General features: G+C 38.9%; 63 protein-coding genes, 1 other RNA gene, 2 pseudogenes and 1 other annotated feature (1 of these 67 running past the window's edge). Of the genes and pseudogenes, 24 read left to right on the top strand and 42 right to left on the bottom strand.

Features of this window, described 5'->3' with window-relative positions; all coding sequences use genetic code 11:
- The first annotated feature begins 45 nt into the window (after positions 1–45).
- Positions 46–642 (top strand): TetR/AcrR family transcriptional regulator, encoded by a 597-nt coding sequence (locus tag AC5WOE_RS01820; RefSeq protein WP_496048287.1) that lies wholly within the window; start codon positions 46–48, stop codon positions 640–642.
- A gap of 113 nt (positions 643–755) precedes the next feature.
- Positions 756–1,853, top strand: coding sequence for an acyltransferase family protein (locus AC5WOE_RS01825; protein WP_496051768.1), 1,098 nt, complete (start codon positions 756–758; stop codon positions 1,851–1,853).
- A 57-nt stretch (positions 1,854–1,910) separates the two neighbouring features.
- Here the strand turns inward: AC5WOE_RS01825 and AC5WOE_RS01830 are convergent, their stop codons facing one another.
- The 13 genes from AC5WOE_RS01830 to cymR form a co-directional block, all read right to left on the bottom strand.
- Positions 1,911–2,417, bottom strand: a complete 507-nt coding sequence (locus AC5WOE_RS01830; RefSeq protein ID WP_496048289.1) for a GNAT family N-acetyltransferase — start codon at positions 2,415–2,417, stop codon at positions 1,911–1,913.
- A gap of 130 nt (positions 2,418–2,547) precedes the next feature.
- Positions 2,548–3,624: an AI-2E family transporter gene (locus AC5WOE_RS01835; protein ID WP_496048290.1), complete on the bottom strand. Its 1,077-nt coding sequence runs from the start codon at positions 3,622–3,624 to the stop codon at positions 2,548–2,550.
- Between the two features lie 90 nt (positions 3,625–3,714).
- The gene (locus AC5WOE_RS01840; RefSeq protein WP_496051769.1) at positions 3,715–4,440 is read right to left on the bottom strand and encodes a hypothetical protein; all 726 of its coding nucleotides are present in this window, start codon (positions 4,438–4,440) and stop codon (positions 3,715–3,717) included.
- 109 nt (positions 4,441–4,549) lie between these two features.
- Positions 4,550–5,968: a thymidine phosphorylase gene (locus AC5WOE_RS01845; protein WP_496051770.1), complete on the bottom strand. Its 1,419-nt coding sequence runs from the start codon at positions 5,966–5,968 to the stop codon at positions 4,550–4,552.
- Positions 5,969–6,048: 80 nt separating this feature from the next.
- Positions 6,049–7,224, bottom strand: a complete 1,176-nt coding sequence (locus AC5WOE_RS01850; protein WP_496051771.1) for an MFS transporter — start codon at positions 7,222–7,224, stop codon at positions 6,049–6,051.
- A 479-nt stretch (positions 7,225–7,703) separates the two neighbouring features.
- Complete coding sequence (locus AC5WOE_RS01855; protein ID WP_496051772.1) at positions 7,704–8,879, bottom strand: MFS transporter; 1,176 nt, start codon at positions 8,877–8,879, stop codon at positions 7,704–7,706.
- A gap of 265 nt (positions 8,880–9,144) precedes the next feature.
- Positions 9,145–9,315 carry a hypothetical protein gene (locus AC5WOE_RS01860; protein WP_496048295.1) on the bottom strand — a complete coding sequence of 57 codons (171 nt, stop codon included), beginning with the start codon at positions 9,313–9,315 and terminating at the stop codon, positions 9,145–9,147.
- 12 nt (positions 9,316–9,327) lie between these two features.
- The gene (locus AC5WOE_RS01865; protein ID WP_496048296.1) at positions 9,328–9,546 is read right to left on the bottom strand and encodes a YrzR-like zinc ribbon domain; all 219 of its coding nucleotides are present in this window, start codon (positions 9,544–9,546) and stop codon (positions 9,328–9,330) included.
- Positions 9,547–9,561: 15 nt separating this feature from the next.
- Positions 9,562–10,065, bottom strand: a complete 504-nt coding sequence (locus tag AC5WOE_RS01870) for a PRC-barrel domain-containing protein (RefSeq protein WP_496048297.1) — start codon at positions 10,063–10,065, stop codon at positions 9,562–9,564.
- Between the two features lie 72 nt (positions 10,066–10,137).
- Positions 10,138–12,345, bottom strand: a complete 2,208-nt coding sequence (gene recD2 / locus AC5WOE_RS01875; protein WP_496051773.1) for an SF1B family DNA helicase RecD2 — start codon at positions 12,343–12,345, stop codon at positions 10,138–10,140.
- Positions 12,342–12,809 (bottom strand): hypothetical protein, encoded by a 468-nt coding sequence (locus AC5WOE_RS01880; RefSeq protein ID WP_496048299.1) that lies wholly within the window; start codon positions 12,807–12,809, stop codon positions 12,342–12,344. The genes recD2 and AC5WOE_RS01880 overlap by 4 nt, the downstream gene beginning before the upstream one ends.
- A 13-nt stretch (positions 12,810–12,822) precedes the next feature.
- Positions 12,823–13,959, bottom strand: coding sequence for a cysteine desulfurase family protein (locus AC5WOE_RS01885; RefSeq protein WP_496048300.1), 1,137 nt, complete (start codon positions 13,957–13,959; stop codon positions 12,823–12,825).
- Positions 13,960–14,124: 165 nt separating this feature from the next.
- Complete coding sequence (gene cymR / locus AC5WOE_RS01890) at positions 14,125–14,544, bottom strand: cysteine metabolism transcriptional regulator CymR (protein ID WP_496048301.1); 420 nt, start codon at positions 14,542–14,544, stop codon at positions 14,125–14,127.
- 340 nt (positions 14,545–14,884) lie between these two features.
- Here cymR and AC5WOE_RS01895 point away from each other — a divergent pair, with 340 nt between their 5' ends.
- Together AC5WOE_RS01895 and AC5WOE_RS01900 are read left to right on the top strand one after the other, a co-directional pair.
- Positions 14,885–16,201 (top strand): replication-associated recombination protein A, encoded by a 1,317-nt coding sequence (locus tag AC5WOE_RS01895; protein ID WP_496051774.1) that lies wholly within the window; start codon positions 14,885–14,887, stop codon positions 16,199–16,201.
- The gene (locus AC5WOE_RS01900) at positions 16,194–16,730 is read left to right on the top strand and encodes an NADPH-dependent FMN reductase (protein ID WP_496051775.1); all 537 of its coding nucleotides are present in this window, start codon (positions 16,194–16,196) and stop codon (positions 16,728–16,730) included. Before AC5WOE_RS01895 ends, AC5WOE_RS01900 begins: the two co-directional genes overlap by 8 nt.
- A gap of 177 nt (positions 16,731–16,907) precedes the next feature.
- On the opposite strand, the gene AC5WOE_RS01905 is transcribed toward AC5WOE_RS01900, so the two are convergent.
- The 4 genes from AC5WOE_RS01905 to hisS form a co-directional block, all read right to left on the bottom strand.
- Positions 16,908–17,492, bottom strand: coding sequence for a 5' nucleotidase, NT5C type (locus AC5WOE_RS01905; protein ID WP_496051776.1), 585 nt, complete (start codon positions 17,490–17,492; stop codon positions 16,908–16,910).
- Between the two features lie 39 nt (positions 17,493–17,531).
- A non-coding RNA gene (gene ssrS, locus AC5WOE_RS01910) (6S RNA) lies at positions 17,532–17,715 on the bottom strand.
- Between the two features lie 181 nt (positions 17,716–17,896).
- On the bottom strand, positions 17,897–19,666 hold the full coding sequence (gene aspS / locus AC5WOE_RS01915) for an aspartate--tRNA ligase (protein ID WP_496051777.1): 1,770 nt from the start codon (positions 19,664–19,666) through the stop codon (positions 17,897–17,899).
- A 5-nt stretch (positions 19,667–19,671) separates the two neighbouring features.
- A complete protein-coding gene (hisS, locus tag AC5WOE_RS01920; RefSeq protein WP_496051778.1) occupies positions 19,672–20,928 on the bottom strand; it encodes a histidine--tRNA ligase in 1,257 nt (418 codons plus the stop codon).
- Between the two features lie 57 nt (positions 20,929–20,985).
- Positions 20,986–21,234: a binding site (T-box leader), on the bottom strand.
- A gap of 242 nt (positions 21,235–21,476) precedes the next feature.
- Between hisS and AC5WOE_RS01925 the strand changes: the two genes are divergently transcribed.
- The 4 genes from AC5WOE_RS01925 (at position 21,477) to AC5WOE_RS01940 (ending at position 23,440) form a co-directional block, all read left to right on the top strand.
- Positions 21,477–21,851, top strand: a complete 375-nt coding sequence (locus AC5WOE_RS01925; RefSeq protein ID WP_496048307.1) for a DUF423 domain-containing protein — start codon at positions 21,477–21,479, stop codon at positions 21,849–21,851.
- 82 nt (positions 21,852–21,933) lie between these two features.
- A complete protein-coding gene (locus AC5WOE_RS01930; RefSeq protein ID WP_496051779.1) occupies positions 21,934–22,362 on the top strand; it encodes a hypothetical protein in 429 nt (142 codons plus the stop codon).
- Between the two features lie 179 nt (positions 22,363–22,541).
- The gene (locus AC5WOE_RS01935; RefSeq protein WP_496048309.1) at positions 22,542–22,925 is read left to right on the top strand and encodes a hypothetical protein; all 384 of its coding nucleotides are present in this window, start codon (positions 22,542–22,544) and stop codon (positions 22,923–22,925) included.
- 137 nt (positions 22,926–23,062) lie between these two features.
- Positions 23,063–23,440, top strand: coding sequence for a hypothetical protein (locus tag AC5WOE_RS01940; RefSeq protein WP_496051780.1), 378 nt, complete (start codon positions 23,063–23,065; stop codon positions 23,438–23,440).
- Positions 23,441–23,545: 105 nt separating this feature from the next.
- Here AC5WOE_RS01940 and tkt read toward each other — a convergent pair whose 3' ends face one another.
- The 4 genes from tkt to AC5WOE_RS01960 all read right to left on the bottom strand — a co-directional run bounded on the left by tkt (position 23,546) and on the right by AC5WOE_RS01960 (position 28,636).
- Positions 23,546–25,537 (bottom strand): transketolase, encoded by a 1,992-nt coding sequence (tkt, locus tag AC5WOE_RS01945; protein ID WP_496051781.1) that lies wholly within the window; start codon positions 25,535–25,537, stop codon positions 23,546–23,548.
- Between the two features lie 42 nt (positions 25,538–25,579).
- Positions 25,580–26,020, bottom strand: coding sequence for a D-aminoacyl-tRNA deacylase (gene dtd, locus AC5WOE_RS01950; RefSeq protein ID WP_496048312.1), 441 nt, complete (start codon positions 26,018–26,020; stop codon positions 25,580–25,582).
- 5 nt (positions 26,021–26,025) lie between these two features.
- Positions 26,026–28,182, bottom strand: a complete 2,157-nt coding sequence (locus tag AC5WOE_RS01955) for a RelA/SpoT family protein (RefSeq protein WP_496048313.1) — start codon at positions 28,180–28,182, stop codon at positions 26,026–26,028.
- 91 nt (positions 28,183–28,273) lie between these two features.
- Entirely contained in the window at positions 28,274–28,636 is a 363-nt protein-coding gene (locus tag AC5WOE_RS01960; protein WP_496048314.1) for a hypothetical protein, read from the bottom strand.
- 118 nt (positions 28,637–28,754) lie between these two features.
- On the opposite strand from AC5WOE_RS01960, the gene AC5WOE_RS01965 reads away from it, so the two are divergent.
- Complete coding sequence (locus AC5WOE_RS01965) at positions 28,755–28,916, top strand: hypothetical protein (protein WP_496048315.1); 162 nt, start codon at positions 28,755–28,757, stop codon at positions 28,914–28,916.
- Between the two features lie 100 nt (positions 28,917–29,016).
- Positions 29,017–29,382, top strand: a complete 366-nt coding sequence (locus tag AC5WOE_RS01970) for a group I truncated hemoglobin (protein ID WP_496048316.1) — start codon at positions 29,017–29,019, stop codon at positions 29,380–29,382.
- Here AC5WOE_RS01970 and AC5WOE_RS01975 read toward each other — a convergent pair.
- Entirely contained in the window at positions 29,372–31,567 is a 2,196-nt protein-coding gene (locus AC5WOE_RS01975; RefSeq protein WP_496051782.1) for an ATP-binding protein, read from the bottom strand. The genes AC5WOE_RS01970 and AC5WOE_RS01975 overlap by 11 nt on opposite strands.
- Positions 31,564–32,694: a metallophosphoesterase gene (locus tag AC5WOE_RS01980; protein WP_496051783.1), complete on the bottom strand. Its 1,131-nt coding sequence runs from the start codon at positions 32,692–32,694 to the stop codon at positions 31,564–31,566. Before AC5WOE_RS01980 ends, AC5WOE_RS01975 begins: the two co-directional genes overlap by 4 nt.
- A gap of 68 nt (positions 32,695–32,762) precedes the next feature.
- Between AC5WOE_RS01980 and AC5WOE_RS01985 the strand changes: the two genes are divergently transcribed.
- Positions 32,763–33,239 (top strand): hypothetical protein, encoded by a 477-nt coding sequence (locus AC5WOE_RS01985; RefSeq protein WP_496051784.1) that lies wholly within the window; start codon positions 32,763–32,765, stop codon positions 33,237–33,239.
- Positions 33,240–33,247: 8 nt separating this feature from the next.
- Here the strand turns inward: AC5WOE_RS01985 and greA are convergent, their stop codons facing one another.
- From greA to asd, 5 genes are all read right to left on the bottom strand, one after another.
- Positions 33,248–33,724 (bottom strand): transcription elongation factor GreA, encoded by a 477-nt coding sequence (gene greA / locus AC5WOE_RS01990; RefSeq protein ID WP_496048320.1) that lies wholly within the window; start codon positions 33,722–33,724, stop codon positions 33,248–33,250.
- Between the two features lie 459 nt (positions 33,725–34,183).
- Positions 34,184–36,916, bottom strand: coding sequence for a DUF2339 domain-containing protein (locus AC5WOE_RS01995; protein WP_496051785.1), 2,733 nt, complete (start codon positions 36,914–36,916; stop codon positions 34,184–34,186).
- A 142-nt stretch (positions 36,917–37,058) separates the two neighbouring features.
- Entirely contained in the window at positions 37,059–38,264 is a 1,206-nt protein-coding gene (locus AC5WOE_RS02000) for an MFS transporter (RefSeq protein WP_496051786.1), read from the bottom strand.
- Between the two features lie 40 nt (positions 38,265–38,304).
- Positions 38,305–38,901, bottom strand: a complete 597-nt coding sequence (locus AC5WOE_RS02005) for a rhomboid family intramembrane serine protease (protein WP_496048323.1) — start codon at positions 38,899–38,901, stop codon at positions 38,305–38,307.
- 2 nt (positions 38,902–38,903) lie between these two features.
- The gene (gene asd / locus AC5WOE_RS02010; RefSeq protein WP_496051787.1) at positions 38,904–39,758 is read right to left on the bottom strand and encodes an archaetidylserine decarboxylase; all 855 of its coding nucleotides are present in this window, start codon (positions 39,756–39,758) and stop codon (positions 38,904–38,906) included.
- A 92-nt stretch (positions 39,759–39,850) separates the two neighbouring features.
- Between asd and AC5WOE_RS02015 the strand changes: the two genes are divergently transcribed.
- Complete coding sequence (locus AC5WOE_RS02015; RefSeq protein ID WP_496051788.1) at positions 39,851–40,348, top strand: gamma-type small acid-soluble spore protein; 498 nt, start codon at positions 39,851–39,853, stop codon at positions 40,346–40,348.
- Between the two features lie 169 nt (positions 40,349–40,517).
- Here the strand turns inward: AC5WOE_RS02015 and AC5WOE_RS02020 are convergent, their stop codons facing one another.
- Complete coding sequence (locus AC5WOE_RS02020) at positions 40,518–41,615, bottom strand: S8 family peptidase (protein ID WP_496048326.1); 1,098 nt, start codon at positions 41,613–41,615, stop codon at positions 40,518–40,520.
- Between the two features lie 76 nt (positions 41,616–41,691).
- On the opposite strand from AC5WOE_RS02020, the gene AC5WOE_RS02025 reads away from it, so the two are divergent.
- On the top strand, positions 41,692–42,039 hold the full coding sequence (locus AC5WOE_RS02025; protein WP_496051789.1) for a hypothetical protein: 348 nt from the start codon (positions 41,692–41,694) through the stop codon (positions 42,037–42,039).
- 118 nt (positions 42,040–42,157) lie between these two features.
- On the opposite strand, the gene AC5WOE_RS02030 is transcribed toward AC5WOE_RS02025, so the two are convergent.
- The 3 genes from AC5WOE_RS02030 to AC5WOE_RS02040 all read right to left on the bottom strand — a co-directional run bounded on the left by AC5WOE_RS02030 (position 42,158) and on the right by AC5WOE_RS02040 (position 43,366).
- Entirely contained in the window at positions 42,158–42,649 is a 492-nt protein-coding gene (locus AC5WOE_RS02030; RefSeq protein WP_496048328.1) for a hypothetical protein, read from the bottom strand.
- A 194-nt stretch (positions 42,650–42,843) separates the two neighbouring features.
- Positions 42,844–43,053: an alpha/beta-type small acid-soluble spore protein gene (locus AC5WOE_RS02035; protein WP_496048329.1), complete on the bottom strand. Its 210-nt coding sequence runs from the start codon at positions 43,051–43,053 to the stop codon at positions 42,844–42,846.
- Between the two features lie 148 nt (positions 43,054–43,201).
- Positions 43,202–43,366 (bottom strand): hypothetical protein, encoded by a 165-nt coding sequence (locus AC5WOE_RS02040; protein ID WP_240873387.1) that lies wholly within the window; start codon positions 43,364–43,366, stop codon positions 43,202–43,204.
- A gap of 200 nt (positions 43,367–43,566) precedes the next feature.
- Here AC5WOE_RS02040 and AC5WOE_RS02045 point away from each other — a divergent pair, with 200 nt between their 5' ends.
- On the top strand, positions 43,567–43,719 hold the full coding sequence (locus AC5WOE_RS02045; RefSeq protein WP_496048330.1) for a hypothetical protein: 153 nt from the start codon (positions 43,567–43,569) through the stop codon (positions 43,717–43,719).
- A 7-nt stretch (positions 43,720–43,726) separates the two neighbouring features.
- Here the strand turns inward: AC5WOE_RS02045 and AC5WOE_RS02050 are convergent, their stop codons facing one another.
- Positions 43,727–44,131 carry a hypothetical protein gene (locus tag AC5WOE_RS02050; protein ID WP_496048331.1) on the bottom strand — a complete coding sequence of 135 codons (405 nt, stop codon included), beginning with the start codon at positions 44,129–44,131 and terminating at the stop codon, positions 43,727–43,729.
- Between the two features lie 215 nt (positions 44,132–44,346).
- Here AC5WOE_RS02050 and AC5WOE_RS02055 point away from each other — a divergent pair, with 215 nt between their 5' ends.
- Complete coding sequence (locus tag AC5WOE_RS02055; RefSeq protein WP_496048332.1) at positions 44,347–45,129, top strand: hypothetical protein; 783 nt, start codon at positions 44,347–44,349, stop codon at positions 45,127–45,129.
- A 137-nt stretch (positions 45,130–45,266) separates the two neighbouring features.
- Here AC5WOE_RS02055 and AC5WOE_RS02060 read toward each other — a convergent pair whose 3' ends face one another.
- The 4 genes from AC5WOE_RS02060 to AC5WOE_RS02075 form a co-directional block, all read right to left on the bottom strand.
- Complete coding sequence (locus AC5WOE_RS02060) at positions 45,267–45,533, bottom strand: cell division topological specificity factor MinE (protein ID WP_496048333.1); 267 nt, start codon at positions 45,531–45,533, stop codon at positions 45,267–45,269.
- Positions 45,534–45,556: 23 nt separating this feature from the next.
- Positions 45,557–46,357, bottom strand: coding sequence for a septum site-determining protein MinD (gene minD, locus AC5WOE_RS02065; RefSeq protein ID WP_496048334.1), 801 nt, complete (start codon positions 46,355–46,357; stop codon positions 45,557–45,559).
- A 135-nt stretch (positions 46,358–46,492) separates the two neighbouring features.
- Entirely contained in the window at positions 46,493–46,939 is a 447-nt protein-coding gene (locus AC5WOE_RS02070) for a hypothetical protein (protein ID WP_496048335.1), read from the bottom strand.
- Between the two features lie 373 nt (positions 46,940–47,312).
- Entirely contained in the window at positions 47,313–47,705 is a 393-nt protein-coding gene (locus AC5WOE_RS02075) for a YlbF/YmcA family competence regulator (RefSeq protein ID WP_496048336.1), read from the bottom strand.
- Between the two features lie 358 nt (positions 47,706–48,063).
- On the opposite strand from AC5WOE_RS02075, the gene AC5WOE_RS02080 reads away from it, so the two are divergent.
- The 3 genes from AC5WOE_RS02080 (at position 48,064) to AC5WOE_RS02090 (ending at position 50,326) form a co-directional block, all read left to right on the top strand.
- Positions 48,064–49,434 carry a hemolysin family protein gene (locus AC5WOE_RS02080; RefSeq protein WP_496048337.1) on the top strand — a complete coding sequence of 457 codons (1,371 nt, stop codon included), beginning with the start codon at positions 48,064–48,066 and terminating at the stop codon, positions 49,432–49,434.
- A gap of 110 nt (positions 49,435–49,544) precedes the next feature.
- Positions 49,545–49,958: a ribosomal protein L7/L12 gene (locus tag AC5WOE_RS02085; protein ID WP_496048338.1), complete on the top strand. Its 414-nt coding sequence runs from the start codon at positions 49,545–49,547 to the stop codon at positions 49,956–49,958.
- Positions 49,959–50,086: 128 nt separating this feature from the next.
- The gene (locus AC5WOE_RS02090; RefSeq protein WP_496051790.1) at positions 50,087–50,326 is read left to right on the top strand and encodes a hypothetical protein; all 240 of its coding nucleotides are present in this window, start codon (positions 50,087–50,089) and stop codon (positions 50,324–50,326) included.
- Between the two features lie 63 nt (positions 50,327–50,389).
- Here the strand turns inward: AC5WOE_RS02090 and AC5WOE_RS02095 are convergent, their stop codons facing one another.
- Both AC5WOE_RS02095 and AC5WOE_RS02100 read right to left on the bottom strand, forming a co-directional pair.
- A complete protein-coding gene (locus AC5WOE_RS02095; protein ID WP_496051791.1) occupies positions 50,390–51,382 on the bottom strand; it encodes a glycerophosphodiester phosphodiesterase family protein in 993 nt (330 codons plus the stop codon).
- Entirely contained in the window at positions 51,375–51,959 is a 585-nt protein-coding gene (locus AC5WOE_RS02100) for a TetR/AcrR family transcriptional regulator (protein ID WP_496051792.1), read from the bottom strand. The genes AC5WOE_RS02095 and AC5WOE_RS02100 overlap by 8 nt, the downstream gene beginning before the upstream one ends.
- A 209-nt stretch (positions 51,960–52,168) precedes the next feature.
- Here AC5WOE_RS02100 and AC5WOE_RS02105 point away from each other — a divergent pair.
- Positions 52,169–52,294: pseudogene (locus tag AC5WOE_RS02105) on the top strand (recombinase family protein); the annotation flags it as partial.
- A gap of 197 nt (positions 52,295–52,491) precedes the next feature.
- Here AC5WOE_RS02105 and AC5WOE_RS02110 read toward each other — a convergent pair.
- Positions 52,492–53,010 carry a MarR family winged helix-turn-helix transcriptional regulator gene (locus AC5WOE_RS02110; RefSeq protein ID WP_496051793.1) on the bottom strand — a complete coding sequence of 173 codons (519 nt, stop codon included), beginning with the start codon at positions 53,008–53,010 and terminating at the stop codon, positions 52,492–52,494.
- Positions 53,011–53,104: 94 nt separating this feature from the next.
- Here AC5WOE_RS02110 and AC5WOE_RS02115 point away from each other — a divergent pair, with 94 nt between their 5' ends.
- The 3 genes and pseudogenes from AC5WOE_RS02115 to AC5WOE_RS02125 all read left to right on the top strand — a co-directional run.
- Positions 53,105–53,728 (top strand): FMN-dependent NADH-azoreductase, encoded by a 624-nt coding sequence (locus AC5WOE_RS02115; RefSeq protein WP_496048343.1) that lies wholly within the window; start codon positions 53,105–53,107, stop codon positions 53,726–53,728.
- A gap of 41 nt (positions 53,729–53,769) precedes the next feature.
- The gene (locus AC5WOE_RS02120; RefSeq protein ID WP_496048344.1) at positions 53,770–55,131 is read left to right on the top strand and encodes an MFS transporter; all 1,362 of its coding nucleotides are present in this window, start codon (positions 53,770–53,772) and stop codon (positions 55,129–55,131) included.
- Between the two features lie 34 nt (positions 55,132–55,165).
- Positions 55,166–55,396 (top strand): annotated as a pseudogene (locus tag AC5WOE_RS02125) (hypothetical protein); the annotation flags it as partial.
- Here AC5WOE_RS02125 and sigZ read toward each other — a convergent pair.
- On the bottom strand, positions 55,346–55,885 hold the full coding sequence (sigZ, locus tag AC5WOE_RS02130) for an RNA polymerase sigma factor SigZ (RefSeq protein WP_496048813.1): 540 nt from the start codon (positions 55,883–55,885) through the stop codon (positions 55,346–55,348). The pseudogene AC5WOE_RS02125 and the gene sigZ sit on opposite strands and share 51 nt — an antisense overlap.
- Before the next feature lie 143 nt (positions 55,886–56,028).
- Here sigZ and AC5WOE_RS02135 point away from each other — a divergent pair, with 143 nt between their 5' ends.
- Entirely contained in the window at positions 56,029–56,556 is a 528-nt protein-coding gene (locus AC5WOE_RS02135; protein ID WP_496051794.1) for a VOC family protein, read from the top strand.
- Positions 56,557–56,628: 72 nt separating this feature from the next.
- Positions 56,629–56,997: a ThuA domain-containing protein gene (locus AC5WOE_RS02140; protein WP_496052035.1), complete on the top strand. Its 369-nt coding sequence runs from the start codon at positions 56,629–56,631 to the stop codon at positions 56,995–56,997.
- Here AC5WOE_RS02140 and AC5WOE_RS02145 read toward each other — a convergent pair.
- On the bottom strand, positions 56,994–57,671 hold the 3' portion of the coding sequence (locus tag AC5WOE_RS02145; protein ID WP_496051795.1) for an alpha/beta fold hydrolase. Its footprint extends 48 nt past the window's final position; 678 of the gene's 726 nt are visible here — the last part of the coding sequence; its start codon lies beyond the right edge, outside the window; its stop codon occupies positions 56,994–56,996. The two genes, AC5WOE_RS02140 and AC5WOE_RS02145, sit on opposite strands and share 4 nt — an antisense overlap.

Genomic DNA, 57,671 nt, shown 5'->3' on the forward strand with positions numbered 1-57,671 from the left:
ACATAGCATGATGGTAAACTGGACAAGGGAGGAGGTGCGATTTTTATGCCAAAAATGGTAAATCATGATACCCGGAAAAAAGAAATTGTACAAGCTGCATGGGAGATCATTCAAAACAAAGGAATCGAAGAGGTTTCTGTGAGAAAAATTGCTGATGTAATGAAACTCTCCACAGGTTCTATCCGATACTACTTCCCAACGCAAAGCGAATTGCTGAGAACCTGTATCCGTTCGGCAGGAGAAAACGTACATCAGCATATTTTATCGCAAATTGATTTGTCCTTATCTCGTGATGAAGTAATCGATCAACTGGTAGCTGAGATAATGCCAATGGATGAAACAGATCAGAGGAATATGGCTACTTGGTACGAGATTATCACCTATACAAAAAAGCAACCAAATTTAGAAGATATATCTATACGTATATTTCAATTTGTGCGACATATGCAAGCTACTTATATTGACTTATTAAGACAGTGTAATTTATTAGCTGAAAATCTAGACTTAGAAATCGAAATAGAAAGATTACATTCATTAGTAAATGGTTTGTCTACTCATTGGAACATAGAACCAAATTCTAAAACCAAAAATATTATCAAAAAAACGCTTCAAACCCATTTAAAATCGATATGCAAACAGTAAGCATTGGTTTGTACCTTTTTTGCTGTTTTTGTATCGGTTTTACTTGATTTTTTTATCACAACTGTGATAAAAAGAAAATATCAACAGATGTATGACACCAAGGATGTGTGATCATGAAAAATCGTATTTATTATTTGGATCATATTCGGGTATTTCTAACGATTCTGGTTCTCTTTCATCATGCAGCACTACCCTATACTCCTCTAGAAGGAGTATGGTATGTATCAGATATGGGACATGAGCAAACAGTAACCTCTTATATCCTCACCTTTTTTATAGCTATCAATCAAGCCTTTTTCATGGGTTTCTTTTTCTTTTTAGCTGGTTATTTTACACCTGTTTCTCTTGACCGCAAGAAACCCCGCCTATTTGTAAAAGATAGACTGCTCCGGTTAGGTATCCCTATCTTGGTGTATTTGTTCATCCTAAGCCCAATTGTCCAGTATATGGCTTCGAAAGAAAAACTTAATTTTTGGACCTTTTATAAAACAAAAATTTTAAGTTTGCAAAGTGTAGAAACGGGTCCTATCTGGTTTGTAGAAGTGTTATTGATCTTTACTCTAATCTATGTATTCTTTCAATTAATCTGGAAAAAACATCCTTCCAGTGAGGAACAACCATTTCCTTCTTCAAAAAAGCTTTTTCTCACGGCTATATTATTAGGTATTATTACCTTTATGATCCGTCTGGTATATCCCATTGGTTTTTGGATTTGGGGCATCCAAATCGCTTATCTTCCATCTTATTTGTTACTGTTTTACACCGGAATCATGGCCGGAAGAAAACATTGGCTAAAGAACATTCCAAAAAAGACAACAAAGCAATGGGTATCGTGTTTTGCCATTGTTTCTCCACTCTTCCCGCTTAGTTTACTCTTTTTTCAAGGAAAAACAAATGGGGGATTCAACCTTCTAGCATTTTCTTATGCGATGTGGGAAGCTTTGATTTCGTTCGGTATTTGTTTGGGACTAATAGCCCTGTTCCGAAAATATGCCAATGAAGCTGGGGCACTTTGGGCAAATCTATCAAGGTCAGCTTTTACCGTATATATCATTCATCCAATTATCTTAGTAGGATATGCATTATTACTTAAGGGCACATCACTTCAACCTCTGTTCAAATTTTTGACAGTAGGCTGCCTAGGAACTATCACTTGTTTTTTACTTGCATCTATAATCGTGAAAATTCCTTATGTCAATAAAGTCGTTTAACAGAAATATCACCTAGTATATATACTAGGTGATGTTTCTGTTGGAAAATTTAGTTCTCTATGTTGTGATATGTTTGCCCATAATAACAAGGTCACGTTTTTCTCCATCAAGTTCTGCTATTTGTGGTAAATATCCCCATTCTTCAAAACCAAAGCGCTCGAACAGTTTTATACTAGGTGTATTATGACCAAAAATACGACCTACTAAAGTCTCTGCATATAGGCTAGATGCTGCTTGAATGGCTTCTTCCAAGATGATACTTCCTAAACCCTGCCCACGAAATTTCTCATCTAAATAAATACTGAGTTCAGCAGTTTTCTTATACGCAGCTCTTTGATTGAAGTTTTCAAAGCTTAACCATCCTGCTATCTCATTTTGGTCAGTAGTATAAACCCATAATGGCCGATCGTATGGGTTATGCCCAGCAAACCAATCCTCTCGTTCCTCTATCGTAACTGGGGTTAGATCAGCAGTGACCATTCTACTTGGTATAGTGCTGTTATAAATTTCTACGATTCTTGGCAGATCATCTTTCGCTGCTATTCTTTTAGTAAACATCGACATGACTATCCTCCCCATAAGACTTAAAAACTTTTACCTATTATACCTAAGATAGTCGTCATTTTGTTTAGATGATGTATTTGAAATATCTGGACTTTCAGGAATAGACATGGGCAAATCCATGTCTATTCTTTTAATCCGTTTTATGATGAAGGTAAGAGGTGACAACAAATTCAAAGACAACCTTCCCAACCGCTAAGGTTGGAACTGCTAGTAATAGCCCCCAGACACCTGCTATCTCCTCTCCCACTAATAAAGCAAAAATAATCGCTAAGGGGTGAAGACGAAGGGATCTTCCCACAATTTGCGGAGATATGATATTTCCTTCTAATATTTGTATGACCAAATTGACAATGACTGTCCCGAGTGCCATCTTAAATGAGATGGTACAAGCTAATAAAATAGCTGGAATTACACCAAAAAAAGGACCTACATAAGGAATGACATTAAACAGAGCAACAAAAAAGGCAAACAAAAAGGCATAGGGAAGTCCTATTATTTTGTAACCAATAAAAGCTAATATCCCAATGATAAAACAGACGATAAACTGACCGCGTATATAATTTCCTAAAACTAAATCAATACTTCGAAACAGCCGAGCTATCTCTCCTCTTCGCTGTTTGGGTAACATGGTTAGAAAAAAACTTTCAATTCGATCAATATCTTTTAACATGTAAAAGGACAAAAATGGAATAATGAGCAACAAGAAAATCTGATTCAACAGATCCCCCAAGCTTCCCATCAATCCAGCCATCCAATTGCTCACTTTTTGTTCTATTCCTGCAACCATTTGTTCTAGTTTGATATGCATGTTGTGTGGCAATATATCTTCACTATGGTCATGATATTTGTGCCATAACGAATTAAATTGCTCATTCCATTGTGGAAGATGCATTACCAGTTGATAAACTTGCTTCTCTAAAATGGGAAATAAATTTATAATCAACACCGTTATCGAGAGTAGAAAAACAACATAAATAAGCAGAATCGCCATAAAACGCGGCATTTTTCGCCGTGCTAACAAATTGACAATGGGATGCAGCAAGTAGGCAATAAAGACAGCTAAAAAAAAGGGCACACAAACTGCTTTTAGAAAAAATCCGATATGGTGAAACAAAGAACCTAGTTGGATGAGTAAATAAACGCTACCTAATAGAACAAACAGAAATACCGACAGTTGGAAAAAACGGGACTGTAAAAGTTTCTCCATATCCGTTCACCTCATTGTTGTTAGGATACGAAAATTTTCCCTAGATTATGTCCAAAAGTCGGTTTATCTTCAAAGCACTTATTTTATTTATTAGTAGCATTGCCAAATCAATTTACCAGACGGACTTTTGCTGTCTGCGTCTACAAAGACATAACCTGATCCGCTGTCTCCAAAGTTTGCAAATGGACAAAAATACTCATTTGAACCTAGTTCTGAAATCCAAATAAAATCATCTTCTCCTACTTGTAACTGGTACGATTTTTTTCCATCGTATTCCGATGTGTCTCCAATCGGCAGCTCCGAAAGATCAGTTGCTTTCACACGAAATCCGTGATCTAATTGCACAGCAAATTGATAATTCCCCCCCATTTCTTCATCAGATTGTATCCAGATCGGTGACCCTCCAAAATGCGTCCAATTCTCCTGACTTATCTCCTCCATTGTTTCCCAAGCCGTTACAGACAGATCAGGAAGCATCATGATGTGTTCATCTGGTAACTCTGTGATCGGATTATTGTTCCAATCTTCCGGTTCTAGAATGAGAACTTTGTTGCAACCACCGTCTGCTTCCCATGTACTGCATCCTTCTACACTTTCACATTGGAACAGATACAAAACACGACCTTCTTTCCCAAGCGGGAGTCGCTTTGGATGGTGTTTCATTTGAAATAAGAAACTCATGGGTGCCTCACACTCTTTGCAAACTGGCCATTTCTCTATAGGTAAACCAACAGGTAATCCGCCGAATTTTACTTCATTATCTTTTCCTTTGGAGTCACTAGTAGCCGCAAACACAAACTTTGGTATATGTATCAAAATGTATCCGCTCCTCTGCTAACGTCGGACGGGCCACCCATTTGCATGGATGACCCGCCACATGCCCTGTTACAGGGTCTTGGGTTTCTCTATTTTTTTGATTTGCTCACTACCGCAGTACATCGTGGATCAGCGGAGGAGGTGTGATGTACTCCGCACCGATCGTGTACGTACCGGGGAACTTCTGCTCTGCTACTTCTCCGAGTCCCGAGTCGTTGTAGTAAAGGGTTGCCAGTGGCTCTCCCGCCTTCACTTCGTCGCCGATCTTCTTGTGTAGCCAGATGCCCGCGCTGAGGTCGGTGATTTCCTTATCCCGTCCTCCAGCGAGATCCCGAGCACAGAAACCGATCTCCTTGGTGTCCATCGCTTGGACAAAGCCCGACGTAGGAGAAAGGACGTCCATCTGAGAAGCTCGAAGCATCTTTTCCGGATGGAGCAACAGACTTGGATCGCCACCCTGATTTTCGACGATCCGCATCATCTTGTGGAAAGCTGATCCATTTTCGAGGCACCGACGAGAGCGTTCCACTCCCTCCTCGTAAGAACCAACCACTTTCCCCAAGTACAGCATGTAGGCGCTGGTGACGACCGTCAGGTCAACCACATCAGCCGGTCCACGTCCCTTGAGTACTTCGATCGCTTCGTACACCTCAAGCGCATTACCGATGGAATGGCCGAGTGGTTGATTCATGCTGGTGAGCAATGCCACGACCTGACGACCCGACAGCTTGCCGATCGACACCATCATCTCTGCCAGCTCACGGGCATTCTCCAAGCCAGGAATGAGCGCACCCGATCCAAACTTGACGTCAAGAACGATGGCATCCGCCCCTGAGGCGATCTTCTTCGACATGATGCTGCTGGCAATCAGCGGGGTGGATTCCACACACCCTGTGGCATCCCGCAGTGCATACAGCTTCTTGTCCGCAGGTGCCAGATTGGCAGTCTGTCCCGTGAGGGCAGCACCAATCTCGTTGACCGACTTGGTGAAGAACTGCTCCTCCAGATTCGTCCTCATACCGAGAGCCTGTACCTTACGGAGCGTTCCGCCGGTGTGTCCGAGTTCAGCACCAGATGCCTTGGCCACCTTGCCACCCGCAGCAGCCACCATCGCCAGGAGAATCAGCGTGATCTTGTCTCCTACACCGCCAGTGGAGTGCTTGTCCACCGTCTTTCCCTTGATGCTGGCAAGATTCACCATGTCGCCGGACCTTGCCATGGCGAGGGCCAGAGAGGTGGTTTCTTCCTCGCTGAGCCCATTGTGGTACACGGCCTTGAGCCACGGCTTCATCTGCTCGTTCGTGACCGCCCCAGAGGTGTACTCCCTGATGAGAAGCTCGATCTCCTCTTCGGACAGCGGCTGACCGCCTACTGTCTTGCGAATGATATCTACAGCAGTGAACACGTTATTCCCTTCTCTTGTCTCTTGTGGGATGATCCCAGTTTGCAATCCGCTCACTGAAATCCATTTTAATTCTATCATCGAAACAATCAAAAAGCATTGATTTCTTTCATGTTTTATCTCCATTCCCCTTGAAATGAAATCAGTTACATCATGAAAATAGATTCACCTCGTTCATATGGATCATGAACGAGGTGAAGGAGAGACTACTTATCCGAATGTTCTAAAAAGGGCTTCAGCCACTTGAACGCAACCAAAGAAAGCAGCCCCATTGGTACCATGCTCAAATACATAGTATCATAACCGTACTTGACGCCAATGGTACCATATCCCCACACTGCCAGCACCGTTATCAACTCTTCAGACAGCATCGGAAGCGCTGTTGCCATTGTCTTATTTTTTAAGCTGACGAACATACGCTGACCGACAATCTGCCTGTTCAATGTAGTAGAAATTGCCGTCACCATCAACCCAAGAAACAAGATGACTTGGTTATTGGTCATGAAAAAGACCAATGAAACCACCATCAAAACTACATAGACTGCTTTGATAACACGATTTACCCACCGACTGGCAAGAAGAGATGCCAAGATCCCGCCAAGAATATAACCGATTGTACCTCCTGTCATCACTACCCCTGCCCATTGTGATGAGTCGAGATAGAGAGGCACGTAAACTACGTTGCATGCATCAAGGCCAGTTACTACTGCTGAAGCGGAGAGAACGATCAGACCAATCATCAAAGGATTAGTCGGTAGATTTTCGGAAGAGCTTCTTGTATCCTTATTTTCTTTATTGTTTTGAATAGGTACAGGCTCCTGAACCCGAAATGCAATGATCATGGGAATCAAGCCCGTCAAAATCAACAATCCCCCGACAGTGCTCCAAATGACCAGCGGATAACCACTCTGGACATAACGATAGCCAACAGCCCTCCATCCAGCCCAAGCGGAAATCCAAAGAGTAGAACGCATCAATGTGAATCCGATATGTTCCTGTGGATTCTCTGGCAAGAAACTTCTAAACATCGTATTAGAAGCGATGAAAAGGGCTCCATCGATTACCATTCTCAAACCGACCACCATAATCATTACTTTCATGCTTGATAAAGCATAGAAAGGAATGAGCAGAGCCGACAAGATGATAAAGACAAAACTCACCTTGATATGAGGAATCTTCCATTTCATACTGGCCAACGCATAGGACAGCATGCCAATAAGAAACCCAGAAATATACACAGCCATAAGAGTAGGAATGTATTCTTTTTGCTCTCTTCTAGTTAGGATCAGGGGGAGAGAAGGGGAAATAAATCCCCCACCAGCAGCATTGAGCACGCCTGCCAGAAGCACCCATTTGATCGCTGCTCGTGTGATCCACAGCACTTTGAAGTTTTGAATTCTGTCTCTGAAGTAGGACCTGACCTCGAACAGCATTTTCCTTTATACCTATTCTCTAAGAGGAGAAACCTTCACTTTCAACAGTGAAGGTCTATGGTCTAAAATAATCATATAAGAACTATTTTCCAATGACAATAGGAGTTTAATTAATTATCTGAATTCACTTTTTTTATTTAACGCTTTGATCAACAACTTCAACCATATGCTAATTTATACTGGCACATGGCATAAAAAATAAGCACGACCTACCGTTTCCAGTTAGGTCCTGCTTTATTGGGTATTATTAACTCACCCTAAAAATGTGTTACTTTGTAAAACCAATTCTCCGCGGAAATTGTTTTGCTAATAAGCGTGAAAAGGTACTACCAACAAATAGTTTGTCCAGAATTCTCCAATCCGTTTTTAGAAACATGAAAAAACGGATTCACCTCGTCCCTATAAACTGGAACGAGGTGAAGGAGAGACTACTTATCCGAATGTTCCAAAAAGGGCTTCAGCCACTTAAACGTGATCAAAGAAAGTAGCCCCAGTGGCACCATCAACAAATACATGGTACCGTACCCGTACTTGACGCCAATGGTACCATATCCCCAAACTAGCAGTGCCATCAACAAGAAATCAGAAATAATCGGAAGCGCTGTCGCCATTGTCTTATTTTTTAGGCTGACAAACATACGCTGACCGATAATTTGGCTGTTCAACGCAAAAGCCATTGCCGATACCAGCAACCCAAAAAACAAGACGACTTCGTTATTGGTCATCGAAAAAACCAATGAAATTGTCGTCAAGACTACATAGATTGCTTTGATGACACGATTTACCCACCGGCTAGAAAGGAAAGATGCCAAGATCCCGCCAAGAATTAGACCAATTGTATCTCCTGTCATCACTACCCCTGCCCGTTGCGGTGAGTCGAGATAGAGAGGTACGTAATTTTGGCTGCCTTTATTAAGGCCAGTTACAATCGCTGAAGAGGACAGAACAATTAGAACAATCATTAAAGGATTAGTCGGAAGATTTACAGAAGAGCTTCTTGTAGCACTATCCTCTTTATTGTTTTGGATAGGCTCAGGCTCTTGAACCCGAAAGGCGATGATCATGGGAATCAAGCCCATCAAAATCAACAGACCCCCGATAGAGCTCCAAATGACCAGTGGATAATCACTCTGGACATAACGATAGCCAACAGCTCTCATCACAGCCCAAACGAACGCCCAAAGTGTAGAACGCACAAAGGTGAATCCAATATGTTCCTGTGGATTCTTTGGCAAGAAACTCCTAAACATCGTATTAGAAGCGATGAAAAGGACTCCATCGACTGCCGTTCTCAAACCGACCACCATGATCATTACCTTCATGCTTGATGAAGCATAGAAAGGAATGAGCAGAGCAGACGAGATGATACAGACGAAACTTACCTTGATATGTGGAATCTTCCATTTCATACTGACCAACGTGTAGGACAGCATACCAGTAAGATACCCCAAATTAATTACAGTCAGAAGAGCAGGAATATATTCGCTCTGTTCTCTTCTAGCCAGGATCAGGGGGAGAGAAGAGGAAATAAATCCCCCACCAGCAGCATTGAACACGGCTGCAAGAAGCATCCATTTGATCGCTGCTCGTGTGATCCACAGCACTTTGAAGTTTTGAATTCTGTCTCTGAAGTATGATCTGACCTCGAACAGCATTTTCCTTTATACCTATTCTCTAAGAGAAGAAACCTTCACTTCTAACAGGAAGGTCTATGGTCTAAAATGATCATATAAGAATAACTTTTCAATAACAAGTACTATATGGAATAATCTAAATTTACACTTTATTAATCAAAAATAAGCACGACCTTACCTTTGGTTATACTGGTAAGGCCGTGCTATATTAGGTTTTTATTACCCTAAAAAAGTGTTACCTTGCAAAACCAATTCTCCGCAGAAATTGTTTTGCTAATAAGCGTGAAAAGGTACCACCAACAAATAGATTGCGTCTTAATTTCCTCATGCTCTGGTTATCCATGCGAAAATACGCAATACCTGTAATGATCGCACCGATAAATGTCAGCAGATAGATGCTTCTCATGCTTATTCCCCCTTATAAGGAAGCGGTATATTCTGGAGACGACCTGCTAAGATCCTCCAGAAATAAATCATTAAGAGAGGTTAAACTTCCATCCTCTTCGACTTGGTAGATATTTTGAATTATATCTGTACCATCTGTTGTCATTTCTATATAACAATGCCAGCAATATAGTTGGTTAGTGCCTACCTTTCCCAGGTCGTGAGAATGGCAATTGGGGCAGCGAAGTAACATGGATAATCCCCTTCTTTAAAGCATTTCTTTTATTACATAGCCAGTTTCTGGAGCGATCAAAATATCTTTGTTCCAATCAACTGGCTCTTCAACTTGAAACAATTTGCGGCCTTCTCTTAAATCATTTAGAAGACCATTTGACAACTCGTACCCTACCAATGTTCCCATATCGAGAGAAAAATAGACATTTTCTACCAATCCAAGGAAAGTTCCATTGGTAAGTAGTACGGTACGTCCTTTTAAACGCTTATCACCATTGAGGAGACTTGTAAACGCTTCCTCTTTTTTGGTGAATGGGACAAGAGATTTTGCACTCTCCACCATTACAGTATCTCTGCCCATTTGGATAATATTTTTGACGGGGAGAAACCGTCGATGGCGCCACCAACCACAATGCTCTAACATGCAACCAACTAAAAATTGCTCGTTGTTAAATAAAAGATCGACAACCGCACCCAACTGTCTTCCAGACTCCTGAGCGGTGACAGTAAGTCCTATCACTTCCTGGGATTTGCGCAAGGTATTCATCCTCCTCCCGCTATCCCTTAGTGTAACTCGATTCTCTTTGTTAATACGAAGGAAGTCTTTCCATTACCATTCATCGAGAATTAAATCTTTTAAAGCAGTATTTCTCGCTTCCCCTGTTGTTTCTACGCCCCTGCGCATCGCGTCCACTTCTCCACATAGGATAAGGTAAGATTTACTTCTTGTTATCCCCGTATAAATCAAATTTCTTGCCAGCATACGGTGATAAGAAGGCAAGAACGGAAAAATGACGATAGGAAATTCAGAGCCTTGAGCTTTATGTACAGAACAAGCATAACCTAGAGATAATTGTCCCAATTGATTTCGTTTATAGGGAACCTCTTGCCGATCAAACTGTACCCAAAGTACAGGATCATCTGGTTTAGCAGAATTATCGATTGCAGAAATAAGTCCCATATCCCCGTTATATACCGGATGGTCTTGATGATTGGATAATTGTAATACTTTATCTCCAAAACGAAAAACCGTATCTCCCCATGTTATTTCTTTGACACCTTCTCGTTTTGGATTGATAATCGTTTGTATTTTTTCATTTATTCGATTTACGCCCGCTTGCCCTTTGTACATGGGAGCAAGTACTTGTATGTCAAAAAGGGTATAGCCCTTTCGAATGGCATTTTCATACGTTTGTTCAATAATCGAAACAGCTTGTTCCACATGACAAGAAAAAAAACGTCTGTCTGATAATGGGATAAGTAAATTGTCAGGTAACTCCCCTTTGCGAATCGAATGAGCAAGCTGAATGATGGATGAATCTTTCGCTTGTCGAAAAATATCGGTTAGCTGAACTCTAGGAATATCGGGGACTTGCAACAAATGTTCCAATACTAACCCAGGTCCTACAGACGGAAGTTGATCAGCATCTCCAACCAATACTACTTGCATGGTAGGAGGAATCGCTCGGAAAAGTTGATTGGCAAGCCATATGTCTAACATAGAAGTTTCATCGACCACTAACAAAGATCCCTTAATTGGATTATCGGCATCATGATCGAAAAAACCACCTCGGAATCCGAGTAATCGATGAATGGTCATTGCGGGTATTCCAGTTGTCTCAGTCATGCGTTTAGCAGCTCTTCCAGTTGGTGCTACAAGACGAATAGGGAGGTTTTCTCCTTTGTTTATATCTACATCCAAATTTAGTTCATGCAGTCTCGCAAACAGATGACACAGACCTCGAATGACTGTTGTTTTTCCCGTTCCCGGACCTCCGGTTAAAATCATTAACGGAGAGGAGAGAGCCATCATCATCGCTTCTCGCTGACTCTCCGCATAATGAACTTCAAATTCTTCTTCCAACTCACCAATCGCTTCATATAAATCAGTGGCAGGAAAGGTTTTTTCGATGTTTTGACTTATCATTTGGCGGCATTTTAAGGCCATATTTACTTCTGCATAAAATAAGGTCACCAAGTAAACACGATCTTCTTCCATCATGACCTTCTTTTGTTCCAATAAGTTGCCAATAGCATCTTCAAAAATAGAAACTTCCATGATACCCAAAAGACTTTGAGACGCAGTTTCTACTTCTTGGCGAGTTAAAAATACATGGCCTTCATTGGATGCTTCTTGTAAGGAATATAAAATAGCTGCTTCATATCTTTCGGGAGCATGGGGTGGAAATCCTTGTGCTTTTGCAATTTCATCTGCTTTAAAAAATCCGATCCCTTCGATATCATCAATTAATTGGTATGGATTTTCCTTAATCACTTTAACTGTATCTTGTTTAAAACGCTGTACTACTTTAAGTGCTAAAGCAGCACCTAGTCCGTATTCATATAAGAGGACCATCGCTTCTTCCAAAGCTTGATGCTCCCCTAGACTGTTTGCTATCGTATTTGCTTGGGTATTCGATACTCCAGGAATTTCTGCTAAGGCAGCAGGGTTAGACGCAATGATGTGTAAAGCGTTTCCCCCTAGCCCAGCGACAATTTTTTCTGCTGTTTTTTTTCCAATCCCATGAAATAAGCCACTAGATAAATATTTGATGATCGCTTGTTCTGTTTTGGGGAGTTCCTTGTTTATTTTGGAGACCACATATTGTTTTCCAAAACGAGGATGTTCTCTCCATTCTCCTTCACATGAGTAATTCTCTCCTGCAATAGGACGCAAAAAATGACCGACAATCGTTATCTCATCCGATACTGATTTGTCCGAAGCCTCTTGCACTTCTATTCTATATACACCATATCCTGTATCTTCACTAAAAAACACTTCTTGAAGAACCATCCCCTTGACAAAACTATTACTCATTCTACAAAGTCTTCTTTCATTTCATGTAACACAGATTCCATGGCACACTCAGCTGAGCAGTACTTTTTGGTGTCCCACTCCATCGTACCGGTTTCAGGCAAAAATTCGTATTTACAATATTGACAGTTGTGCGCTTGGTGAACTTGGTCCATCCCTTTTCTCAGCTGTTCTACTTTTTCTTCTTCTAAACCAAACATAGTGGCAATATGATCAATAACGCTATCTTTATCATCAAAAAATAACGGGTCTTCTCTGGTATATGTATGTGGATTCCAGAAAGCCCAGCGATTATCAGATAAGTAACAAATATGATAATCCTCTGCTACAAAACTTGACGCATTCTCTAAACTTTCATAGGAGCGAAAGCCTATTTCGGCAGCTAAATTATCCAACAATGCTTGGTCGATCTCCGCCAACATCGTTTTCCAATTAATCCCATCTACCCGCTGTTCCCAATCTTCCACTTTCTCCAGCTCCTTATCTATAAAGACGGCGAACTACCTCTCCTATTTTGGTTGTAGCTGCCTTTATTTCTTCTATCGTATTATCTTTTCCAAAACTAAACCTTATGGCAGAAATGGTTATTTCCTCTGGTAATTGCATTGCTTTTAGTACATGCGATACGGACAATGTACCTGATGTGCACGCAGAACCACTAGCTGCTGCAATTCCCTCCATATCTAATTGAATCAATAAAGTTTCTGTCTCCACTCCAGGAAAACTAATATTTGCTATATGAGGCAGACATTTCTCTTGGTGCCCATTGATAACTATATTTATCGATTCAGCTTGCAATTTTTCTATAAATGACTTTTTTATTTGGACAAGATGATCCCGTCTTTGCATATGATGTTTTTTTACAAGCTCTGCGGCTTTTCCAAAGCCAACTATGCCTAATATATTTTCCGTTCCAGCTCGTTTTCGTCTTTCTTGAGCTCCACCTAATGCACGTGGTAATATTTTGACTCCATTTCGAATGTAAAGAGCACCTATCCCTTTTGGGCCATAAATTTTATGGCTGGACAAGCTCATTAAGTCGATTGGCAATTTCTGAACATCTAATGGCTCTGATCCAAAAGTCTGCACTGCATCGATATGAAAGAGTATTCCAGCCTGCCTAGCAATCTCTCCAATCTCTTCCACTGGTTGGATTGTACCAATTTCATTGTTCCCATGCAGAACAGAAATAAGAGCTGTATCCGGTCGAATAGACGCTCTTACATCTTCTACCTGTATCCTTCCAAACTTGTCCACAGGCAAATATGTAACATCATAACCAAAACGCTCCAAATACTTGCATGCGTCTAACACTGCATGGTGTTCGATTTGCGTCGTGATTAAATGCTTTTTCTCTGCTGGTTGAGCATGCATAATACCGATGAGTGCAAGATTATCTGCTTCCGTTCCGCCACTTGTAAAAACAAGCTGACTAGGTTCAGCACCAATAGCACTTGCTACTTGGCTCCTTGCCGTGTCAATAGCTGCCCGCGTTTGTCGACCAAAAGCATGAATACTAGAAGGATTTCCAAACAGGCCTTCCAGATATGGTAACATAGCTTCTCGAACTTCTGCATCAAGCGGAGTGGTTGCAGCATTATCCAAATAAATCAACATATGCTATCACATTCCATATATTTTTTTCCTGAGCTTATTTATTAGGATCATCCTTTTTCACACAAAAAATTGTGTTAGATCACCTAAGAACATATATTCTACAAATAGCAAGAATCACCTCCTTTTGATAAAACAGCAAAGAAACAGGAGGTTTTCCACCAATCTTTAGATATAAAACATATAGTTATCAGTATTACCATCTGAATCAAATTGGATAAGCATTGCCAGTGTGGTAGAATCGAGTTCAGTTGCTATTGCATCCCGAATTCGCTTCCATAAATCGCGTCTGGCCGGATTATCTTCTTCCGTAAATTCTACAGGGCTGATAGGCCCTTCTAAGACACGGATAATATCCCCAGCAGTAATTTCCTCTGGAGATTTTGCTAATTTATAACCGCCGTATGCTCCACGTATACTGCGAACTAATCCAGCATTACGTAATGGTGCAATCAATTGCTCTAAATAATGTTCAGACAAATCATGTCTTTCTGCTACCCGCTTTAAAGGGATCGGACCTTGTCCATATCGTGTTGCTAAGTCCATCATAATCGTTAAACCATATCGCCCTTTTGTCGATATCTTCAAAATAACACCTCATTCATTTTTATCATAACGAAAACATTTCATAAATCAATATCTTCTTACGTGAGCTCCTAAAGATAAAGCTAGTTATCCTCTACTATACGAGAAATCTTCTTACCTGTCTTGTTTTTTTAGTAGATAAGAGTGTATAAATTGTATCTTATCTACAAAGCGAGACTAGGAGCATAGCGACGTAGCGAGACTTGTGCCCATGTCTGAGGTGCATAAGTGCAACTAGGCCTCTGTCTGCGCCTTGAAAGGCAAGACACATCGCCAAGTTTTCTTTATAAATGATTTTCGAATTTTCTTGGATAATTTTGGTTTAATAAAAGGAGTGATTTCCATGGATTTATTTACTCATCTCAGCGAAGAAGCAAAACGGACAAAAGGTCCACTCGCAGCACGAATGCGACCGCATACTTTAGAAGAATTCGTTGGTCAAAAACACATAATTGGTAAAGGTACCTTATTGCGACGTGCCATTGAAGCAGATCAGCTCACATCTCTCATTTTACATGGGCCTCCTGGTACAGGTAAAACAACATTAGCTGAGATCATTGCAAACAGCACAAATGCTGCCTTTGTTAAAGCTCATGCTGTTGGTACTGGTGCAAATGACATTAAACAAATAGCAAAAGATGCTATTCATCGACTTGCCATGGAAAATGTAAGAACCATATTATTTATTGATGAAATACATCGACTAAACAGAGCACAACAAGATGTTCTATTGCCAGATGTAGAAGATGGCGGACTCATTCTCATCGGTGCTACGACAGAGAATCCTTCCTATGAAGTGAACACCGCCTTGTTATCGCGTTCGCTAGTATTTGAACTGAAACCGCTGACGGATCTTGAAGTAATCTCGATTTTAAAACGTGCACTTGAGGATAAACAAAGAGGTTTAGGTAATTTCCAATGTCAAATAGAGGATGAAGCTCTCACCCACCTCGCACAAAAATCTGGTGGGGATACAAGACATGCTTTAAATGCTTTGGATTTAGCTGTCATCACGACAAGACCCAATTCCGAAGGAATTCGCCATGTAACATTAGCTGTAGCGGAAGAGTCCATCCAACAGAAGCGCATCCGTTATGATAAAAAAGGAGATGGTCATTACGACTCGATCTCTGCTTTTATCAAGAGTATGCGAGGTTCTGATCCAGATGCAACTTTATATTATTTGGCTAAAATGCTCCTAGCTGGAGAAGATCCAAAATTTATTGCCCGGCGGATATTGATACAAGCTGCGGAAGATATCGGTCTTGCTGATCCTAGAGCATTGATGGTAGCCTCAGCCGCCGCTCATGCTGTTGAATATGTAGGTATGCCGGAAGCACGCATTCCCCTTGCTGAAGCAGCTCTCTACCTAGCCACAGCACCCAAAAGTAATTCTGCGTACAAAGGTATTAATGAAGCAATGGAGATCGTAAAAAAAGAATACGATGGAGAAGTCCCTGCTCACCTTCAAAATCATAAGCAAGAAAAATATAAGTACCCTCATGACTATGAAAATCACTTTGTTGAACAGCAATATTTACCTTTGGAACATAAGAACAAGCAAATATATCAACCTAGCTCAATGGGATACGAAGGAAAATTAATCGAGCATCTAAATTGGATCAAAGGGAAAAGGAAGGGTGGAGAACAACATGAATAAACCAACAAAAATATTAGCTATTTCCGGCAGTTTGAGAGAAAGCTCCTTTAGCACAAAAATATTAAAACACATAGGGAATTTTGCACCAGAGAATGTAACATTTACACTTACAGATAAATTGGGGAAACTTCCTCACTTCAATCCCGATATCGACCATGATCAAGCTTATACAGAAGTAGAAGCATTTCGCTCAGAACTCAAATCGGCAGATGGAGTCATTATCAGTACACCTGAATATGCAAAAGGAGTACCAGGAGTATTAAAAAACGCACTGGATTGGATCGTCTCATCAGGTGAATTTATCGATAAACCAACTGCTGTTATTAGTGCCTCACCTATGACTACTGGCGGAGAAGAGGCGATGAGGTCGCTGTTGCTTACGCTGGGCATGATCAGCGCCTATATTCCAGAGGGAGCAGCCTTAAGCGTTCCACAAGTTAGTTTAAAGATTGATACAGAAGGTAATATTAACGATCCTTCCCTAAAGAAAGATCTTGAACAAATACTTTCGATCCTAGTAAATAAGTGAGGGGAATTACCATCCCCTTTATATTTACGATCAACAGAAAATGGATGATCATCTACCAGCAACCATACACGCATAAATTTGTTTTGCCTGTCCCAAACCAAATTTCTCCTCACTTATCCCTCAAAAAATAATATGGAGTGAAATCTTTCTCTATTATATTTTATCCTCAGCCAAACATTAACACTTTTTTAACTCTTGGAACTTTTCCACAATCTCATATACATCGTGCCAATCTGTAATACGAGGTAAATTAGGATGGAGATGACGATTGTAACAAGCATCTACGACTATTGTTGGGATTCCACCAGCAACTAACTTATTTAAATGCTCTTCTGCATCTTCGAAAAACAAGTCAACTCCTAGTTTTTTTGCCACCTTTGCTTTATTGATCGAGTTCATATGAAGATTTCTCCCGTTGTACGGGAAGTTATGTTTTTTAAGCCAGAGTTTCGTCACACGACGGATTTTCTCCATCCCTGGTCTAGCAGTAACAAAATAAACTTCATGCCCATCCTTGACGAGATTATTCAACACTTCAGAAGCATGGGGAAGAGGTAAACCGAGTGTGTATATCTTCTCTTCTAACCGGCGCCATGTTTTACGGCCTTCTTGAGGTGTAAGACCAAATGGTTTATCTAAATAAAAATCAGGTACATCTTCTATATGTACTTCTTTGCCGAACTCTTTGTTATAGACTTCTATTGCCGCTTTATGGGTATCTTTAATTGTCCCGTCGATATCTATGCCAAATCTCAACTTCATACCTTAACCCCTTTCTACTTGTAAATAGTATAAAACAAAAAAAGCCCCGTTATGCCGTGGCTCCTAAGTTTTGAACCTGCCCGTATTCAAAAGCAGGTGGGTGCTTTGCATCTGCATTCGTAGATCCCCCTTAAAGAGGCTCCCAGTCCAACAGATGACCCAAGCTCCCGCAGAAAAAGTGTTGGCTCAAAACTTCGGTGGCCCTCGCACATCGCAGGGTCTTTTCTTACATTTATAGTAGCATAAAGATTACCAGAAGGCAACAAAAACCAGAATGAAAGCGGTTTATTTTTTGAAATGTTTTCACACTTTTCCAAATAAAACAGCTCGAAACTTTATAGACAGGAGAAAACGCTAAGATTTTTCATCTTAGCGTTTTAAAATAATAAACCATTTTTAAATTTTTATCGCACTGCATGTTTGTTTGATATTTTAATATGGAGGTCTGTCAGTTGTTTTTCATCTACTTCGGAAGGCGCCTCTGTCATGAGATCGCTGGCACTAGCAGTTTTTGGGAAAGCAATACATTCACGCAGATTTTTTACGCCTGCTAGTAACATGATGATTCGGTCAAAACCAAATGCCATGCCGCCATGAGGCGGTGCACCAAATTCAAAAGCATCTAGCAAAAAGCCGAATTTCGATTTTGCCTCTTCTTGTGAAATTCCTAACAGATCAAACATTTTCATTTGCAGTTCACGATTGTAGATCCGCTGACTTCCACTAGACAATTCATATCCATTTAGTACGAGGTCATGTGCCTGGGAGCGGACTGCTCCAAGATCACTATCCAATAATGGAATATCTTCTTCCACTGGCATCGTAAATGGATGGTGCGCTGGAACATACTGACCCGATTCTTCATCCAATTCAAACAGCGGAAATTCGGTAATCCATGCAAATGCATATTTACTTTCATCTATTAAGTCAAGTGCTCGACCAAGACGCAAACGAAGCTCACCCATCACATTTGCGACAGCCTTTGGTTGATCTGCCATGATATAGATGACGTCCCCTGTTGATGTTCCTGTTAACTCTTTGATCTTTGCTATTTCCTCTTCCGAGACAAACTTAGCGACAGATCCTTTCACTCCTTCTTCTTTGAAAGCTAGCCAAGCTAACCCTTTTGCCCCGAGTTCTTGTGCAACACCCACCCAAGTCTCTACTTCTTTCCGACTCCAGTTTGCTTTACCTGGAACTACGATTGCTTTTAATACACCGCCAGATTGGATAGCGTTTTGAAATACTTGAAAAGAATTTTGCTGCAAAGCTTGGGAAACATCAACTAATTCCATCCCAAAACGGAGGTCAGGCTTATCTGAACCATATCGCTCCATCGCTTCTCGATAAGAAATGCGCGGAAAAGGACTTTGGATATCTACACCAAGTGTCTCTTTCCAAAGGGTTACAAACATTTCTTCCATCATGGTAAATAAATCTTCTAGAGGCAAAAAGGACATTTCTAAATCGATTTGCGTAAATTCCGGCTGCCGGTCTGCACGCAAGTCTTCATCTCGGAAACATCTAGCGATCTGAAAATAACGCTCCATTCCAGCGACCATAAACAATTGCTTAAAGAGCTGAGGGGATTGAGGTAAGGCGTAAAACTCCCCTTTGTGGATTCTGCTTGGAACCAAATAATCACGTGCACCTTCAGGAGTACTTTTAGTAAGAATCGGCGTTTCTAGTTCTACAAACCCTTGGCTATCCAAATATCTGCGAACTACTTGCATCGCTTTATGGCGGAGCATCAGCGTTTGTTGCATTTTTGGACGACGCAGATCGAGATAGCGGTATTTTAAGCGGACACTCTCATCGACATCGACCCGATCTTGAATCGGAAAAGGTGGTGTTTTTGCTGGATTAAAGAGATGTATTTGCTCTCCCTTCACTTCTAATTCACCAGTAGAAATATTAGGATTAACAGTATCAGCTGAGCGCTTTACCACTTTCCCTGTGATGGACACTACATACTCACTTCTTACCGAATCGGCTATGCTTACAGCCTCTGCAGAAATATCAGGGTTGAACACTACTTGCATCGTACCTGTACGATCACGAATATCAAGAAAAATAACTCCACCTAGGTCTCGACGGGATTGTACCCATCCATTTATGGTCACTTGTTCATCTAATGCTTGTACACAAGCATCAATATAATGCGTTCGAAACATCTTTTTTACTTTCCCTCCAATAAATAGGAAACCAATTGATCCATCGCTATGGATTTTTGTTCACCTGTTTCCATCTGTTTCACTTGAATCTTACCACTTGCTAATTCTTCATCACCAAGAATGGCTACATAGCGAGCTTTATAACGATTAGCCGTTTTAAATTGAGCTTTCATCTTACGATCTAAGTAATCCCGTTCTGCCTTTAAACCTGCCTCACGCAGCTCTCCGAGCAAACGAACAGAAGCAACTTGCGCTTTTTCACCCATCGTAACAAGATAACAATCCATCGGTTTGGAGAATGGAATAGCCACATTTTGTTCCTTTAAAGCCAATAAAACTCTTTCCAGCCCTATGCCAAACCCTATTCCTGGAACTTCCGGACCACCTAATTCTTGAACTAAGCCATTGTAGCGTCCTCCGCCACCAATCACTCCAGCCTGTGCTCCCAATCCTTCGATCACAAACTCAAAAGCAGTTTGAGTATAGTAATCCAAGCCACGAACCAAACGATCATTTACGTGAAAAGGAACTTGCAGTTCTTGTAAGTAAAATTGGACACTTTCGAGATTTTCCATGCTTGCTTTGTCTAGTGAATCTAAGATGGATGGAGCATTTGCAGCTATTTCTTGTGTTCGTTTCACCTTGCTGTCTAATATCCTCATCGGATTGCGATAAAGACGTGACTTCGCATCTGGATCTAGTTCCGCTTCAAAAGGGGCAAAGTATTCGATCAATTTTTCAAAATATTTAGCTCTGATCTCTGGAGTCCCAACATTATTAATCCCAACTTGCACACCTGAAATCCCGAGTGTTCGATAAAACGCGAGACCTAACGAAATGACTTCAGCATCGAGTGCTGGGTCATCGCTTCCAAATACCTCTACTCCAAACTGGTGAAACTGACGGTACCTTCCTGCTTGCGGACGTTCATACCGAAACATTGGTCCAAAATAATACAGCTTTACAGGAAGCGATTCTCCATACATTTTGTTCTCCACAAAGGAGCGAACAACACCTGCCGTACCTTCTGGACGAAGGGTCAAAGATCGTTTTTTTCGATCCAAAAAGGTGTACATTTCTTTTTCCACAATATCTGTCGTCTCTCCGACCCCCCGCTCAAAAAGGGACGTTTCTTCAAAAATTGGTGTACGTACTTCTTCATAAGCGTATCGCACACACAATTCTCTGGCTACTTTTTCTAAGTAATGCCAAGTAGTCACCTCGTTTGGCAAGATATCATATGTACCGCGTGGAATACCCATATTTTTTGCTGACCTCCTTTTATTGAAATTAAAAAATCTCCCGCCACTGACCTTATTGTCAGGGACGAGAGATTGGTAAACAATCTTTAAAAAACCCGTGGTACCACCCTAATTGAAAACAGATAAAAAGTTTTCCACTTCTTGTCCGTTATCGCAGGATATGCGTCTAGCTCTACTCCCTCTACTGGTTTCGCACTAGAACCTCTGGGTGTCATTCGCCGAATCGTAACTGGAGAACCTTACAGCCTATGAGTTCTCCTCTCTTCAAGTTCGTTACTCGATTACTATTCCCATCATTGGTGGTTCGTATGTAGTTGAATGTATTAGTGCAATGAAGTATGTGAAAGAAAGTGTAATCTTTGTTTAAGATTATATGAAGATTATGTTGTGGTGTCAAGCATATAAACATCTAATATTTACAATGTAAACGCTCTTAATTATGTCTATTTTGTGACAGAATAGATGTATTTGTGAAACCGCTAACATTTTTATAGGAACCCAAGTGTGCTACAATATTTGCGATTACATACGAAGGTGAGAGGTTAAAAATGAAACTATTTTTTATTCTTGGAAGTATCTTAATGGCGCTTGCTGTAGCAATTGGAGCTTTTGGAGCACATGGATTAGCAGGTAAAGTAAGTGAAAAAATGCTCGCCAATTGGCAAACAGGTGCTCATTACCATATCGTTCATGCTCTAGCCATCATCATTATCGCATTAACCATGGCCAAATTTGGCAATAGCGGATTGCTCACGACTGCTGCTTGGTTGATCTTCGTCGGTATTATCTTTTTCTCTGGAAGTCTGTATATCATGGTGCTTACAAATGTAAAAGTACTCGGAGCCATTACACCAATCGGTGGAGTTGCCTTTATCGCTGGCTGGATTGTTTATGCTGTAGCAATAGCAAAATTAATTCCTTAGTGATTGTATTTTTATGAGCTCCATAGTATGATTATTCATAATCAAGTCCCCTAGAGAAAAAAGGGATGGAATGCCTCCTTGTTTGATGGACACCATGATCCGAGACATCAAGGAACTGGCTGTACGCTTCAACCAATTGCTCAGCAACAGGGTTCCGTTTCACCTCTCCGGCATCAAGTTGATGCTGGTCTTGGAAAACACCTCGCTTGAAGGTGACGAAATCAAGATCGAAACAGTCAAGATTTCGGAGGATGCCAAGACGCTGGAAATCGTCCTGGCTGGCAAGCACACCTTCGAGTCCGAACAAAATGAAGGCAAGCTTGAGGTTGTAACCGTCGATTCGAGGAAGTTGATCTTCACGGTTCAGGATGATGAGGAACTCCCTGTTCCTGTCCTCCTTGTCACAGTTGAAAACGTGACAGGGGAACAGCCCATCTCCATTCTGGAGAATGAACCCTGCCGTTTGGGAGAGGTCACCTTCGGGAAGTTCCGCTCCTTCTTCGAACTGTAGTTCCAGCAACTGAGTGAGTGCCCAGTTTGTGTTCTATATGAATACTAACTGGGCACTCGTGCGTTTTATCTAAAATATACTTATCCGATAGGAAATAATAAAATTAACAATCTCTTTACATGAGGACTTTCTAAACACATGCTATAATAGCTCCACACCGTCAGACAGAAGGGATAACGGTGAACCAACTTCAAACAGTCTTTCATCAGGTCGAGCCGATCAATGATTGGCTTCGAAACCAAGGCTTGAATACTGAGGTCCCTACTCCCTTGTCACCTCCCACCGAGGACCATGTCACTTACGGACTAGAGACGTATGTTCTTACCAACTACACCATCTTCTTCGCAGGCAACAAGCTTTTCTTCACAGCAGAGGGATGGAAGAACGACATGCACAAGGTCACAAGGGTTCGGAGAATCTCCATCTCATCCGAGGGGCGCGTGAGTATCACTGAATACATCCGAGAGGTGAATGGAAATAAGTTGGGAAAGCAGATTCCGATCATCGAACCCATCACCAAGAACTTTGATGAAGTTGGTCCGGAAGACATCCGCTTCTGGTAGGTAGTTCTTTCGGCACAATGCACCCCTGTCCCCTTTCAAGGACAAGGGTGTCCGACGTTTTCGAAGCAGAAAAATAAAATAAACAAATTTGTGATAATATATAGGAACACCTTGTCACCTGAAGAATCGAGGCAGCAGTGGAACCCAGAGACGAATTCGTACAGGATCGGGATTGGTACTATCAATTGATGGGGTATGTTCTCCAACAGTTGGGGCAGAACAAAAGCTATCCAGACCCTGACGATGCAGATGAAAGGCTGTTACTGGACAACTTCAGCATCTCCGTTCAGGAGGATGGCTTCATCATTGTTGCGACAGCAACCAAAAATGGAACTCCTCTGGTCACGAAGGTGTTCACCTACCATGAGGTAGAAGGAGACAGTGGTAAAGCCACTATTATCTGCACGGTAAAGTTCTACAACAACTATCTCCCACCTAAGGAAGCATTATATCAAGATGAAGATAAAACCAAGGTGAAACCCAAGACTGTATGTGAAATATGGCAGACGGTCTAAAGCTGCCTTGCCTGATCACGATGATCAGGCAAGGCAGCAACGATAACAATAATTCCTCATAAAAAAAAGCCTGATCGATAAGGATCAGGCTTTTGTATACCTTTCTTACAGTAATTTCTCCAGTTGTTCCATTACATTTTCCACATTAAATCCAAATTTCTTGAGTAACAGGTCTCCAGGTGCAGAAGCTCCAAAGTGATTGATACCGATTACTGTTCCTTTTTCTCCCACATATTTATCCCAGCCCATAGGATGTGCTGCTTCAATCGCAACACGTGCGGTGAGATTGCTTGGGATGATGTTTTCTTTTTCCGCATGAGTCAAGTGATCGAAGTTTTCCCGACATGGCATACTTACTACTCGTACATGTACGCCTTTTTCTGCCAGCTTTTGTTGTGCTTTTACTGCTAATGCTACTTCAGAGCCAGTAGCAATGAGCACTCCCTTTTCCTCACCTTGCGCTGGCGAAACAACATATGCCCCCTGTTTTACGATCTCTATCTTTTTGCCAACTGTTCCAGGCAGCACAGGCAGGTTTTGTCTGCTTAAAATAAGGGCAACAGGATGATCTTGTGACTTTAATGCATATTCCCATGCAGCAACGGTTTCATTTGCATCAGCAGGTCGAACCACTTTCAATCCAGGAATCAAGCGCAGAGATGGGATGTGTTCTACTGGCTCATGTGTTGGTCCATCTTCGCCGACAGCAATACTATCATGAGTAAAAACATAAGTCACTGGTAACTGCGAAAGTGCCGCTAGCCGAATAGACGGACGCAGGTAGTCAGAGAAAACTAAGAAAGTAGCACCAAAAACATGAAGCCCTCCATGCAGTGCCATTCCATTTAATGCTCCACCCATCCCATGCTCGCGAACCCCAAACCAAATATTGCGGCCTGCATAATCGTCGGCACCAAAATTAGCATCGTCTTTCATTGTCGTACTATTAGAAGATGCTAAGTCTGCTGATCCTCCAAAGAGCGTTGGAATTTCTTTCGCCAATACTTGCAGCGCTTTTCCAGATGCTGTTCTTGTAGCAATTCCCTTTTCATCTGCTTCAAAAGTTGGCAGATGTTCTGCCCAATCTGTGAGCAATTCCCTAGCAAATGCTTGTTTGATTTGATTTGCTAAGATTGGGTACTCCTTTGCATAGCTTTCAAACATTTGATTCCACTGCGTTTCGGCTTTCGCTAGTTCATTTCTGATCGCAGAGAAGTTTTCAGATACTTCAGCAGGCACATAAAAAGGAGCTTCCTCTGTCCATTTGTAAGCAAGACGTGCACCTGCTACTTCTTTCGCACCAAGTGGTTTCCCATGGGCTTCGGATGTTCCAGCGCGGCCAGGGCTGCCATAGCCAATGATCGTACGTACTTCAATCAAAGTTGGTTTCGACGATTCTTGTTTTGCTTGTTCGATAGCTTGATTAATAGCTTCCATATCATTTCCATCTTCTACATGCAACACTTGCCATTCATTGGCTTCAAAGCGTTTGGATGTCTGTTCGGAAAAAGATTTGGAAAGATCGCCATCGAGGGATATACTATTCGAATCGTACAATACGATCAATTTGCCTAGTTGTAGATGACCTGCCAAAGATGTTGCTTCTTGAGCAATACCTTCCATCAAGTCTCCGTCACCACATATTGCATATGTAAAGTGATCGATTACATCATATCCATCACGATTATAGGTTGCTGCTAAATGACGTTCTGCCATAGCCATTCCGACTGCATTGGCAATCCCTTGCCCTAGCGGACCTGTTGTAGCTTCTACACCAACTGTATGTTTCACCTCTGGGTGACCTGGTGTCAAACTGCCCCATTGGCGGAATTCTTTTAAGTCATCGATAGTCAAACCATATCCAAATAAATGTAGCAAACTATACAACAGTGCTGAACCGTGCCCGGCCGATAAAATAAAACGATCACGGTTATACCAATCTGGGTTTTGAGGATTGTGCTTTAATTGCTTAGCCCAAAGCGTATAAGCCATTGGGGCCGCACCCATTGGTAAACCAGGGTGTCCAGAATTTGCTTGTTCAACCTGGTCAATGGATAACATCCTGATAGTATTAATGGAAAGTTGATCGATTGTCATAAAATATCCTCCTTTTACTCCATCTCATTATAGCACGCAAAACTAAAAACTATCCAAGATAAGGGTGACTGGTCCGTCATTTACTAATTCCACATCCATCATTGCCCCGAAAATTCCTGTTTCCACTTTAACTCCTTTGGCAAGAAGTTCTTGATTCCATTTATCATATAAGGATAGCGCTTCTTCTGGACGTGCTGCTGCCATAAAATTAGGCCTTCTTCCTTTTCGACAATCTCCATAAAGCGTGAATTGGGAAACGGAAAGAATACTGCCCCCCACATCCAGCAGTGATTTATTCATTTTTCCGTGTTCATCTTCAAATATTCGCAAGTTCACTACCTTATCAGCAAGATATACGATTTCTTTTTCACTATCACCGTCTGTAAAACCAACAAATAAAAGGAGCCCGTGATCAATGGCTCCTACGATGTTCCCATCTACTGTAACACTTGCTTTGCTTACACGCTGTAACAATACTCGCAAATCAATCACCCTTGTCCAACTGTTCTTTGTACACTGTATATATCCCGTACACCTTTAACTCGTTCTACTACAGATCGTAAATGATGAATATTACGAATGGCTACGGTCAATTGGATATTCGCAAATCCTTTTGGATGAACTTTTGCATTAACTGCACTATAGTTTGCCTTTGTATCATTGACTGCTTGAAGCACATCATTCAACAATCCGAGGCGGTCATAGCCAGATACTTCGATATCCACATGATATGAAGCCGCAGGTTCTCCTTCCCATTCGACCTCTACCCGTCTGTCTAATTCCACACTTTGCAAATTAGGACAATCAGCCCGATGAACCGATACCCCTCTTCCACGGGTTACAAATCCACCGATTTCTTCCCCTGGAACAGGATGACAACATCGAGACAATCTCACGAGCACATTATCTACCCCTATTACTCGCACACCTACATCCAATCGTCGGCGACGTTGGGGAGTAGTCTTCACTTCGGGAATGATAGGCGGCAATTCTTCTCTCAAACCAGTAGTCAGTCGATGTACCACTTGTGCGGTTGAGATTCCACCATATCCTACAGCTGCTAACATCTCATCGGTATTAGGGAAATTAAATCGCTTGCAAACCTCAATCATCTTGTCCGATTTCATCGCTTCATTAATATCGTAATCATGCTTTTTGAGAAGCGCTTCTACCATCTCTTTTCCCTTGATGATACTCTCTTCTCTTCGTTGGGTTTTAAACCAACTGCGTATTTTATTCCGGGCATGAGATGTTTTTACTAATTTGAGCCAATCTTGGCTAGGTCCATAGCTATGTTTCGACGTGAGAACTTGTACTTTGTCTCCTGTCTGTAATTTATAATCAAGCGGCACAATATTGCCGTTCACTTTTGCCCCAACACATTTATTTCCCACTTCTGTATGAATACGATAAGCGAAATCAAGCGGTACGGAACCCGCAGGCAGTTCAATCACATCTGTCTTAGGTGTAAACACAAAAACAGTATCTGTGAACCAATCCATCTTCAGACTCTCCACAAATTCTTCTGCATCTCGTGACTCTGATTGTAATTCCATCATTTCTCTAAACCATTTTAGCTTATCCGAAAAAGATTGTTTTCCTACATTTGCACCTTCTTTATAAGCCCAGTGAGCTGCAATTCCGTACTCTGCGATCCGGTGCATTTCCATGGTCCGTATCTGCACCTCAATCGGCTCCCCTTTAGGACCTAAAACAGTAGTATGCAGGGATTGATACATATTTGTCTTGGGCATAGCAATATAATCTTTAAAACGACCAGGCATTGGCTTCCACATGGTATGAATCATACCAAGCACAGCATAACAATCCCTTACAGAGTTTACGATCACACGAACTGCCATCAGATCATAAATCTCATGAAATTGCTTATGCTGGTTTTTCATTTTGCGATAAATGCTATAAATATGCTTGGGGCGACCAGAAATATCTTCTACCTGCAAATCCATCTCTGTGAATTTGTCGTACAGCATTTCAATAATTTCACTCAAAAAAGCTTCCCGTTCTGTTCGTTTTTTCTTCATCATGGAAACAATTTTGTAGTACTGTTGAGGATTCATATAGCGCAGAGACCGATCTTCTAATTCCCATTTGATTTTGGAAATCCCTAATCGATGAGCCAGTGGTGCAAAAATCTCTAATGTCTCTTCCGCTTTCTTTCGCTGCTTCTCTTCTGGCAGATGTTGCAGGGTTCTCATATTGTGCAGGCGATCTGCGAGTTTACAGAGAACAACTCGTACATCTTTTGCCATCGCAATAAACATTTTGCGATGATTTTCGGCCTGATGCTCAGCATTGGATCGAAATTTAAACCCTTTCAGCTTCGTCAATCCATCTACCAATGATGCAACCGTTTCTCCAAATTCTTCATGGATTTGCGCTAAGGTTATCCCTGTATCTTCCACAACATCATGCAACAGACCAGCAATAAGAGTAGAACTATCCATCTGCAAATCTAACAAAATTTCTGTAACTGCTACAGGATGTAAGATGTAAGGCTCGCCCGATTTCCGTAATTGTCCATCATGTGCTTTCTCCGCATATCTATAAGCTTTTTCAAGCTTGGCCACCTCTTCGGGAGGTAAATACGTAGCCGCTTTTTGAAATAGCTCTTGTACAAGTATCATTACGTTCAGCCCTAACCAAAAAATGTTTTAAAAAATATTATCCTATAACGGTTAAAAAATGTAAACATAAACATTTCGTTCAAGAATAATCCTATGTTTTGTCGCCTTGGTTGTTATCTTTGGAACGAAAATTACCGAGACGACGGCGAAGACTAATGTAGAGGATGGATAACAAAATACCATCAATTGTTAAAAGTGTGTAAGTTAAATACTCTTCTGTTTTGAATAATAAAAACAAACCAACTACCACACTGCCATATGCTGCTATTTGAAATGAGATCAATAATACCTTCCATACTTTTTGAAGATAGACACGGAATTGAAACTCCTCATTATTAAATAATTCCATAAATAGTAGACCGACAATTCCTATCATCCAAAGGATAAAAGAACTAATAAAAATGCGGGCAAAACCACCGATAAATGCATAGAAAAAATTAGATAACCATTCCACAAGCACTACTCCTAACTTTTACAGTTTTACTACTTCATTATGTTCCTAGCTTATTCCTTTTTCAAGGTGCATAGTTTTTCTTTGCTGTGAAATGTTAACGCTAAATGGAGGTGAAAGCATGCAGGATAATACGAAGGCTGCAAACGAAGCCAAACAAAAAGATATCGATACAGAGTTTGCAGAGGAACTAACTGGAGAAGAGCATGCTGTGAAAAAAGTCCAAAATGCCCTTTTTGAAATGTATGCACAAGCAGGATATCATGATAAAGAAAAAGAATAGTAATCCTTAATAGAATAAGTCCCTTAAAACGGGACTTTTTTATTCCTATTGTACATAATTTTCCCAATTATTAGTACCTTTATAAGATTGGAGAATTAATATGGAAAATAAAAATGTATATGCTGATCTCGGTGGTGAACAAACCATTGCAGCTATTGTCCATGAATTTTACCACTTATTGGTGAATGATAAAAAACTAGCTCATTATTTCCATGATGCTAACATACACCAAATTCGAATTAGTCACATCACGATGCTTGTGAGTTTTCTATTTGGAGGTCCAAATCGCTATCACGGAAAAAATATGAGAAAAATCCATCAGGGATTGTACATTACTTCTGAAGAATATGAATTGGCTGTTAAGCATTTTAAAAATGCGATGAGGAAATACAATACACCAATCCCTCAAATGGCAAAAGTAGAGGCCTTACTTCGAGGAGTAAAGCCTCACATTATTATGAAATAAGGGAAATGCTGTGATAAGGTTGTCCTAAATAATCAAGCTGTTCTATTTCTCTTGTGTGACAAGTACAGAGTAATATTTGATGGCGCTTTGCAAGTTTACCCAATAAAGGAAGGATAGAAGTGAGACGTTCTTTATCATAGTAAACAAAACAATCATCTAGTAAAATGGGAAGCTGTTGTTTCGATTCAGCGGATATGTATTGAATAATGGACATTTTTAGGGCAAAAACCATTTGCATCAATGTTCCTGTACTTAATTGATCGATCTTCTCTTTCCTTCCAGTCTCAGGAATCCGTGCACTTAAACCTTCACCTGAGAAGTCAGCATAGAGGCAATCATATCTGTTATTAGTTACTGTTTTGATCCACGAAGATGATACCTGCTGTAATATCGGAGCTACATTTCCCTGCCGACTGCGATATGCCTCTAATAACACCTCATTCGCAACGCTAATAGCTCGTCTCTCTTCTTTTAATTGCTCGAGCTGCTCCTTCACTTGCTCCCATTCAACTTGAAGCAGTTGAAATCGATGCAGTTGAAGCTCCAATTCTTGTACAGTCTTTTTCTTTTCTCCTATTTGCATGCTGTTAATTTGAATCGACTTATGTACGCTTTCTCTGGAAAGCCCTAGACTTTCACTATCAATTTGCTTATCAGATATGCGGCAAAAAGCTCCTTGGTATCGCAAAACAACCTCTCTTTTACCATCTTCCCATTTTTGACGTAAGTAGTTTCCTTCTCCTTTCTTTAAAATCGGCTGTTTTCTCAATAATTGTTCTAACTCCCATTCGACTTTTTCTACTGCTTGTGTTTGATCCCACCACTTACGAATAATCCCCGCATCATTGGTGCCAACCCGATTTTCCCACCAATCTAAACGCTCTTGACACACTCTTTTTTCCGCTTTGTATTGGGACAAAAGCTTTTGATTTATTTGTATATTATGGTGACGAGTCATCTCTTGTTGCTTGTTGGAATAAACAGAAATCATCTGAGGAATCACCCAAACCAAACACATGAGGATAAAAAATAGGAAACCCCATATCGTAGAAATAAAAAAACTGCCAACCGTTAGGAGAGCACCAACAGAAGTGATCATAGGATAGATTGGTTTCCACCATGGATGGTATAAGGAAGTGACATTTTGTTCACTTTGCACATCTTGCTCCAACTGGCTAATGCGCTTATCTAGAGTTTGGACTTGGTAATGCAGAGCCCCACACTCTTCCATATCTTCCGCCTGCATCCGAAAAGGTGGTTCTAGCTCTGCTCTTTTTTCTTCTAATTTTTGAATCATCTCTTCCTGATCCGTACGCAATTGTTGAGTACATTTCCATTCTTCTAATGCTGTTTGAATTTTATCCAGACGATACCAATCCGCCTTACACTGTAGGGATACTGATATTCGCTGATGTTGCTCTGATAAAACTTGGTATTCATCCTCTAATCTTTCTTGTTCTTTTAATAAAAATTGGAATTCTACTCGAGCCTGTAAATATTCTTTTTGAGTTTCCTTATTTTTTTCCAGTTTACTTTGTAAGCCTTTCTCTTTTTCTATCAACATCCCAAAAGGTTTTTGTTTGGCATTTTCCGTCTTTCCCATTTCCTTTAACTGGTCATCTAAATAACCCAGTATTACGGACAATTCCACTTCTTCTCCTTGGTCAAGTAAACCGTTTAATTTTTCCGCCAATTTCTGCTGCCATTTAATTTCTTCTTTATCGAATTGTAATCCCATATCAGAATAAGAAGTAATATAAGCTGTTCGTCTAAATAACTCCCCGGATAAACCTATTTGCGTTTCCAAAATCTTTCTTTCTTTTCTTTGATCAAATAAAAAATGCTGTTGCAATTCCTCTCCAGTCTCTCGATTAATTAACTGCTCTTGTTCTCTTCCCTTGGAAAGATTTCGTACTAAACGGTAAGGGATGTCATGTAAAAGATAATCAATTTCTCCACCATATTGGTCTGATAACCACGGCCTATATCCCGCATACCAATCCGCTTCTCTTCTAACCCGCTTTCCTTCTTGAGCACCTCCATATAAGAGAGCATAAATTCCACGCATCAAGGTAGATTTCCCAGATTCATTTGGAGCATAAATGATATTGAGGCCAGGTTGAAAAGGAATGGTATACTGCTTCAAACAACCAAATCCATGAAAATGAACACGTTCAATGATCATTGATTTATCACTTCACTTTCCATCGCATCTAAACCTCGGTACAGAGCTATTTCTAAAATTCGTTTTTGTCTCTCATCTGTTTCTTGTGCAATACGTTGTTCCATAATATGAACAAATGTGCCGATTAAAGTCTGCTGATTCCGCAATTGTTGAAGGTTATATTCTGGCAGCGTCTTATCCTCATAAACAAGCCATTTGTGATTCGCTTGTACCATTGTTTCTAGCTTGTGCAACCAATGTTTATCCTCTCGACCGATAGCTGATCTACCTGCTAATCGAATGCTGAGGTAATCATTTATATCTTCCTCCCTTATTGTTGTCTGAACCAGTTGAGCTATATGAGCAAGCGTCAATCGATTGGTTATATCAATTTCTAGTTCTTCATATTTACGGGTATGTATAGGAATGGCCTCTAAGTTAACTCCCGTTTTGTCGACCGTACCAAAGGTAAGATATCTCGATCCTGTTTCCTTCCAGTTCCTGGCCTCTGGAGAGCCTGGGTAATGGATGATTGTTTTTTTGTTGTTTTTCAACTGATAAGTCTGACGTTTATGTATGTGCCCAAGTGCAACATAATCAACTTCATGTTCCAACAGTTCTTGCTCTAAAATCGGAAAGTACAAAGAGCTCTCTTCTCTAAAATCGCCATGAACCACATAAATATGAGCAGATGCATCTTTCATAGGGGTAGGCAGAGAACTATGACGTTCAGAAAAGTCTATGAAACCTCTACCTGAAATATGTAATTGAAACTGAGGAAAGAAAAGTGTTTCCCACTGCCCGGAAAATATATACACATGATCTGGCCATACTTCTTGGACATATATAGAATCTTCTCGATATGGATCATGGTTACCTGGACTTATAAAAATACGTGTTTCTGGTATTCGTTGTAGTTGATCAAAAACAAATTGGTACAAACTAGAAGTAACAAATCCATGCTCCAAAAAATCTCCCGCAATAAATAGAAATGGGACAGCTCTCTCTTTGACAAACGAGATAATCCTTTCAAATGTTTGTAAATATTCTTCCTGTCTTATCCAAATATGTTCTTTTTCCCACTTCCAACCTTTGATTGGCGCTCCTAAATGCAAATCTGCTACATGTACAAAAGAAATATTCTGCATAACTCCTCACCCGTGTATGTTTTTTTGTATTCTGACAAACGATAAACGTAAAAAAGGTCGTGACGCTTATGCAACAAACTACACATCTACTTAGAAAAATTCTCCTCCTAATTCTTCCATTCCTGCTAATTGGTATCAGTTTTGCAACTGCATATGCACAGAAGACAGCATCCATGGGTAATTTTCAAATGTGGTATGTCCAAGACGGTCAAAAGCATGTAGTAAAAGAGAGCACTACCTCCCAATATGAAATGGAACAGCTGTTAAATAAAATCGATCATCTATCAGGCCTATCTTCTTTTCAGCTGCCTACTAGATACATTCTGGTTCAGTTTCATCATCCAGTTGTTCTTTCAGCTTTCTCCCCCATTAAGTATCCATTTCAATCTGTAATTGTTACGATACCTAAAAATCATCCCGAAATAGCTCGGCTATTAATCCGAAATTCGCAAGGAAGTTGGGTAGAATATCACACGGAACGCTCCCTATCTATTTTTCTACAACAAATAATCCCATCATCTCTGAAGGATGATGGGATTATTTGAAAGGGAAATTAATCAATCTCTACAATTTTTAATTGGATGGTTCCAGATGGAACAGGAACGTTGACGACTTCGCCTACTTTTTTACCGATTAACTCTTTCCCAATTGGTGATTCATTTGAAATTTTACCTAGTTCAGGATTTGTCTCCGCACTACCAACTATATAATATGTTTCTGTATCACCATCTGGAATTTCTTGAATGGTTACTTTAGCCCCTACAGAAACAAGCGTTTTATCAGTTTCACCAGGTTTTATGATCTTTGCATTTCTAATCATATTTTCAAGTGTCAATATTCTTGCTTCTATTAGACCTTGCTCTTCTTTAGCAGCGTCATATTCAGAGTTTTCACTTAGATCTCCTTGCGAAATTGCTTCTTTTAGACGTTCTGCTACTTCATGACGTTTCACTGTTTTTGCAAGTTCTAACTCTTCTTTTAGATTTTGTAATCCCTCTTCCGTAAGTAAAACTTCTTTTTGATTAGACATTGCCGATTCCTCCTTAAAAAGACACAAACCATAGCTTTCTATTTGTTAGCATTATTTTCTAGTACAACCGTGCTACATGATATGTCACGTCCAAATACATTATGCCTATTTCTTCCTTACCTATCAAATTAAGAAACCGATTACAAAAAAGGGACTGCTAGTTATCTTAGCATATTTATGTTTATGAACCAAGTATTTTAATAATTTTTTTGTTCGACTACTTTTACTCCACCACCTTTACTCCAAATCGCATGTTAAAAAAAAAGAAATACAATCTGGATGTGTATATTTATAAGAACGGAAGTAAGGCGAGAATTTTTTTCTATACAAAAGAGACTCCTATGACATATAATTATGTATTCGACATAATTATACAAATTCCCTGCTAAAACTTGATATTCAAATGGTTTTTCCTAGTTTACACGATGAAAAAGCCCCTAAAAAACTTAGGGACTTTTTTTAATTTGCAGAAAACCAATGTTTATATTTTTGATAAATAAATGATACGGATAATAGAATAATTCCTAATCCCATAAAAGAAAAAATACGATATAACGTCGTCAAAAATGACAGATCGAAAAAGAAGATTTTTAAGATTGATAGTCCAAAAACACAGATCGACAAAATTCGAACAGATTGTTTTTTCTGCCAAATACCCACCCATAGAAAGAAACAAGATAAAAGTAACCATGCAATCGATATCGACAACTGTTGTAAGTTTTGAAGTCGAATCACTTCTTCCCTATCAGCGATGTATCGCAGTATATTAGCCTCAAATGTATCACTGATTTCCATCGTCACACAGAGAAAAACTGCCAGGACTCCAATAAAAAACAGTGTTTGTCGAATGTAGCGGAAATATAAGCTGCTCTTTGTATCCTCGTTTTTCTTCATATACCGGTAAAAGAAGAAAAGTATACCAATTGCACAAATCAATGATAAAAATCGCAAATTGATTACTGGTATAAAATGTTTATATGAGTAAAACGTCAACCCACGAAATAAAATAGGAATTGTTCCGAGCCCAAGGGCAGACAAACCAAAATACATCAACAAACGATATCGCAAACGTACTCCCAATATATACATCGGAACACTCAAAAAGATCCAAACCAATACTAAAGTGTAAAATTCAAGATTTCCGAGATAAGAAGCGGAAGACAAACTCGTTGTAGATTGATGCAAATTAATCTGTTTGGTAAATCCATCCACAATTTCTACTGTAACCAATTCAAACAACAATACAACCACAGACAAAATGATGGATAATCGGTACCAATTGTACCAAGGATGCTGTAGCCCCAGCTTTCTCCATAAGCGATATGATCCAAATATCAGTCCCATTGTAAGGATAAAAATGAGCACACGAATATTCCAGACAGGCCTGAAATAATCAAGAGCCGGATATGCTCTCCCAAGGATTGCTAATTGGATCAACATAATAGCTAATATCACATTGCTAGCGATGAGAACAGAATTTACCCGTCTCTTTAAACCAAACCAGCCTAATAATACAGCGTAAACCAGCAAACAAAAGGCAATCGATAAGTCTTCCATATAGCTGACATGACTTATATAATCCCATTTCCCGAGCTTCACGTACATTTCTCTTGGATATACATGCAAAAAGAAGAGTTTGCTTTCCACATAAATGCCTACTGCTAAAAGGGTAGCCCATATGGCATGTAAGCTATTTCGGATAAACATAGCATTTTGTTGCTTATATAAATGTGCACTCCACAACAATACGGTTACACCTATGAGATCATTCCATAATACCCAATTGAATAAAGGTTTCAGTTGACCCATTTCTCCAAGCGTATAAATAAAAATGACAAAAGTAGACATACACATTAATCCTAGACCAAATCGTTCGATATAACGCACTTGATAACGTAAACCCCACCAAATCATTATCCCTATCTCGATAGAAGCAATAAAAAGAAACGTCTGAAAGTGGAAAAATACACCTGTTGCTGCCAATAGAAAAAGGAGAAATGTAATACTCTGCCTTGCTGTTTGCCATTGATTTGCTTTTGATAACGTTTTACGAGCATAAAAATATACAATCGGAATGAGATACAAAATTGCAATCAGTAGCATACAAGTGCTAAACCAGAGACGATAATGCACCGTATTTGGAAAATGCCAGACTAACCCAAGACCTAAAAGTACAGTATTGAAAATACTAACCATTTTTTCATACTTTGTAGCTCGCTCGTGAAAGAGAAAACGAAGATCAGACAGATAGAAGAGTAACCAAAAAAACGCTAACGAGACGAGAAATACAGTATGTTCCTCACTCTCAGATGCGATACTCCATCCAAAAAATATCAGATAAGTAGCTACAAAGGACAGGTAATAAAGAATGGTCCAATTTCGTTTCCTCCATACCAGAGCAGATATGCCGACGGTAACGAATGCGAGATAACTCATCAATCCAAGAGTGCTCCCCTCACCAGGAAAAAGAAACGGTGTTCCATAAGCCCCTAACCATCCGATGATTGCAATTGGTAATGACTGATAATAAATCGCTTGCCCAAAGCTAAGTGCGGTAACGAGTAACATTAATATAATAGCAACTAACTGCGGTACAAGTTCATAAAAATTATAAGTCGCAAATACAGACGTGTATAAGACCGCAATTCCTGCCCCTACTAATCCTTGACTGAAGATTTTTAATCCTCTTTTGGAAAATATTCCACCTATGAATAGTAAAATGAAGCCAAATACTGCTCCAATCGCAACTCTTGTAATTTCATTAATCCAATTATTATCGAAAGCGTATTTCATAAAAAACGCTGTACCTAGAAAAAGCGCAACTGCACCGATCCAATTTAACCATTTGCCTCCAATTAATAATTCCCATTCCGTTTTTGTTCGGGATTTACGTTTTGGTGCATAACCTTTCTCTGGTAATATCTTTTCTAGCATTTTTGGCTTTTCTTCTTTTACAAGAGGAGGAAAAACTGGAGTCTGAGCATCTCTGTCTTTCTCCTGTTTATCAATTGATAAATGATCTTGGACTTCCTCCTGAACCTTCTCTCTCTCTTTCTCTACATCTTCCAATCGTTTTTTTAAAACTTGTAAAGAAAGGTCTAAATTCTCCATTTTCTTCTCTAATGTTTTGTTTCTTTTATAAAAGAAATACAAAATAATAAGAACGAATATAAAAACAAATAAATCTATCATATATTTTCAGACACCTCCTTTTCCATTGTACTATGCGTCATAATTGAAACTTTAAAAAAACATAAAAAGTGACCAAAATGTAATCTGGTAGAAATAAATTGAAAAAAAATAACCCTCCTTTCCTATGAAAAAAGGGTAAAAACTAAAGTTTCGCGATCAAAGGTACTTTACGTATTGCAAACCAAGTTCCCACTTGTATAAAACCTAAACATAGGAGCAATGGTTTTAAAGAGGTTATCGTATTTGTTTTCGCTAAAATAATCATGAAAATGATTAAGCTGATCAATCTCCCAAAGTTCATGACTATTTCTCTTGCCACCACATATTCCACTCTTAGTTCGACAGCTTTCTCATGCTCACCAATTACATCATATGCGATTGAAGTATTTGGAGCATAGTAAAATGGATAAAAAAGATACATTCCAATACCATATAACATGACTGTCCATGTATTCCAATAGATTAAAAACGGGATAATCAATAACCCCATCATAACAGTAGCTACAAGTACAGCATTCGCCCTCCATGTCGGCTTTAAATATTTACCTAGAAGTAAATAAGAAATAAGGGACACAATAGAAGCACCTGTGTAATAAGTTCCAAGCGCTAACTCATTTTGTGTAATGAAGTAGACCAATAGACCAGTAAAAAAAAGAAAAACTCCTTCTCGTAGTCCTTGAAAAAAAGAGGATACTTGTATCCAAAACCAATTTGTTTTCGGTTGAAAAGAAATAACCATTACTTCCCTTAGTCGAAATTTACCCTCTGCTTTTCGCAATTTCAACCAAAAACTGACCACTACAGAAAGAGCAAAGATTCCCAGCGAAATACCAAAGATTATTCTATACCCTAAAAAGTGATCTACACGTGTAATAATAAATCCTGAAATTAATGGTGCTATCATTCCTGATAATGAAGTGATAAAACCACTTATTCCATTCATGACATCTCGATTATCTCGCTCTGAGATTTCAAAATACAAAACATTAAAAGACATCCAAAAAAATCCATTTCCGAGTCCGAGAAAAAATCCAAGTGGAACTACATAGTCAATAGCTCTCGTGTCTAAAAGGAGAACTGTCAAATAAAAAAGAGCTTGCAATGCCACTCCAATCCGAATAGAAATAACGCGATCTACTCGTTTGGTTATCCATCCCGCCAATATAAAAGTAACTGCGATAGCGAAATAATTGGCAAGATTGTACCAAGCAATCTTAAATAAATCATGGTTAATTTTCCATAAAAAAACATTCAAAAAAGCGTTAGACAGAGCAAAAGAAAAAGCATGCAATCCACTGACTCCCAGTAAGACCCATGCCTCACGATTTAATTTTTGTAAAAAGTCCATAGAGCCTCACCTAAAAATAGTCTATCCAAGCTTCTATGGATTATGAATCTGAATCAGGTCTTCGAAATTGTAAGAAGACTAAAGATAATGCAAAACCTGCCAGTACACATATAAAGTACACTCCAGTAAGCGGGTAATCAACAACAAGATTTAAAACGGTGAGAACCAATACTGCGAGTCCAAATTGCGGATGGATTGCTTTTCGCACAAATAAATATAAGTAAACGCCAAATATGCCATATACAGCACCTAAAGAACCAAAATATATTCCTTCCATTCCAGTTATGTACACAATTACAAAAGTCAACATTCCAGAAAACAGATATATGAGAAGAAAAAATAATCTTCCTAATAGCCATTCAAGTTGAGGACCCAGGATATACAGAAAAAACAATCCTAACAGATAAGAAAAAATACTAGTATGCAAAAATATTGCTGTAAAAACTCTCCACCAATCTCCTGCCTGAATACGCCAACCTTCAACTGCACCATATTGGACCACAAGCGCTTCCCCTGACACAGACCCACTATGAAACAAGAGCATCAAGTAGCATATCGTATGTACAATCATCAGGCTTGTAATCACTGGAAAAAATCGCGGGAATTGTTTGAGAGGAATGTGTGTGTGTCCAAACAAAATTAATCCTTCTTTCTTGGGCTTACCTCTGCAATAGGTTGTCCCATCTTTAATGATATTCCTTTAGAAATGTTAGGTAACCAGTTGATCATGTTTGGTTCGAATATCAAAATAACGGTAGAACCAAATTCAAACCGTCCTAATTCCTCGCCTTTTTTCATCTGAATTGCCTTTGGATATATCTTTTTATTTTTTTGTTGTTTTTTTCCTATGTTTGTCGTAATTTCTTGATCATAAGTAACTTTAATACTTCCCACATTCGTAGCACCAACCTTGACTAAAGCAACTTGTCCAAATTCGCTATCTATATAAGAAATAACACGTTCATTTTGTGTAAATAAACCCGGAAATAAACGAACTCCTGACTTATTAACTGGATATAAATTACCAGGAATATAGGTCAGCGATTCTATTTCACCGGAAATCGGACTATGTATACGATGGTAATCACGGGGACTTAAATAAATGGTGGCAAATTGTCCATTAAAAAATTGATCTGTCTTACTGTCTCCTGCCAATAAATCTTCCAAACGATAAGATATTCCCTTTGCTTGAATAATCGTTCCTTCTTCTATTTTACCCATCTGTGTAATAATGCCATCGACAGGACTAGTTACTTTATCTGGATCTGCGTCAATTGGTCGTGCTTCTGCATTTAATTCTCTTACAAAGAAATCCAATAAGCTTTCAAATTGATCGACAGGTTTTTTCACTGGATTAAGATCTATTTGAAATTTTTTAATATAAAAAGGAATAAAATGTCGACTAAAACGTTTTTTAGCCATACTTCCCACAAATCTAGATACGCTATTTTTTGGTGTTATCTTCCAAATAAAGCGTGAAACTCGGTCTTTCATTAAATGCCTCCACTTCTAAACGATTAAAAGGAAAAAAACGGATGGGAAGAAAAAAATCTACTTGGGCACAATACTTTCTAGGAGGTGATCGAATGAACAACAAATACAAAACCGATCCTGCTCATGTTCGTAAGCAAAATGCACAAAGCCAAAACGCTGGTGCTGCTGGTCAGTATCAGACAGAATTTGCTTCTGAAGCTGCTACAAACGCCCAACAAGTACGAGCTCAAAACGCTGCTTCTGCTAACGCTCAAGCTCAAGCTCAAAACAGTGCTGCTGGTCAGTATCAGACAGAATTTGCTTCTGAAGCTGCTACGAACGCCCAGCAAGTACGAGCTCAAAACGCTGCTTCTGCTAATGCTCAAGCTCAAAACAGTGCTGCTGGTCAGTATCAGACAGAATTTGCTTCTGAAGCTGCTACCAATGCTCAGCAAGTACGAGCTCAAAATGCTGCTTCTGCTGGTGCTCAAGCTCAGAACAGCGCTGCTGGGTATAAAACAGAATTCGCTTCTGAAGCTGCTACCAATGTACAACAAGTACGAGCTCAAAATGCTCGTTCTCATAGCAAAAAAAGTAAAAACCAATTTTAAGCAAGGTAGAAAATCCCAATTTTTTCAAGTTGGGATTTTCTACTTTTTCATGATACAGTGTAACACAAAATCGTCAAACGCAGTAGATAGGAGAAGTGGGAATATTTTTTATCTTCAAATGCGAAATCCATAGCAACTGCTATGGAAACATATAGGAAATACTATGTTTTTATTTTTTTGTTCGCAGGAGGTAACGAATAGCTTGACTCGTATTTACCGTCCGAATAAATTCCCGGTCCATTTTTCTGCCTGTGTATAATAACAAATACCGAATTTGTTCTGGATTTAAATTTGGATTTAACTGCAACATCAATGCAATCGTACCTGACACATGAGGTACTGCCATCGAAGTGCCACTCATTTCTTTTGTCGTCTGCCCTAACCAAGCAGATGGGATTTTTTCTCCTGGTGCAGCGATATCCACACCTTTTCCCCTGTTTCCAAAAGGCGATATTCTATCGTTCATACCGATAGAAGTTACTGCAATTGTTTCGGGAAACCTCGCAGGAAAATCGATCGTATTTTTTAACCCCTGATTACCTGTTGCTGCAACCATTACAATTTTTTTTCGATGAGCAATCATAATTGCTTTTTTTAGCGATTCGCTCACCATTTCCATCCCAAAACTCATGTTAATAATATGCATTCGCTTCTCGATGCACCAATTAATCGCACTGAGTAAATCAGATAAATTTGCACTTCCATTTTTGTTAAATGCTTTTACGGCATACAGACTTGCCCAAGGTGCAACTCCAATTAGCCCCGTATTTCGCGATCTACCTGCAATAATCCCTGCTACGTGAGTTCCATGACCATTGTAATCCATCGGTGGAAAACCTCTTGCCAAAATATTCATTCCACCTTTGTAATTACGATAAATTGCAGGATGACTTGGATCAATTCCTGTGTCAATAACCGCAATACGAATTCCTCGTCCTTTTACTTTCGTCCAAACCATTGGTGCTCCAATACGTTCTATTCCCCAAGGGAAAGTAGGTTTAACCGCATACGTACTACCGTGATACGAAGGCTCTGTAATATTTACACGTATGTCTTGTTCTGCATGCTCTACATATGGATGATTATCTACTCTTAATCGAGGATTTACCGATTCTCCAATCACCATCCCCAGATGAGGAAGATATTCGATTGGCGTGATGCCTTGTTTTTTTAACTCTTTGGAACATCTTACAAAGTCTGCTCCCTCTTTTAAATAAAAAATCCTTCTATTCCTAATATTTTGAGGGTTCTCATTCTCTGGTTCCATTTTCTTTCCCCCTCACTCATAAGCTGTATGGAGAATAGACTATAAAACAATTGATTCTCATTAGGATGGTGGAAAAATGAATGACGATTATTTTGCAGAATTGGCAAAGCTAGCAAGTGATCTATCCAAAAAAACAAGTCAACTGGATGAGATGATGCAGGCTATTTATAATGTGAATACATCGTTTGGTGATCGAGATAAGTTGATGAAACTTATCAATCACATGGCAAAATTTAATAATCCAAAGCCAGATGCTGCCAAGACCGATGATCCCAAGACAGATGCACCCAAAACTGCTACACCCAGTAATCCATCCACTTCTGCTCCAGACTCAGGACCAAAAGGTGATTTCATATATGATGTGTTCAATTCACCTGCTATGATGTCGATCATTAAAGAGCATTACAATAAGAAAAAAAAGTAGTGAGCTTGTTAACATAAGATATGGGAAAGAAATCCCAACGGTATATGTAATCACCTAAGAAAGTGCCCTTTTTAGATGATAAAGAAAAAAGCCTACATAATCAGTAGGCTTTTAAATCTTATTTTTGAGGCTTCCATTCGTTTGCAGAACATCCAGTCAATGAAAAATCCACATCGCGACCAACGTCTTTGACTTGCTCATAGAACTGAACTACACAAGCCAATGGATGAGTGACGCTACTTTCATCGATAAAAAATAATACCGATTCCCCTTCGCTGTCTTCATAAGTCAGATATATAATGTCGTAGTCCACTTTACCAAGACGCGCATCTTCTATCGTAAATGCAGCTTCCTGACTGAGCAAAAACTCATCTTGAGACCACTTTATCGTCTCATCTTCCAGTTCATATGTATGTTCCGTGTCGTTTAAGTTACATCTTGTTAGGAGACCATAAACGACAAGCTGTTCTTTGTCCGGTTTAAGTAAACCCATCACGAATTGTTTGCTCTGTTCTTTTTTTCGCTTCAGCAGCGATTCTAAATCAGGAAAAAACATTTCCCGTGCTGAAGCTTGGAAATTTACATTGCTCCCATGAGTAAATACTTTCACGAAATTCACCCCTCGCTTATATTTCTTAAGTATGTACCCAGGCTGATTATAACATAAGAGGCGAGAAAACCCACTGTAGGGGTAGTGGAAGGAAAGTGAGCACCATTCATTTCAAATCAAAAAAAGCAAGTAAATGAGCAGTGATCGAAATCACTGCTCATATCACCAAATATTTAACTATTTGTGTAAGAGTCTTAGTAAGCTCCACCACCAAGTTGTTGCTCAGCTAAAGAAACAAGACGTTTGGTGATTTCTCCTCCTACAGAACCGTTTGCACGAGAAGTGGTATCAGGACCAAGTTGTACACCAAATTCTTGAGCAATTTCATACTTCATTTGATCAAGAGCTTGAGCTGCTCCTTGTACTAACAATTGGTTAGAATTGTTGTTACGATTTTGTGCCATGTTGTTTCACCTCCTCTCCGCTGGGTGTACTCTTATATTGCTTCTTTTTGCTTTGGAACATTCGTGTGAAAAACTGGAATTTCAATGTCATTTGTTGGAAAACAATAAAAAGCACGCTGTACGTTATATACAGCGTGCTTTTTGCTCTTTAACTTATGAGATTCCTGCGCATTTCTTTATGTTGTTGTCTAAGTTTTTTCATCTCTTGGTGTAGGTCATATTGTTCCAAAAACTCATGTCGCTCTTTTGCAAGTAAGTATTCTTCCATCAATAGATCTATCTGCTTTTCCAGTGCTTTCAGCTCTTCCATCATGTCTTACTCAGCACCTCTATTCATCTAGATATATAAAAAGAATTAACTTGTCACACAGGTATATACCCTTTATGTACATAAGATAAACATAAAATATCAAAATAGAAAAAAGTATATATTTAGTTTGAATGGGTTACTTTTTTTGATAGAATAGTAACATCATTCTTAAAAAAGTTATATTTCAAAGGTGGGATAACATCATGTCTGCAAACACACCTCATATACCTGCTTTTTTAAAACAGTTTCGCTCCATGAAATTTGAACTTATGATCCAAGACTTACCTAAATTAAGTAGAGATCAATTGGAATTGTTAAAAAAAGAAATTGAACATTTATTGGAGAAAAAAAATTAACCAGCCCTCAGGAAGAGTGGCTGGTTTTTTGTAAGGATTGGAAAAGCTGTCTGGCAATTACAGATGATCGAAAAAAACGATACATCCCCAATGCATGTACAGCTGAAAACAGTTGTGTTCCTGACCGAATATGATTTTTTTCATCTAACCGAACATAATCATACTCTGTTAAAAGCTCTAATAACGTTTCTGTTGTTTGATCTTCACTGTAGGTTTGAAATAGATCATGAAATTTTGAAAGCTCTATGTAATCTTTTGCATTCCACTGTTTTCTTATATCCTTGTCCAATTGAGGATATATCAGCAGCCCCCAAAGAATGACTATTGCAGCTTGGGCTTGTTCAGACCATTTTTTATGTGGTGGATCTTCCAGTCTGGAAGTAAGTTGGGAGCGAATTTGATTTAAAGACAACAACTGAAGCACTCCTTTAATCTCTTATATCTCTATCATTTGTCCAATAATTTCCTTTTCATACTTCATTTCGCATATTTTATTAAATTTAGCCGATTAAATACAGGTTGGAAAATACTTATGTTCATAATTGCTATCTTAATAGTGGAAAAGTTTGTGTCTTTTCTGTTATATTGTTAAGTAATAAAAATGTGAACATTGAAAGGAGTTTCTATATGCTGCTCGACCCAAAAAAAGGCAAATATTCAATAGAAGAAAATGAAAAAATTATAGAATTAGTAAATGAAGGATTAAAAAAAGGGGAAAGAGAGCGAGATACCATCAAAGTTATAGCCAATACATTAAACCGAGGCTATGCAGGTATCATGTCCCATGTAAGAAAATTAAAATCAGAGCAATCATCACGCTTTGAAGTGATGGATGAACAATATAAAGATAATGCAGCACGATTAAATAGTTGGACAGAAGCAGAAGAAGATATTGTAATTGATACAGTCAATCAACATCTTGGAGCTGGTAAATCATTATCTACCGCGATTTCCTCTTTAGAAGAGAAACTTTCACGTACGCAAGGGGCCATCTACCAGAGAATTTATACCCTCAGAAGAAAACAGTCAGAACGATTTGCCCATTTACCTGCCGAACGACCTAGAAAGAAAAGAAAGTTACCTGAGTGGCAAACCAATCGACCCGTCATTCGCAATTTAGATCGCTCAGAAACTACCAATGAACAATTTCAAGCGCCAAGTTTTTCCTCAATCTGGAGTACAAATTCAACTCAAGAATCTCCATCTCAGACAGAAGAAACCATGATCTACCAAGCTTTTGAATCTCGTTATGGTCGTTTGACATCAGAAGCAAAAGAAAAGTTAAATCTGCTAATGCGCCAGTATGGGGGAACTCGGGTATCTATTTCTTTGCTGACTTTAAGTGAAGATAAAGCGTTTCCAAGCATTATCGCAGACTTCTTAGCCATGAAAATGCAAAGAGATACCTAAATTATTTTAAAAATGAACTTATCATATATATTGCTTTCAATGCAAGTTATTATAAAAATACTTACTATAACGTATAGGAAAAAGAGTCTATTTATGGGATAGACTCTTCGTGCATCTGTGATGATAAACCATCATTTCTATTCTTTTGCTTGATTTTTTGGTCGTACTGGGATACTTGCATTAATAATGGTAGTTCTTTCTTTGGATTGAGGTACAATGGTAACCTGTCCCACAACATCGTATCCAAAATCATCACATAGCTCGATCAATTTAGTCTGAAATAATTTTAATTTCTTCTCATCAATATCTGATCTCTGGTAACTCAAGACAAGAGATAGACGATCGTCAGCAGTCACTGCTGTTGGTTCTTCTTTCTCTTTATTAAACATATTAAATAAGGTCAATGCTGTTTCACCTCGATTTCTTTTCACGCGATGTGAAACAATCGTTTAATCCGCGAAATAAGCGTACCTTCTTCTAGTTCGAGGAAAGGCACATCCTCACCTGACAATCTTCGAGCAATGTTAGAAAATGCTTTACCAGCATATGATTTACCATCCAATATGACAGGCTCTCCTGTATTTGATGAACGAATTATTCTGCGGTCCTCTGGAACAACACCTAATAAGTTAATAGCTAAGTGATTTTTGACACGGTCTACGCTTAACATATCGCCATCTTTTACCATATCTGGCTGCACACGATTAACCACAAGGTCAATCTGATCTAAATTTGCTGATTCCAAAAGACCAATTACTCTATCAGAGTCCCGAACAGACGGTATTTCTGGATTTACGACAAGTATTGCCCTATCAGCTGCAGCAATAGCATTTCGAAAGCCGCCTTCTATACCTGCTGGGGAATCGATTAAAATAAAATCAAATTCTTTACGCAACTCATTTACTACTTGTTTTACTTGATTTGGAGATACTTCTTCTTTGTAGCGAGTTTGGGCTGCTGGGAGTAATGCTAAGTCGGGATACTCTTTGTGGCGAACCAAAGATTGTCTAAGTTTGCTAACCCCTTCAATAACATCCACAATGTCATACACAATACGATTTTCTAAACCCAACATGAGATCTAGCTTTCGTAATCCAATATCTGTATCCACCAAACAAACACGATGTCCTAGTTGGGCCAAACCTAGACCTACGGAGGCTACTGTAGTAGATTTTCCTACTCCTCCCTTTCCACTAGTAATAGTAATTGCTACTGATCGCTGGCTCATCTACGTACTCCTTTCTGGAGAAGTCAGTGTTATTTTTCCTTTGGTTGATTAATTTGACCTACACAATATTCGCCCAGAAGGTGATTTTTCCTAAATTCGACAAATATTGTTTATTTCCTCTATAAAATGGTAAATTTAGTAATAATTTTTTTGACAATTCCTGCACTGTCTATCATCTTCACCTACTTGATGGGCACAATAAGGACATAAATAAATTAGCAAAGATGATGGTTCAGAAAAAGAGGTAGTATGATGACCCGCTGGAGATAAACCATCGGAATAAGAAAACTTATTTTCATTCTTCACTTTTTCTATTTCCATATCAATGCTTTTTATTTCTCTTTGTACAAATTGCAGACGCTCTAACCCACTTTTCAGCGCTTTGTTGATACTGATATTCTGTTCCTTTTCCCATTCCGTAAAAGCTACCCACCCAATTTCTTCAGCTATCTGATCTGCTTCTCGTTTCTTATCTTTTCGCTTGTAGTTTAACTTGCTCAGCTCAATCATTCGTTTGGATGCATGACTCGTCTCTGCAACACTTTTTCCAATTTTATTTCGCAAATCCTCAAATAAATTCACTAACCTAAACCCCACTTTCCTATCTTTTATATAAAAGGTGGTGCTTCTTGAATGTCAAGTCTTATAACGGATTTCATCGATTTTCTTTTAAAAGACCCAGAGTGCCCATCCAAACAGCTGGATCTTAAGACTTTCGCTGGAAAAACTTTTTTATACACCAGTCTGCATGTTTCTCCAAACGTAATGATGAGCTATTTCGATCAAAAAAGTAAATTATTTGTAAGAGGTACAATTTGGTGTTTTCAATGCCTGTACATTAGAAAAAACGCAAACTTTGTGGTTTACCAGATTGCTTTTGTCGCGCCTGATGAAAAAAGTTTTTGCTGTGGAAATCGATGTGTAGACTGTAAATGGAGCAAAAAAGGTTAATTTATTACCTTTTTTTTCTTGTAATTAGATCATTTGGTACCTTTATTTCTTTGGAGACGGACCGTGCAATGAGGTGTGAAACTTGGAATAACAATTGCTCAATCTGCTGCTCGGTCTTTAGATATTCACCGATCAGGGGATGTCCATTCAGCTTTTCTCGATAATACTCCATTTTTTCTTTTGCTTCATGATAATTGGGATGAAAAATACCAAATCTTTTCGTTTCCTCAAAGTCTTCCTTTACTTTTTCAAAAGATTTTATCAACATTTGAGCTTCTGCATTTGTATGGATTTCTTTTTTCAATTCGAGATACCGCTTTACTTCTTCTGAATCATTTATTTGATTGCCTAATTGCTCAGCAGCTTCCATTAATTCATTTAGATCAAACGTACTCATCTTGTTTCCCTCCACTTGTTTTATTGTATCACAAAGTGCCCTCCTAAAAACGCTCAGGAGGGCTATATGCAAGGAAGGGGGAAGCTATAAAAAAACGCTTCCCCTATTATTTATGATCGTCCATCCAAAATTATCCCCAACATATTCCTATTAAGTTGGATTTATGCTGCACATAATAAAGAGAAATGCAACAAGGTAGGCATTTTCAATCTAATTGGATAATATTTCTAATTAATATGTGACATTTGGAAATTATTGAACACGAACTATGAGAAAATTTATCAAAACATCAGATGATATGTAGCTTTCTTATGTTATAATTTTATTTGATACTTACTTTTTAGGAGGTTGTCCATCATTGGATAGTGACCATGACCTGGTTAGTCTCATCTTACAACTAGCACTCGTATTTTTCCTTGTTTTATTAAATGGTTTCTTTGTAGCATCCGAATTTGCAATGGTAAGAGTTCGTTCTACTCGAATTGCTCAATTAACCGAAGAAGGAAACGTAAGTGCAAAATTAGCACAGAGAGTGTTGCTCGACCTTGACGCCTATTTATCTGCTACACAATTAGGTATCACCTTAGCTTCATTAGGTCTTGGTTGGGTTGGAGAAAGTGTAATTGCTGAGTTAATAAAACCGGTACTAGATAATTTCCATATTTCCAACAGCGTCTTACATATCATTTCCAGTATTATTGCCTTTATCGTGATTACCTTTCTACATATTGTACTAGGTGAAATGGCGCCTAAATCACTTGCGATCAGGAAAGCTGAAGGCACAACTTTGCTTGTTGCAAGACCGATGCAAATCTTCTTTGTCGTCTTTCGGCCAGCTATTTGGTTATTAAATCATTCTGCTAACCTCATCTTAAAATTGTTAGGTGTATCTTTAGAAAAAGACCAACAACAAGCTCATACGGAAGAAGAAATCCGCATGCTTGTCGAGCAGAGTCATAAGAGTGGAATGATCGATCAGACGGAGCTTTCCCTTTTTGATAATATCTTTGAATTTGCTGATCGCGTTGGGCGTGAAGTCATGGTGCCGCGTGTAAATATGGTTTGTATTTATGTAGGAGACGATTTAGCCTCCAACATTGAAATTATAAAAGAGAGTCAATTTACCCGCTTTCCTTTATGCGGAAAAGACAAAGATGACATCATCGGAATTATTCACATTCGAGATGTCTATGAACGAATCATTGAATCCGAAGATGTCCAACTATCGCAAATCGTTCGTCCAGCTATTTTAGTTCCGGAAACGATGGAAATCAAAGATATCCTAGCAACCTTGCAGAAAAACAAAACAGAGATGGCCATTGTTGTGGATGAGTACGGCGGCACTTCTGGTCTTGTTACATTAGAAGATATCATTGAGGAAATCGTCGGAGAAATCCAAGACGAATTTGACGATGAACGACCCTTTTTCCAACAAAAAGGAGTCGAAACTTCCATTGATGCTCGATTATTGATCGAGGAAGTAAACGACTATTTCCATACGGATATTGAAGACGATGACAATGATACAATTGGAGGCTGGGTCTTTTCCCGTCTACAAGAAGTACCCAAAGTGGGGAAATTTGTAGAATACGATGGCTTGACATTTACGGTTCAAGAAATGGATCACAACAGCGTCACCCGCCTGTTAGTCGTCCGTAAAATCCCCCCTGAAGAAGATACACTGGAAAATGAATCAGATAAATTAGAAGTAAACGTCGGTAAACAATAAAGCCGTTTGATCTCATTCAAACGGCTTATTCTCACACAGCATTAGACATAATCAGCTCTTTTATTTGGTTTAAGAATTATGGGAATATTAGGAAAATCGGAGGAATAAAAATGGAAACTCTGGGATGGATCATAATTCTGTTGATGACAGTGATGATTGTCTCTAGTATACAAAAGTATAATAAGTTGGAAAAAAGATTAAACCGAAATGAAAAAATTATCCAACTCCTGGTAAATCGATTAGGAATCGACACAAATTTAGCGATGGAATGGGACTCTGATCCTTCTGAAAACAAAAAAATAAAACCAGTCCACTACCATGATGAAGATCTAGTTGAGCTGTTGCAAGACCGGAAAGAAGAGAGGATAAAACACCAGAAGGAAGTAGATGCCCAGCTTTTAGAATTGGTACAAGATGGGAAAAAAATACAAGCGATAAAACGAGCGAGAGAACGATATGACTTTGGTTTAAAAGAAGCAAAGGAATATGTGGAGCACTTAGAAAGAAAATGGAAATCAAAATAAATCAAAAAAAAGCAGCGACCGACTATGTCTACCCAAAGGATAAACAAAGCCGGTCGTCCTTCGCTAGAAGGAAGGTTTACTCTGTGACGAGAGTTGGACGTTGATTTTGGACGCTAGGAGTCTTTGTGTTGATCATGCTCAGCACAGCCACAACGGTTTGGACGAACAACCTTCACCTTTCTGGTTATGCGCAAGAAAAACAAACTCATTGCAAGCACAACCACCACACAGATAAGAACATACAGCAGGCCGATGTGGCTGAAAAGGTATTGGGGATAAATCGCAAAAAAGAGTATTCCATTTCCACAGAGAAACAGGATCATTTGGATAGCAGAAACCTTCTGCCTTATCTTTTTGCGAAGTGCTGATTTCATTCGTACTCTTTCTTATCAAGGTCACAGAGAATTCAACTTATTATACACGATCTATCCTTATTTCGGAATATTTTTATAAATGGGAGCAATTCGATCAATCCGATTGGTCCATATCCAGCCTGAAAAGTCCTTAGGAAGGCGTTTTAGATCCTCTGCTGTATCAAATCCACTGGAAAATTCACTGCCGTCTCCACCAACCACCATTACTCTTGTATTTATTCGATCCATACGCTTCAGAAACTTGTTTGGCCACCCCCATAGCCAAGGTCCGATTTTTTCAGGAATATGCAACTCTGTATGCTCACAAGCACTTGGAACATATCCTGTCCATCCCAAAGCGATATAGGGGAGCAGACAGCTTTTCATCGTTGCTTTGGACATTACTCGCATATTTGGTAGCTTTTCTTTTAAAGCAGCAATAGGCTCATCACCACCATACACCGTTAGCTTGCTTTGTCTATCTTTTGAAAGTTTGGATAAATAAGATGCCAGCAGTTCTCCTTCTTTTGGGTCACTACTTTTTACATCAATCAAAAGTTCTTGATTTGGAAAATGGTCCAATACTTCTGTCAAAGACGGCATCAGGCCTATTCCCTTGCCACGAAAGGGATATGTTTTACCATTGTCAGCAGTATATCCATAACCAATATCTATTTTCTTTAATTCAGCCATTGTATAATCCTTTGTAACACCATGGACATTGGTGCGGCAATCTAACGTCCAATCATGAAAAATCGCGAATTGCTCATCCTTTGTCTCATGAACATCGAGTTCTACCATATCTGCTCCATCATGAAAAGCCGCTTCCATCGAAGCAATTGTGTTTTCCAAATAAGGATACTCTGGTGGATAGATGCGTTTAGCCGTACAGGTATCATTTTGGATTCCTGCCATGGAAAAAGTTTGAGCAAGTCCACGATGCGCTAATAGCTTTGGTTTCTCACTCAATGGCTTACTAAAGATGGCAGTATTATTGAAGTAAATAAAAGCTACCAAAATAACCAATAGGAGAAAAACCTTGCTTTTTGCTATTTTTTTTAATTTATTCACTTACTAACCCCTCCCAGATGATATTCAACTTTTGCTGCAATACCTCCATCATTGTTTCAAGATGCAACGAAGCTGACTGGGTCAAAAGTGTGTGAATAAATATTCCCACTAAAATAGAAGCCACCATGTCACTATCCCATTTTTTGAAACGATTGATGTTTTCTTTCTCTTCGTCGATTATTCGAGCTAATGTAGATTGGAATTTTCCAATGTTGTTTGATTCCGTTTCGGAACGAACGGTGGATCGAATAGTTTCCTCCAATGTTAGACCGAGTAAATCTGGATATTTGTAATAAATCGTCATCAAATCTCGAAAGATATGAAGCACCCGGTCTTTTAATGATCCCTGTTGATGAAGTTTTATGATTTCATCCAAACGATTCATATATGTATCTGTTATATGCAATAAAATATGTTCTTTCTTGGGAAAATAATTAAAGAATGTACCCTTTGCAATCCCACAAGCTGCTGTGATTTCCTCAACCGTTACATTTTCATAGCCTTTTTGTTTAAATAATGCAATGGCATGTTTAATAATGGATTCTCTTGTTTGCTTTTTTCGGTTTTCCCTTAGCATTGCCAACCTCCTCGCAAAAAATGACCATAGTCATATTTGACCATAGTCATTTTATCGCTACTTGCCCTTTATTGCAATATGAAATAGAAAGGTTTTAATGAGATTGTCATGCATTCTTTGGTAGCGATGGTGGATAAAACATAATAAATAAACGTAAGCAATCCATTTATTCAATCGTTTCAGTCGAAAGACAGAGTAATAAGTTACTATCATTTAAAGCTGTCTATCAAGATTGGAAACAAAAGAAGATAACAGCTGTAGAAGCCATGAAAATAGTGGGGATGAAAAGTAATACGTTTTACAGAAGAGTAAAGGATTACGAATCAAATATTTAGCGATTATATGAAGAACAACCTTTGATATTGGAGTGGCTACAAAAGGTTGTTTTTCATTAATGGACTTTTTTGAAGAGTTAGGAAAAAATACTCAATTATTTTTGGTGTTCTTTTTCCTAGATTATCACCACATCATGTCTTTCAATCGAAAATTTCCCTTCTCTCTTATAACGAATGAAAGAATGTTATTTATTCTTTTATACTTCTTTATTGCCAAAAGTACTTTTCAACTCATGATAAATTGATTCCTGCTCATTCTCACTTTCTATTAAATCAAATAAAAGTGTAATCAATTGCTTCCGCTGTCGAGCTGGAAAATTAGCGATTACTTTTTCCGCTGCTGTATCCATTGTCTTCCTGATTTTCTCCATATAAGGTTTGGATTTTTCGGTTACTTGTAGTAAGGTGGCTCGACGATCTTCTGGATCAGGTACTCGAATAAGAAATTTTTCCTTTTCTAGTGCATCTACATACTGTGTAACCGTTCTTGGATGAATCCCCAATCTCGGTGCTAACTCACTGATCCTAATTTTCCCTGCCTCTGCAATGGCAACCAATACCCGTAATCTCGGTCCTGTCAATTGCAAAGGTGAACCGTCTTCCGCCAACTGCATCTCAAACTGGCGGTGTAAATAATGTGATGTTCGAAAAACAGTTCGCAATAGTCCACTAGCTGAAACATGGAGTTTATCTACCTTTTTTTTATCTTCTCTCATAACTGTTAACCTCCTTGACAAAAACATTTACAGAGTATACTCTGTAAATGCACCATTATCTTATCACACTTTATGAAAAAAAGGAGCATCTTGCATGAAAACATTATTTGTAAATGCCAATAATCGACCAAGCACACAATCCATTAGTACTCAATTATATGATATATTTCTCGTCCAATACAAAAAATTTCATATCAGTGATTCTATTACAGAACTTAATTTGTTTGATGTATCTCTGCCTTACTTCGGTAATGATGCCTTTACCGGAATAGTAAAAACGAGACAAGGCACTCCTCCACTTCCCATCGAACAAAAAGCTTTTGACATAGCCACAAAATATCTAGATCAATTTTTAGATGTAGACAAAATTGTCTTTAGCTTTCCGCTTTGGAACTCGTTTGTACCGGCTGTCCTTCACACATATATTGACTACTTAAATCGACCAGGCACTACTTATCGCTATACACCAAATGGTCCAATAGGACTTATAACAGATAAAAAAGTAGTAATTCTACATGCGATAGAAGAAGGTTATTCTACCCATTTTGCTAGTAACCAAGAGATGGCTGTTTCCTTTCTCATCAATAATCTCAATCAATTTGGTATAGATGATATAGAAACTATTGCGATCGATCACAGCAATATATTTCCATCTGGCGAAAGTAAGTTAAATGAAAAAGAAATAGAACTCGCGATCCAAACTGCACGATCTTTTTGATTACTCACAAAATACAAATCTATCGGCATAGGGGTTTAACGATGAAAAACAAATACTGGGTTCTCGTAACCGTTTTGATTGGTAGTTTTATAGGCTCTTTGGAACTTGTCATGCCAAACGTTGTCTTATCCCAGATTGTCAAAGAGTTAGGGTCAGATATTTCATTAGGCGGATGGATCATTACCATTTATGCCCTTTTATTTGCAACTTCCCTACCTCTATTTGGGAAAATAGGCGATATGATCGGTCACCAAAAACTATATTTGTATAGCATGGTTGCTTTTGCCATCACTAGCTTTCTATGTGGTATTTCGAACAACATTTATTGGTTGATTATATGGAGAGCATTAGCAGGTTTAACCATTGCTCCAGCATTGCCTAGTGGAATGGCAATAATCTCAAGAGCATTTTCCCCTGAAGAAAGAGGCAAGGCGATGGGGATTTTTGGAATGATCGTGGCAATCTCTACCGGTATAGGGACTCCATTAGGTGGATTGTTAACCAGTTATCTCAGTTGGTCGTATTTGTTTTATTTCTCCATCCCATTTGCTTTGATCGGATTTATCTTTGGTCTGTTCTTCTTTGCAAAAACCAAGGGGACAATTGTTGGGAAATTTGACCTAGTTGGTGCTCTAACATTTTCTGGGTCCGTAATTTCGTTTATGCTCTATTTGACACTTGGAGCAAAAGTTGGGTGGAGTAGCATAATAAATATCACAATATTCATAATTATGATTGTATTGATCGTTACTTTTATCCTCTCCTCTAGGAAAAATACACATTCATTCATCCCGTTGCAGCTATTCAGCTACCCTATATTCACTTCCATCGCATTTATCCGATCTTTACAGATGACGATCTACAATGGAACGATGTTTCTCCTTCCTTTCTTTTTTAGTGTGGTGATGAAAACTGATACGAAAACGATCGGACTTGGATTATTTATCCTTTCGATTGCCATCATGATTATTTCCCCAGTAGTTGGAAAACTATCTGATTTGATCAATCAAAAAACTTTGGTAACACTTGGAATGTTATTTACCGCCTTGGGTTCCTTGAGTTTGGTATTATTTCCAGGAAAAATTTTTAGCCCCTCTATGATTATTACCATGATTCTTTTAGGTATCGGGATTGGTACCGTACAATCTTCTGCAATGACAGCAGTTAGTCTAGCATTACCGAGAGAATTATTTGGAGTGGGATTAGGTGTTTTTAATATGTTGGGTCATGTAGGCGGGGCAATTGGACTTTCCATTTTTACCATTCTGGTGACAATGATTGATTTTAGGTGGAACTTTTTTATCATGACAATAGCGGGGGCAGTAGGTACGATTTCCGCCTTTTTGTTTATTCCAACAAAATCTGTTGCAAAAACTGCTGGACAAAAAATCCAACAGAGATAACTTAATTTTTTGGTGTTAGAGGGAGTGTAATCGATTACTCGCCAATTGCCTTATTTATTACAATGTCAGTATCCTATCGAATATGCTTGCCTATAGTGAGAGCCATGGTCAAGATACAGATGTGTTGAAACAAATTTCCCCTCTGAAATATTTAAATATCAGGAGGGGATTTTCTTATTCCACCTTTTCGAGGCGTTGTGCAAAAACACCCAATTTAGTACTTGAACTTAATATAAAAATCGACAATGTTTCCGTATTTATCTGATTCGATATGACAACAACCCATCAATAGTTTTTTTAATTCCTCTCTTCCTCGTTGAACCCTTGATTTTGCTGTTGAATAAGGAATACCTAATTTCTTACTCAGTTCTTTTTGTGATAATCCTTGTAATTCAGATAAAAGCAATGCTTCACGATATTTTTCTGGCAGCATTTGGATAGTAGACTCCAGACAAGCAACTACTTCTTCTGTAAAATTTTTTTCTTCTTCTATGGATGTATCGCTTATTTCCAATTCGGTTGGCAGCTTTTCTGTCGGTTTCTCTGATCGATAAAAATCAATAATGGTGTTCCGGGTAATTTGATAAATCCAACTTTGCAACTTTTGCTTTTCTTTTAAGTCCGTAAGATGCTCATGGATTTTCATAAATACCATTTGCAAAATATCATCCACTTTAGATTGATCTCGAACTCGCAGGGAGATGAATCGCTTAAGAGGTGCTTGAAATTCACACCAAATACTCTCCATATTCAATTGCAAACACACTCCTACTCTCGAATTTTATTTATAAAATATACAACAAAACAAAAAAGAAATAAATTTTTTTCGTCCTCTTTGCATCTTTTTTTATTTATCAACGTCATCCATATTGAACTTAATAATTAGGAGGAATAAAGATGAACAGCAAAGAACTAATCGAGTTTAACAAAGGGAGAAAAATAAACCAAATTGCAATCGTAACCCCTGATATAGAACGATCGATGAAGGCATGGGTAGAAAATTTAGGGATAGGTCCTTGGATTGTCGTTACAGTGACAGAAAAAACATTAAACTATTTACATGTTCATGAAGTGGAAGTAAATGAACCTTTTAAATTTTTGATTGCCGTTGCTCAAGTTGGTGATATTCAGTTTGAAATGATACAGCCAGTAAACGGGCCTACTATTTTTGAGAAATTTGTTCAAGAAAAAGGAGAAGGTTTGCATCATATTAAAGAAAAAATACCGACCGAAAATATAGATTCAGTATTATCTTCTTACAAAAACAATGGAATCTCTGTCATTCAAGATGGCAGATTGGGCGATGACTTACATTTTTATTTAGATACAGAGGAATCACTTGGTTTCTTATACGAAATAGGAAATTCTCCAGAATTAGATTTACCGCCTGATATGTACAGAATCTATCCTTCTGAAGGAGAATAAACGAAACAATTTACTGCGAAAGGAAGAGCTAACAATGATTAAACGTAAAGTAAAAGCATTGCTGCTAGATTTATAGGTCATCCCCCTGCCCAAACTTTAAATTATTATGGAGTGATAAAGGATCATCCATTATTAACAGGAACAGATAATTTTAGTGTTCTTGAAGAACCTTATCAGGTAGAGTTTGATCCTTCCATTACCAAAAATGTATTTTTGGAATTTGAATACAATGGAAAGCTGTATCCAGCTGCTTGGGAAAAAACTTATGGTCTTGGGAGAGTGATTTATCTTCAACCTGGCCACAGTAATGCATCATTTACACCAAAAGCATTTCAAAAACTTGTGTTAAATAGTATCTACTGGGTATCAAATATAAATGACGAAAAACCCACCTTTATTGATAGTTCCAATGATAAAAATCCACAATCAAATAATGGTTAACTCTCGTTTTTGCTTATACATTCGATGAAATCATTAATTATCTCAACTAACTGTTGTGGATTACTAAGCATAGGCAGATGTCCAGTATGTAATTCTTTCACTGTCTGCGTATTAAGATGGACAATCATTTGATCTTGTAACAATGGTGGAAATTCTTGATCATTCATAAGTTTCACATACATTTTTGCTACATCTGGAATAGAAACCTCTATATCTTCTGTATAAAGAGAGAGGGATTCTGGAATAAAAGAATTTATAATCTCAGATGCTTGATCATTCGTTAGATCGTTGCATAGTCCTTGTCGAATCGCTGATGCTGGTGGTTTTGTTCCAAAAACACGCATCATTAAACTCATCATAAAACGTTTTGCAAAAGGGAAAATCGAGAGAAAAGATCCACCCTTTTTTGGAATAGCTGCTCCAATTCCTACAAATCCCAGTAACTGATTATGAAAAATATTTGCTAATTTTAATCCAAGTAACCCTCCAATTGAATGGGCAACGATAACAAACTTATCAACCTCCCATGTTTCTATTTGTTTTTGCATGTGCTCAATATAAGCTTGAAGCGACAGCTGTTTTTTTGATTTCCTTGGAAAAGTAATCTGTAAGACTGGATAACTCAATTGCCCTGAGACTTTTGACCAGATTCCACTGTGTAAACCTGCACCATG

The organism is Shimazuella sp. NTD248 (assembly GCF_059510395.1).

Coding starts and splice junctions, on each gene's coding strand:
- AC5WOE_RS01820 (WP_496048287.1), top strand. CDS start 46: ATGCCAAAAATGGTAAATCATGATACCCGGAAAAAAGAAATTGTACAA.
- AC5WOE_RS01825 (WP_496051768.1), top strand. CDS start 756: ATGAAAAATCGTATTTATTATTTGGATCATATTCGGGTATTTCTAACG.
- AC5WOE_RS01830 (WP_496048289.1), bottom strand. CDS start 2,417: ATGTCGATGTTTACTAAAAGAATAGCAGCGAAAGATGATCTGCCAAGA.
- AC5WOE_RS01835 (WP_496048290.1), bottom strand. CDS start 3,624: ATGGAGAAACTTTTACAGTCCCGTTTTTTCCAACTGTCGGTATTTCTG.
- AC5WOE_RS01845 (WP_496051770.1), bottom strand. CDS start 5,968: ATGGAGATAAAACATGAAAGAAATCAATGCTTTTTGATTGTTTCGATG.
- AC5WOE_RS01860 (WP_496048295.1), bottom strand. CDS start 9,315: ATGAGAAGCATCTATCTGCTGACATTTATCGGTGCGATCATTACAGGT.
- AC5WOE_RS01865 (WP_496048296.1), bottom strand. CDS start 9,546: ATGTTACTTCGCTGCCCCAATTGCCATTCTCACGACCTGGGAAAGGTA.
- recD2 (WP_496051773.1), bottom strand. CDS start 12,345: ATGAGTAATAGTTTTGTCAAGGGGATGGTTCTTCAAGAAGTGTTTTTT.
- AC5WOE_RS01885 (WP_496048300.1), bottom strand. CDS start 13,959: ATGTTGATTTATTTGGATAATGCTGCAACCACTCCGCTTGATGCAGAA.
- AC5WOE_RS01895 (WP_496051774.1), top strand. CDS start 14,885: ATGGATTTATTTACTCATCTCAGCGAAGAAGCAAAACGGACAAAAGGT.
- AC5WOE_RS01900 (WP_496051775.1), top strand. CDS start 16,194: ATGAATAAACCAACAAAAATATTAGCTATTTCCGGCAGTTTGAGAGAA.
- AC5WOE_RS01905 (WP_496051776.1), bottom strand. CDS start 17,492: ATGAAGTTGAGATTTGGCATAGATATCGACGGGACAATTAAAGATACC.
- aspS (WP_496051777.1), bottom strand. CDS start 19,666: ATGTTTCGAACGCATTATATTGATGCTTGTGTACAAGCATTAGATGAA.
- hisS (WP_496051778.1), bottom strand. CDS start 20,928: ATGGGTATTCCACGCGGTACATATGATATCTTGCCAAACGAGGTGACT.
- AC5WOE_RS01925 (WP_496048307.1), top strand. CDS start 21,477: ATGAAACTATTTTTTATTCTTGGAAGTATCTTAATGGCGCTTGCTGTA.
- tkt (WP_496051781.1), bottom strand. CDS start 25,537: ATGACAATCGATCAACTTTCCATTAATACTATCAGGATGTTATCCATT.
- AC5WOE_RS01955 (WP_496048313.1), bottom strand. CDS start 28,182: ATGATACTTGTACAAGAGCTATTTCAAAAAGCGGCTACGTATTTACCT.
- AC5WOE_RS01965 (WP_496048315.1), top strand. CDS start 28,755: ATGCAGGATAATACGAAGGCTGCAAACGAAGCCAAACAAAAAGATATC.
- AC5WOE_RS01970 (WP_496048316.1), top strand. CDS start 29,017: ATGGAAAATAAAAATGTATATGCTGATCTCGGTGGTGAACAAACCATT.
- AC5WOE_RS01975 (WP_496051782.1), bottom strand. CDS start 31,567: ATGATCATTGAACGTGTTCATTTTCATGGATTTGGTTGTTTGAAGCAG.
- AC5WOE_RS01980 (WP_496051783.1), bottom strand. CDS start 32,694: ATGCAGAATATTTCTTTTGTACATGTAGCAGATTTGCATTTAGGAGCG.
- AC5WOE_RS01985 (WP_496051784.1), top strand. CDS start 32,763: ATGCAACAAACTACACATCTACTTAGAAAAATTCTCCTCCTAATTCTT.
- greA (WP_496048320.1), bottom strand. CDS start 33,724: ATGTCTAATCAAAAAGAAGTTTTACTTACGGAAGAGGGATTACAAAAT.
- AC5WOE_RS01995 (WP_496051785.1), bottom strand. CDS start 36,916: ATGATAGATTTATTTGTTTTTATATTCGTTCTTATTATTTTGTATTTC.
- AC5WOE_RS02000 (WP_496051786.1), bottom strand. CDS start 38,264: ATGGACTTTTTACAAAAATTAAATCGTGAGGCATGGGTCTTACTGGGA.
- asd (WP_496051787.1), bottom strand. CDS start 39,758: ATGAAAGACCGAGTTTCACGCTTTATTTGGAAGATAACACCAAAAAAT.
- AC5WOE_RS02015 (WP_496051788.1), top strand. CDS start 39,851: ATGAACAACAAATACAAAACCGATCCTGCTCATGTTCGTAAGCAAAAT.
- AC5WOE_RS02020 (WP_496048326.1), bottom strand. CDS start 41,615: ATGGAACCAGAGAATGAGAACCCTCAAAATATTAGGAATAGAAGGATT.
- AC5WOE_RS02025 (WP_496051789.1), top strand. CDS start 41,692: ATGAATGACGATTATTTTGCAGAATTGGCAAAGCTAGCAAGTGATCTA.
- AC5WOE_RS02035 (WP_496048329.1), bottom strand. CDS start 43,053: ATGGCACAAAATCGTAACAACAATTCTAACCAATTGTTAGTACAAGGA.
- AC5WOE_RS02040 (WP_240873387.1), bottom strand. CDS start 43,366: ATGATGGAAGAGCTGAAAGCACTGGAAAAGCAGATAGATCTATTGATG.
- AC5WOE_RS02045 (WP_496048330.1), top strand. CDS start 43,567: ATGTCTGCAAACACACCTCATATACCTGCTTTTTTAAAACAGTTTCGC.
- AC5WOE_RS02055 (WP_496048332.1), top strand. CDS start 44,347: ATGCTGCTCGACCCAAAAAAAGGCAAATATTCAATAGAAGAAAATGAA.
- minD (WP_496048334.1), bottom strand. CDS start 46,357: ATGAGCCAGCGATCAGTAGCAATTACTATTACTAGTGGAAAGGGAGGA.
- AC5WOE_RS02075 (WP_496048336.1), bottom strand. CDS start 47,705: ATGAGTACGTTTGATCTAAATGAATTAATGGAAGCTGCTGAGCAATTA.
- AC5WOE_RS02085 (WP_496048338.1), top strand. CDS start 49,545: ATGGAAACTCTGGGATGGATCATAATTCTGTTGATGACAGTGATGATT.
- AC5WOE_RS02100 (WP_496051792.1), bottom strand. CDS start 51,959: ATGCTAAGGGAAAACCGAAAAAAGCAAACAAGAGAATCCATTATTAAA.
- AC5WOE_RS02110 (WP_496051793.1), bottom strand. CDS start 53,010: ATGAGAGAAGATAAAAAAAAGGTAGATAAACTCCATGTTTCAGCTAGT.
- AC5WOE_RS02115 (WP_496048343.1), top strand. CDS start 53,105: ATGAAAACATTATTTGTAAATGCCAATAATCGACCAAGCACACAATCC.
- AC5WOE_RS02120 (WP_496048344.1), top strand. CDS start 53,770: ATGAAAAACAAATACTGGGTTCTCGTAACCGTTTTGATTGGTAGTTTT.
- AC5WOE_RS02135 (WP_496051794.1), top strand. CDS start 56,029: ATGAACAGCAAAGAACTAATCGAGTTTAACAAAGGGAGAAAAATAAAC.